General features: G+C 68.4%; 56 protein-coding genes and 1 pseudogene (1 of these 57 running past the window's edge). 25 read left to right on the top strand and 32 right to left on the bottom strand.

Features of this window, described 5'->3' with window-relative positions; all coding sequences use genetic code 11:
* Positions 1-274, top strand: the 3' end of a protein-coding gene (locus B141_RS39295) for an alpha/beta hydrolase (protein WP_020574417.1). Its footprint begins 278 nt before the window's first position; only the last 274 of its 552 coding nucleotides appear in the window; the start codon falls outside the window, past its left edge; the stop codon is at positions 272-274.
* 43 nt (positions 275-317) lie between these two features.
* Positions 318-1,046 (top strand): SDR family oxidoreductase, encoded by a 729-nt coding sequence (locus tag B141_RS0106855; RefSeq protein ID WP_020574416.1) that lies wholly within the window; start codon positions 318-320, stop codon positions 1,044-1,046.
* On the opposite strand, the gene B141_RS0106850 is transcribed toward B141_RS0106855, so the two are convergent.
* Positions 1,039-1,986: a U32 family peptidase gene (locus tag B141_RS0106850; RefSeq protein WP_040420593.1), complete on the bottom strand. Its 948-nt coding sequence runs from the start codon at positions 1,984-1,986 to the stop codon at positions 1,039-1,041. The genes B141_RS0106855 and B141_RS0106850 overlap by 8 nt on opposite strands.
* Before the next feature lie 128 nt (positions 1,987-2,114).
* Here B141_RS0106850 and B141_RS0106845 point away from each other — a divergent pair, with 128 nt between their 5' ends.
* The 3 genes from B141_RS0106845 (at position 2,115) to B141_RS0106835 (ending at position 5,463) form a co-directional block, all read left to right on the top strand.
* On the top strand, positions 2,115-2,879 hold the full coding sequence (locus tag B141_RS0106845; protein ID WP_026256981.1) for an IclR family transcriptional regulator: 765 nt from the start codon (positions 2,115-2,117) through the stop codon (positions 2,877-2,879).
* A 173-nt stretch (positions 2,880-3,052) separates the two neighbouring features.
* Positions 3,053-3,976 (top strand): fumarylacetoacetate hydrolase family protein, encoded by a 924-nt coding sequence (locus tag B141_RS0106840; protein WP_020574413.1) that lies wholly within the window; start codon positions 3,053-3,055, stop codon positions 3,974-3,976.
* A complete protein-coding gene (locus tag B141_RS0106835; protein WP_020574412.1) occupies positions 3,973-5,463 on the top strand; it encodes an aldehyde dehydrogenase (NADP(+)) in 1,491 nt (496 codons plus the stop codon). Before B141_RS0106840 ends, B141_RS0106835 begins: the two co-directional genes overlap by 4 nt.
* Before the next feature lie 249 nt (positions 5,464-5,712).
* Here the strand turns inward: B141_RS0106835 and B141_RS39290 are convergent, their stop codons facing one another.
* Positions 5,713-5,997 (bottom strand): pyridoxamine 5'-phosphate oxidase family protein, encoded by a 285-nt coding sequence (locus B141_RS39290; RefSeq protein ID WP_202805688.1) that lies wholly within the window; start codon positions 5,995-5,997, stop codon positions 5,713-5,715.
* Positions 5,998-6,411: 414 nt separating this feature from the next.
* On the opposite strand from B141_RS39290, the gene B141_RS0106825 reads away from it, so the two are divergent.
* Genes B141_RS0106825 through B141_RS0106805 form a run of 5 tightly spaced genes read left to right on the top strand, consistent with a single transcriptional unit; the run spans position 6,412 to position 10,918 of the window.
* Complete coding sequence (locus tag B141_RS0106825) at positions 6,412-7,506, top strand: LacI family DNA-binding transcriptional regulator (RefSeq protein WP_020574411.1); 1,095 nt, start codon at positions 6,412-6,414, stop codon at positions 7,504-7,506.
* On the top strand, positions 7,506-8,357 hold the full coding sequence (locus tag B141_RS39285; RefSeq protein WP_020574410.1) for a sugar phosphate isomerase/epimerase family protein: 852 nt from the start codon (positions 7,506-7,508) through the stop codon (positions 8,355-8,357). Before B141_RS0106825 ends, B141_RS39285 begins: the two co-directional genes overlap by 1 nt.
* Positions 8,357-9,085, top strand: coding sequence for an SDR family oxidoreductase (locus B141_RS0106815; protein ID WP_020574409.1), 729 nt, complete (start codon positions 8,357-8,359; stop codon positions 9,083-9,085). Before B141_RS39285 ends, B141_RS0106815 begins: the two co-directional genes overlap by 1 nt.
* Positions 9,086-9,109: 24 nt before the next feature.
* Entirely contained in the window at positions 9,110-10,120 is a 1,011-nt protein-coding gene (locus tag B141_RS0106810; RefSeq protein ID WP_020574408.1) for a hydroxyacid dehydrogenase, read from the top strand.
* A gap of 42 nt (positions 10,121-10,162) precedes the next feature.
* Positions 10,163-10,918 carry an SDR family NAD(P)-dependent oxidoreductase gene (locus B141_RS0106805; protein ID WP_020574407.1) on the top strand — a complete coding sequence of 252 codons (756 nt, stop codon included), beginning with the start codon at positions 10,163-10,165 and terminating at the stop codon, positions 10,916-10,918.
* Here B141_RS0106805 and B141_RS39280 read toward each other — a convergent pair.
* Genes B141_RS39280 through B141_RS0106790 form a run of 3 tightly spaced genes read right to left on the bottom strand, consistent with a single transcriptional unit; the run spans position 10,911 to position 12,459 of the window.
* Positions 10,911-11,723, bottom strand: a complete 813-nt coding sequence (locus B141_RS39280) for a FadR/GntR family transcriptional regulator (protein WP_020574406.1) — start codon at positions 11,721-11,723, stop codon at positions 10,911-10,913. The genes B141_RS0106805 and B141_RS39280 overlap by 8 nt on opposite strands.
* A 44-nt stretch (positions 11,724-11,767) precedes the next feature.
* The gene (locus B141_RS51305; RefSeq protein ID WP_026256980.1) at positions 11,768-11,947 is read right to left on the bottom strand and encodes a hypothetical protein; all 180 of its coding nucleotides are present in this window, start codon (positions 11,945-11,947) and stop codon (positions 11,768-11,770) included.
* Positions 11,944-12,459 (bottom strand): Nramp family divalent metal transporter, encoded by a 516-nt coding sequence (locus B141_RS0106790; RefSeq protein WP_026256979.1) that lies wholly within the window; start codon positions 12,457-12,459, stop codon positions 11,944-11,946. Before B141_RS0106790 ends, B141_RS51305 begins: the two co-directional genes overlap by 4 nt.
* 257 nt (positions 12,460-12,716) lie before the next feature.
* Here B141_RS0106790 and B141_RS0106785 point away from each other — a divergent pair, with 257 nt between their 5' ends.
* Entirely contained in the window at positions 12,717-13,361 is a 645-nt protein-coding gene (locus B141_RS0106785; protein ID WP_020574405.1) for a bifunctional 4-hydroxy-2-oxoglutarate aldolase/2-dehydro-3-deoxy-phosphogluconate aldolase, read from the top strand.
* Positions 13,358-14,332, top strand: a complete 975-nt coding sequence (locus B141_RS0106780; protein ID WP_020574404.1) for a sugar kinase — start codon at positions 13,358-13,360, stop codon at positions 14,330-14,332. The genes B141_RS0106785 and B141_RS0106780 overlap by 4 nt, the downstream gene beginning before the upstream one ends.
* 38 nt (positions 14,333-14,370) lie before the next feature.
* Here the strand turns inward: B141_RS0106780 and B141_RS53215 are convergent, their stop codons facing one another.
* The 5 genes and pseudogenes from B141_RS53215 to B141_RS39270 form a co-directional block, all read right to left on the bottom strand.
* Entirely contained in the window at positions 14,371-14,523 is a 153-nt protein-coding gene (locus B141_RS53215; protein ID WP_020574403.1) for a VapC50 family PIN domain-containing toxin, read from the bottom strand.
* A gap of 286 nt (positions 14,524-14,809) precedes the next feature.
* Positions 14,810-15,043 (bottom strand): annotated as a pseudogene (locus B141_RS51300) (transposase); the annotation flags it as partial.
* A gap of 226 nt (positions 15,044-15,269) precedes the next feature.
* Positions 15,270-15,638, bottom strand: a complete 369-nt coding sequence (locus tag B141_RS51295; protein ID WP_420313577.1) for an IS5 family transposase — start codon at positions 15,636-15,638, stop codon at positions 15,270-15,272.
* A gap of 112 nt (positions 15,639-15,750) precedes the next feature.
* Positions 15,751-16,074: a hypothetical protein gene (locus B141_RS0106755; RefSeq protein ID WP_020574400.1), complete on the bottom strand. Its 324-nt coding sequence runs from the start codon at positions 16,072-16,074 to the stop codon at positions 15,751-15,753.
* 181 nt (positions 16,075-16,255) lie between these two features.
* Positions 16,256-16,669: a helix-turn-helix domain-containing protein gene (locus tag B141_RS39270; protein WP_020574399.1), complete on the bottom strand. Its 414-nt coding sequence runs from the start codon at positions 16,667-16,669 to the stop codon at positions 16,256-16,258.
* Positions 16,670-16,824: 155 nt separating this feature from the next.
* Between B141_RS39270 and B141_RS0106745 the strand changes: the two genes are divergently transcribed.
* A complete protein-coding gene (locus B141_RS0106745; protein WP_202805687.1) occupies positions 16,825-17,496 on the top strand; it encodes a maltokinase N-terminal cap-like domain-containing protein in 672 nt (223 codons plus the stop codon).
* A gap of 115 nt (positions 17,497-17,611) precedes the next feature.
* Here B141_RS0106745 and B141_RS45360 read toward each other — a convergent pair whose 3' ends face one another.
* From B141_RS45360 to B141_RS0106725, 4 genes are all read right to left on the bottom strand, one after another.
* The gene (locus B141_RS45360; RefSeq protein WP_020574397.1) at positions 17,612-19,483 is read right to left on the bottom strand and encodes a SpoIIE family protein phosphatase; all 1,872 of its coding nucleotides are present in this window, start codon (positions 19,481-19,483) and stop codon (positions 17,612-17,614) included.
* A 138-nt stretch (positions 19,484-19,621) separates the two neighbouring features.
* Positions 19,622-21,094: an FGGY family carbohydrate kinase gene (locus tag B141_RS0106735; protein WP_084678143.1), complete on the bottom strand. Its 1,473-nt coding sequence runs from the start codon at positions 21,092-21,094 to the stop codon at positions 19,622-19,624.
* Entirely contained in the window at positions 21,091-22,734 is a 1,644-nt protein-coding gene (locus B141_RS0106730) for an alpha,alpha-trehalose-phosphate synthase (UDP-forming) (RefSeq protein WP_020574395.1), read from the bottom strand. The genes B141_RS0106735 and B141_RS0106730 overlap by 4 nt, the downstream gene beginning before the upstream one ends.
* A 182-nt stretch (positions 22,735-22,916) precedes the next feature.
* Positions 22,917-23,912 carry a Gfo/Idh/MocA family protein gene (locus tag B141_RS0106725; protein ID WP_020574394.1) on the bottom strand — a complete coding sequence of 332 codons (996 nt, stop codon included), beginning with the start codon at positions 23,910-23,912 and terminating at the stop codon, positions 22,917-22,919.
* A gap of 370 nt (positions 23,913-24,282) precedes the next feature.
* Here B141_RS0106725 and B141_RS0106720 point away from each other — a divergent pair, with 370 nt between their 5' ends.
* Positions 24,283-24,639 carry a VOC family protein gene (locus B141_RS0106720; RefSeq protein WP_020574393.1) on the top strand — a complete coding sequence of 119 codons (357 nt, stop codon included), beginning with the start codon at positions 24,283-24,285 and terminating at the stop codon, positions 24,637-24,639.
* A 62-nt stretch (positions 24,640-24,701) separates the two neighbouring features.
* Here the strand turns inward: B141_RS0106720 and B141_RS0106715 are convergent, their stop codons facing one another.
* Positions 24,702-26,234, bottom strand: coding sequence for an amidase (locus B141_RS0106715; RefSeq protein ID WP_237742635.1), 1,533 nt, complete (start codon positions 26,232-26,234; stop codon positions 24,702-24,704).
* A 143-nt stretch (positions 26,235-26,377) separates the two neighbouring features.
* Between B141_RS0106715 and B141_RS0106710 the strand changes: the two genes are divergently transcribed.
* The 4 genes from B141_RS0106710 to B141_RS0106695 all read left to right on the top strand — a co-directional run bounded on the left by B141_RS0106710 (position 26,378) and on the right by B141_RS0106695 (position 29,632).
* Positions 26,378-26,698, top strand: a complete 321-nt coding sequence (locus B141_RS0106710; protein ID WP_020574391.1) for a DUF3263 domain-containing protein — start codon at positions 26,378-26,380, stop codon at positions 26,696-26,698.
* 23 nt (positions 26,699-26,721) lie between these two features.
* Positions 26,722-27,567 (top strand): trehalose-phosphatase, encoded by an 846-nt coding sequence (gene otsB / locus B141_RS0106705; protein WP_020574390.1) that lies wholly within the window; start codon positions 26,722-26,724, stop codon positions 27,565-27,567.
* A 134-nt stretch (positions 27,568-27,701) separates the two neighbouring features.
* Positions 27,702-28,643 (top strand): DUF6454 family protein, encoded by a 942-nt coding sequence (locus B141_RS0106700; protein ID WP_020574389.1) that lies wholly within the window; start codon positions 27,702-27,704, stop codon positions 28,641-28,643.
* Between the two features lie 77 nt (positions 28,644-28,720).
* Complete coding sequence (locus tag B141_RS0106695) at positions 28,721-29,632, top strand: ABC transporter substrate-binding protein (RefSeq protein ID WP_020574388.1); 912 nt, start codon at positions 28,721-28,723, stop codon at positions 29,630-29,632.
* Here the strand turns inward: B141_RS0106695 and B141_RS0106690 are convergent.
* A complete protein-coding gene (locus B141_RS0106690; protein WP_157180839.1) occupies positions 29,564-30,394 on the bottom strand; it encodes a class I SAM-dependent methyltransferase in 831 nt (276 codons plus the stop codon). The two genes, B141_RS0106695 and B141_RS0106690, sit on opposite strands and share 69 nt — an antisense overlap.
* A 207-nt stretch (positions 30,395-30,601) precedes the next feature.
* On the opposite strand from B141_RS0106690, the gene B141_RS0106685 reads away from it, so the two are divergent.
* Positions 30,602-31,426, top strand: a complete 825-nt coding sequence (locus B141_RS0106685) for a sulfotransferase family protein (RefSeq protein ID WP_084678142.1) — start codon at positions 30,602-30,604, stop codon at positions 31,424-31,426.
* Here the strand turns inward: B141_RS0106685 and B141_RS0106680 are convergent.
* Positions 31,411-33,048, bottom strand: a complete 1,638-nt coding sequence (locus tag B141_RS0106680; RefSeq protein ID WP_237742634.1) for an oligosaccharide flippase family protein — start codon at positions 33,046-33,048, stop codon at positions 31,411-31,413. The two genes, B141_RS0106685 and B141_RS0106680, sit on opposite strands and share 16 nt — an antisense overlap.
* Before the next feature lie 72 nt (positions 33,049-33,120).
* Between B141_RS0106680 and B141_RS39260 the strand changes: the two genes are divergently transcribed.
* Positions 33,121-33,969 (top strand): class I SAM-dependent methyltransferase, encoded by an 849-nt coding sequence (locus B141_RS39260; protein ID WP_020574384.1) that lies wholly within the window; start codon positions 33,121-33,123, stop codon positions 33,967-33,969.
* 16 nt (positions 33,970-33,985) lie between these two features.
* Here the strand turns inward: B141_RS39260 and B141_RS0106670 are convergent, their stop codons facing one another.
* From B141_RS0106670 to B141_RS0106625, 10 genes are all read right to left on the bottom strand, one after another.
* Positions 33,986-34,762, bottom strand: coding sequence for a class I SAM-dependent methyltransferase (locus B141_RS0106670; protein ID WP_020574383.1), 777 nt, complete (start codon positions 34,760-34,762; stop codon positions 33,986-33,988).
* 71 nt (positions 34,763-34,833) lie between these two features.
* A complete protein-coding gene (locus B141_RS0106665; RefSeq protein ID WP_020574382.1) occupies positions 34,834-36,423 on the bottom strand; it encodes a hypothetical protein in 1,590 nt (529 codons plus the stop codon).
* Positions 36,420-37,655 (bottom strand): glycosyltransferase family 4 protein, encoded by a 1,236-nt coding sequence (locus tag B141_RS45355; RefSeq protein WP_020574381.1) that lies wholly within the window; start codon positions 37,653-37,655, stop codon positions 36,420-36,422. Before B141_RS45355 ends, B141_RS0106665 begins: the two co-directional genes overlap by 4 nt.
* Positions 37,643-38,644 carry a glycosyltransferase family 2 protein gene (locus B141_RS0106655; RefSeq protein ID WP_084678140.1) on the bottom strand — a complete coding sequence of 334 codons (1,002 nt, stop codon included), beginning with the start codon at positions 38,642-38,644 and terminating at the stop codon, positions 37,643-37,645. Before B141_RS0106655 ends, B141_RS45355 begins: the two co-directional genes overlap by 13 nt.
* Positions 38,539-39,912 carry an O-antigen ligase family protein gene (locus B141_RS0106650; RefSeq protein WP_157180838.1) on the bottom strand — a complete coding sequence of 458 codons (1,374 nt, stop codon included), beginning with the start codon at positions 39,910-39,912 and terminating at the stop codon, positions 38,539-38,541. The genes B141_RS0106655 and B141_RS0106650 overlap by 106 nt, the downstream gene beginning before the upstream one ends.
* Positions 39,913-40,103: 191 nt before the next feature.
* A complete protein-coding gene (locus B141_RS45350) occupies positions 40,104-41,090 on the bottom strand; it encodes a glycosyltransferase family 2 protein (protein ID WP_026256973.1) in 987 nt (328 codons plus the stop codon).
* Between the two features lie 29 nt (positions 41,091-41,119).
* Positions 41,120-42,082, bottom strand: a complete 963-nt coding sequence (locus tag B141_RS0106640) for a glycosyltransferase family 2 protein (RefSeq protein ID WP_020574377.1) — start codon at positions 42,080-42,082, stop codon at positions 41,120-41,122.
* Positions 42,083-42,124: 42 nt separating this feature from the next.
* On the bottom strand, positions 42,125-43,702 hold the full coding sequence (locus tag B141_RS0106635) for an oligosaccharide flippase family protein (protein WP_272944065.1): 1,578 nt from the start codon (positions 43,700-43,702) through the stop codon (positions 42,125-42,127).
* Positions 43,695-44,801, bottom strand: a complete 1,107-nt coding sequence (locus B141_RS45345; protein WP_237742632.1) for a sugar transferase — start codon at positions 44,799-44,801, stop codon at positions 43,695-43,697. Before B141_RS45345 ends, B141_RS0106635 begins: the two co-directional genes overlap by 8 nt.
* Positions 44,802-44,912: 111 nt before the next feature.
* Positions 44,913-46,112 carry a glycosyltransferase family 4 protein gene (locus B141_RS0106625; RefSeq protein ID WP_157180837.1) on the bottom strand — a complete coding sequence of 400 codons (1,200 nt, stop codon included), beginning with the start codon at positions 46,110-46,112 and terminating at the stop codon, positions 44,913-44,915.
* A gap of 265 nt (positions 46,113-46,377) precedes the next feature.
* On the opposite strand from B141_RS0106625, the gene B141_RS0106620 reads away from it, so the two are divergent.
* The gene (locus B141_RS0106620; protein ID WP_020574373.1) at positions 46,378-47,367 is read left to right on the top strand and encodes a GDP-mannose 4,6-dehydratase; all 990 of its coding nucleotides are present in this window, start codon (positions 46,378-46,380) and stop codon (positions 47,365-47,367) included.
* Here B141_RS0106620 and B141_RS0106615 read toward each other — a convergent pair.
* The 3 genes from B141_RS0106615 to B141_RS0106605 all read right to left on the bottom strand — a co-directional run bounded on the left by B141_RS0106615 (position 47,358) and on the right by B141_RS0106605 (position 50,488).
* Positions 47,358-48,410 carry a glycosyltransferase family 2 protein gene (locus tag B141_RS0106615; protein ID WP_020574372.1) on the bottom strand — a complete coding sequence of 351 codons (1,053 nt, stop codon included), beginning with the start codon at positions 48,408-48,410 and terminating at the stop codon, positions 47,358-47,360. The two genes, B141_RS0106620 and B141_RS0106615, sit on opposite strands and share 10 nt — an antisense overlap.
* A 144-nt stretch (positions 48,411-48,554) precedes the next feature.
* Positions 48,555-50,021: an alpha,alpha-trehalose-phosphate synthase (UDP-forming) gene (locus tag B141_RS0106610; RefSeq protein ID WP_026256972.1), complete on the bottom strand. Its 1,467-nt coding sequence runs from the start codon at positions 50,019-50,021 to the stop codon at positions 48,555-48,557.
* Between the two features lie 65 nt (positions 50,022-50,086).
* Complete coding sequence (locus tag B141_RS0106605) at positions 50,087-50,488, bottom strand: hypothetical protein (RefSeq protein WP_051113986.1); 402 nt, start codon at positions 50,486-50,488, stop codon at positions 50,087-50,089.
* A gap of 165 nt (positions 50,489-50,653) precedes the next feature.
* Here B141_RS0106605 and B141_RS0106600 point away from each other — a divergent pair, with 165 nt between their 5' ends.
* From B141_RS0106600 to B141_RS0106585, 4 genes are all read left to right on the top strand, one after another.
* Positions 50,654-51,547: a TylF/MycF family methyltransferase gene (locus B141_RS0106600; RefSeq protein WP_020574369.1), complete on the top strand. Its 894-nt coding sequence runs from the start codon at positions 50,654-50,656 to the stop codon at positions 51,545-51,547.
* A gap of 177 nt (positions 51,548-51,724) precedes the next feature.
* Entirely contained in the window at positions 51,725-52,441 is a 717-nt protein-coding gene (locus B141_RS0106595) for a hypothetical protein (protein ID WP_020574368.1), read from the top strand.
* 236 nt (positions 52,442-52,677) lie between these two features.
* Positions 52,678-53,262 carry a DUF4352 domain-containing protein gene (locus B141_RS45340; protein WP_020574367.1) on the top strand — a complete coding sequence of 195 codons (585 nt, stop codon included), beginning with the start codon at positions 52,678-52,680 and terminating at the stop codon, positions 53,260-53,262.
* A gap of 445 nt (positions 53,263-53,707) precedes the next feature.
* Entirely contained in the window at positions 53,708-54,328 is a 621-nt protein-coding gene (locus B141_RS0106585; protein ID WP_020574366.1) for a hypothetical protein, read from the top strand.
* A gap of 57 nt (positions 54,329-54,385) precedes the next feature.
* On the opposite strand, the gene B141_RS39235 is transcribed toward B141_RS0106585, so the two are convergent.
* Both B141_RS39235 and B141_RS39230 read right to left on the bottom strand, forming a co-directional pair.
* Positions 54,386-55,720 (bottom strand): hypothetical protein, encoded by a 1,335-nt coding sequence (locus tag B141_RS39235; protein WP_020574365.1) that lies wholly within the window; start codon positions 55,718-55,720, stop codon positions 54,386-54,388.
* 91 nt (positions 55,721-55,811) lie between these two features.
* Entirely contained in the window at positions 55,812-56,564 is a 753-nt protein-coding gene (locus B141_RS39230; RefSeq protein WP_474774942.1) for an HNH endonuclease signature motif containing protein, read from the bottom strand.
* Between the last annotated feature and the right edge of the window lie 51 nt (positions 56,565-56,615).

Below are 56,615 nucleotides of genomic sequence, written 5' to 3'. Positions count from 1 at the left end.
CAACGTCGCGGTCGCCGCGTCCGCCTACGCGGAGTACGCCTGCGTGGACACCTGGCTCACCGACTTCCGGAAGGACCTGCCCAAGATCGACGTACCGGTGCTTCTGATCCACGGCGACGCCGACCGGATCCTGCCGTACGAAAGCACCGCGGCCCGGCTGCCCCACCTGATCAAGGACCTCGAGTTCGTCACTGTGAAGGGTGGGCCGCACAACATCGCCTGGACTCATCCGGACGAGGTCAACCCCGCGCTGCTCGACTTCCTCAGCCGCTGAACCGGGACGGTCCGAAAGTCCTTTCCCTGATCGGAGTTTCGTCATGACCAGGAGGGTTGCCCTCGTCACCGGGGCTTCCGGTGGCATCGGCCGCGCGGTCGCCGAGCGGCTCGCCACCGACGGGATGAGCCTTCTCGTCAACTACGCGGGAAACCCTGCCCGTGCTGAGGAAGTCGTGGAGTCCATCACCAAGCAGGGCGGCACCGCGAGCAGCTACCAGGCCGATGTCGCCGACGAGGACCAGGTGGCCGCGCTCTTCGACGAGACCGAGCGGCGGTACGGCGGCGTCGACGTCGTTGTCCACGCGGCGGGGATCATGCTCCTCTCCCCGCTCGCGGAGCTTGACCTGGCCGATCTCGACCGTATGCACCGCGTCAACATCCGCGGCACCTTCGTGGTCGACCAGCAGGCGGCCCGCCGGATCCGTACCGGCGGGGCGATCATCAACTTCTCCTCGTCGGTGGTCAAGCTCGCCCTGCCGTCCTACGCCGCGTACGCGGCCACCAAGGGCGCGGTGGACGCGATCACCCTCATCCTCGCCAGGGAGTTGCGTGGCCGGGACATCACGGTGAACGCCGTGGCGCCCGGCCCCACGGCGACACCGCTGTTCCTGGACGGCAAGGATCAGGGCACGATCGACCAGTTGGCGCACCTGGCGCCGCTGGAACGGCTCGGAATGCCCACTGACATCGCCGAGGTGGTCGCCTTCCTCGCCGGTCCGGCCCGCTGGATCAACGGACAGGTGATCTACGCCAACGGCGGGGTTATCTGACGCCCGGGCGCACCGGCAGCGCGAGGCCGGCGGCTCGCGGCTTGGACGTCGCCTCGTCGACGCCGTACCTCCTGAGCAGATCCAGACCAAGGCGTGCCCGGCGTACACGTTCTCGAGTCAACGCGACCGTGGTGGCTTCCAGGTGGGTCCCGGCCGGGTAGACGTCGGGAGCGTTGCGCAAGCCGAACTTGACATACACCGGCGCCGCGACCTCGATGAGCTGGGGGATCTCGTGATGGCGTACGAAGCCGCCCAGGTTGTCCGGCGCCTCGACATAGACGTCCAGCGGAATGTCAACGGCAGAACGGATCGCGGCGATCTGCGCCAGGCTGAGGTCGGTCGCGACGTTGAGCGTGTCGGCGCCGAGGTCCTCCAGCACCCGCGCGGTGGCCGCGTTGGTGATCGGCAGCATCACCGAGATCTTGGCCTGCATGTCGGAGGGCAGGTCGCCGCTGGCCCGTAGTTTGCCGAACGCCGCGAGTACTCCGAGGTCGGAGATCAGCACGCTGCGGACACCGTGGTCGGCGGCGCGCAGGATGTCGTCGAGAACGGCGGCCACCTGGTCCTGCCCGTGCGCGGCCGCGGCGAACCCGCTCCCGGCCAGCGAGCGGGCGGTCGCGGAGACACCCCATCCGGCGCAGGGACGGGCGAAGAGGCTGATCTCGATACCGGCGGCGTCGGCCTGCTCGACCATCTCGTCGAGTTCGCCGTCGGTCAGCAGGAAGACGCCGCTGCCCTGGGAGATCCGGCGTACGGGAACATCGAGTCGTTCGGCTTCTTCGAGCGCGGCCGCGAGGCAGCGCGGACCTTCGGTGCTCGGGATCTCGATCCGGTAGCGGACGCCGTCCGGAAATCGCTTGCTGGACGCGGGTAGTTCTCCCAGGTCGCGACGTGGAAGGCGGAGGTTGTCCAGTAGGTGCGAGGCTGGTGTGCCGGCCACGGATTCATCCTCCGGAGTGTTCGGTATTTCGAACGACATTCGTATACTCGGACATGTTGTCCAGCCGCCATCCGTGACGTCAAGCTCTGTTCATCGCCTGGTACGCGTTGCGGTACGAAGGGGGGAGCGTGGGGAGATCAGTACCCGCGGTCATGCGCGCACTCGACATCCTCGAACTCTTCGGAACCAAAGAAGAGCTTTCCATCCCCGAGATCCATGCCCAGCTGGGGTTTCCGCGTACGTCGGTGCACGAGCTGGTCGGCACGCTGGTCGAGCGTTCCTATCTCACGCCGGTGCCGGGCCAGCCGCACCGCTTCCGGCTCGGGGTCGGGGCGTTCCACCTCGGCGCGGCGTACGCCGAACGCATGGACCTCACCCGCGAAGGTCAGACCGTGGCGGCCGAGGTGGCGGCGGCCTGCGACGAGACGGTCCACGTCGCGGTGCTCGACGGCTCGTCCGTGGTCTACGTCGCGAAGGCGGACAGTACCCATCCGGTCCGCATGGTCTCCGCGGTCGGCCGCCGGCTTCCGGCCCACTGCACCGCGGTCGGTCTGATGCTGCTGGCCGCACTCGAGGACAACCGGCTGGACGAGCTGTTCCCGATCGGACGGAACCTCCCGGCGCTCACGGAGCGGAGCATCGCCTCACCGGAGCAACTCCGTACCCGCCTCGCGCGGATCCGTGGTCGCGGCATCGCGGAGGAGTTCTGCGAGTCCAACGAGGCGGTGGCCTGCGTCGCGGCACCGGTCGCTGACCGGAGCGGCAGGATCGTCGCCGCGATGAGCATCTCGGTCCCGACCATGCGGTGGTCGCGGAAACGGGCCGGTGAGCTCGCCGAACTGGTCGCGCAGGGGGCGGTAAGCCTGTCCACGCGGCTGGGTCACCGCGGCTGAAGGCGGTGCTGTCAGGCCCGGCGTTTCCGGCCGGCCGGAACTGGCCGGAGTCGGCAGGGCCCGGGTGACCTGGTGGGACGCTCGTTTGCAAGACTGAGCGCCGGCGACGAAACATCTGATGACTGCTGGCCGGGGCCGACAGAGACCGGAACCGACACAGAGAGGGGCGTCCCGTGGAGATCGTCCGCTACGCCGACCGCACGGACCGTGCCGTCCGGGTGGGTGTCCGTCGTGAGGGCCGGGTCGTCCCCCTGGCCGGAGTGAGCGACATCGCGAGCCTGCTACGGCTTCCGCTGACCGAGATCCGTCAGCGCGTCGAAGCCGCCGGCGCGGTGGCTGGTGAAGCCGGCCTCGACGAAACGGCGGTGCTGTTGCTACCGCCCCTCGACGGGCGTACCGAGGTGTGGGCCTCCGGCGTGACGTACGAGCGCTCCAAGGAGGCGCGCGTCGAGGAGAGCACCGAGAAGTCGGTGTACGAGAAGGTGTACGACGCCGAGCGGCCGGAGCTGTTCTTCAAGTCCGTCGCCTGGCGGGTCGTCACCCACGGTGAGCCCATCGGGATCCGCGCCGACTCCGGCCTCGACGTACCCGAACCCGAGCTCGGCGTCGTGGCCAACACCGCCGGCGAGATCGTGGGGTACGTCGTGTGCAACGACGTGAGCTCCCGCGTCATCGAGGGCGAGAACCCGCTCTACCTCCCACAGGCGAAGGTCTACGCCGGCAGCTGCGCGCTCTCCGCGGGGATCCGTCTCGCCTGGGAGGTCGAGGACGCCCGCGCGCTCGACATCCGGCTCACCGTGGTCCGCGACGGCCAGCCCGTCTGGAAGGGCGAGACGTCCACCGCGCGGATGCGGCGTACCCTCCCCGAACTCGTCGGCTACCTCTTCCGCGGTGACTCCTTCCCCGACGGTGCGTTCCTCGCGACCGGCACCGGCATCATCCCCGAGCTGTCGTTCACGCTGGCCGCCGGTGATCGGGTCGACATCGAGATCGCCGCGGTCGGCGTACTCTCGAACCCCGTCGTGGTCGGCAAGGAGCCACTCGGCTGGCTCGTCGACGCCCTGTCCGATCCGTTCGCCCGGGAGGCCGCGCGATGACCCAGCCCGACACCGTCATCTCCAACACCACCCCGGAGGAGCTCGAAGGCGTCCTCGCGTCGGCCGCCGAGGCGGCCCGTCCGCTGGCTGACCTGCGTCCGGCCGAGCGCGCCGCGCTGCTCCGCGGCGTGGCCGACGCCCTCGACGCCGCGGCCGACAAACTCGTGCCGCTCGCGATGGAGGAGTCGCACCTGCCCGAGGCGCGCCTGCGCGGGGAGTTGGCGCGTACGACGTTCCAGCTGCGGTTGTTCGGCGAGGTCCTGGAGGAGGGGTCGTACCTCGAGGCCTACATCGACCCCGCCGACCCCGACTGGGGCATGGGCCCACGCCCCGACCTGCGGCGGATGCTCGTGCCGCTCGGACCCGCTCTGGTTTACGCGGCGAGCAACTTCCCGTTCGCGTTCAGCGTCGCGGGTGGCGACACCGCGGCCGCGCTGGCGGCCGGCTCCCCAGTGATCGTGAAGGCCCACTCCGGGCACCCACGGCTGTCCCTCCGTACCGGCGAGGTCGTAGCGCAAGCGCTGGTTGACGGTGGGGCGCCGATCGGGACGTTCGCGGTGGTGTTCGGGTTCGACTGCGGGGTCGCCGCGTTGAAGGATCCCCGGATCAAGGCGGGATCGTTCACCGGGTCGATTCCGGGTGGGCGGGCGTTGTTCGAGCTGGCGTCGTCGCGGCCGGACCCGATTCCGTTCTACGGCGAGTTGGGCAGCCTCAACCCGGTGTTCGTGACGCCCGGCGCGCTGGCGGCGCGGGGTGAGGAGATCGCCTCCGGCTACGCGGCGTCGTTCACGCTGGGGGTCGGGCAGTTCTGCACCAAGCCGGGGCTGCTGTTCCTCCCGGCGGGTCACGGTCTTGACGAGACGATCGTGTCGGCGGTGCGCGGCATCAACCCCGCGCCGCTGCTGAACGGCCGGATCGCCGAGGGCTACTCCGACGGCCTCGAACGCCTGGCCGCCGTCCCCGGCGTGTCTGTCCTCGTCGACGGCGCGGCTGACGGACTCGTGACCGCGCCCAGCCTGGTCAAGACGACGGTGCCGGTGCTGCTCGAGCACGCCGACGCGCTGCTGGAGGAGTGCTTCGGGCCGGTGTCCCTGGTCGTGGAGTACGCAGAGGACGACGAACTTCTCGCGGCGGCGTCGGCGTTCGCGGGCAACCTCACCGCGACCGTGCAGGGCGAGGAGTCGGAGGCGGACGCCGTGGCGCCACTGCTCGACGTGCTCCGCGACCGCGCTGGCCGGCTGCTGTGGAATGGCTGGCCGACCGGCGTTTCGGTGACGTACGCCATGCACCACGGCGGTTCGTGGCCGGCGACCACCGCGTCGATCCACACGTCGGTGGGTACGACCGCGATCCGGAGGTTCCTGCGCCCGGTGAGCTACCAGAGCATGCCGCAGGCCGCGCTGCCGGAGGCGCTCCGTGACGAGAACCTCCTCGGCATCCCGCGCCGCGTCAACAACGTCTTGACGACGGACGACGTGAAGGCCTGAGCCCGCGCCGTCCCATTGCCGGGTTGTCAGAGGTTTCTCGCTAAGAGACCGAGAAACCTCTGACAACTCGGGTCTAACGGCCGTGACCTCACGCGCCGGCTCCGCTGCCTCAGAGTGCGATGTCGTGTACTCCGGCGACCCGCTCCGGCCGCAGCCGGCAGAGGAGCTCGCCCTCGACCGCATTGCGCCTGCCGTACTCCTCGCCCCGGCCGGCCGGGACATACCGCGAGGCGAGCCTGGTCGTCCAGGTCAGTAGATCGGCCGCGTGCTCGTCAAGGCTGACCGGTCCACGGACAACGACGAACGTGTGGGGGTAGTCCTGTCGTCGGCGGTGAGGGCGGCTCGCGGATTGGCCCGAAGGTGGCGGCCCTTGACCGTGTCGCGGCCGGTGGTGAACACGATGTCGCCGTCACTGACCACGAACCAGACCGGTGCCACGTGCGGTGAGCCGGAACGGGTCGCGGTAGCGAGGTGACCGGTACGCGCGCCTTCCGCGAGGAACCTCAGAGCTTCCTCGCGGGTCATCCTGGCCATGCCGCCAGCATGCCGTAGCGCGAGCCGGCTCCGCAGCGGTACCGCGATTACGCGCGCGTCGCGGCGGGCTGGTTGCTATGTGTCGCACGGTGTTTGACTGCAAGCATTCCTTGACGTCTCTGTCTCGGCGCCTGGACCTGCCGCAGGGCCCGCTCTCAGGCCCTGCGTTCCGTGATCATGAAGCCAGATAGGGCTATACGTCCCGAAACCCTTCATGGACAAGATCATGATCACGGGGCGGCCGCGGTGGCCCAGCCCGGGCAGAGGGCAAAGAGGCGGACGGCCGAAGGTCGAGGGCGGAGAGGGCTGAGAGGGCTGAGAGGGCTGCCGGATCCGGACGAAGGACGTGACCATGCGCTGGTGCAACGTTACATTCGTGCATCGTTACACCAATCGGCGCTCGGGGGTGAGGGCATGAAGCGGGAGGTGACGATCCGGGATGTCGCGCAGGCCGCGCGCGTCTCGCCGAGCACGGTCTCGAATCTCCTCAACGGCCGTGACGGCCGGATGCGACCACGGACCAAAGCGCGGATCACCCGCGCGATCGACGAGCTCGGCTACCGCCCGAGCCGGGTCGCCCGGCAGTTGCGGACCGGTCAGGCCCAGGCGTTCGGCCTCGTCGTTCCGTCCGTCGCGAACCCGTTCTGGGGCAGCTTCGCCCGCGCGGTCGAGTCCGTGGCGATGCGGCACGGCGACCAGGTGCTTCTGTGTAACAGCGAACGCGATCCGGAGCGCGAACGCGCGTACGTCGACGAACTCTGGGCCGGCGGCATCCGCGCGGTCATCATCGGCACGTCCCTGCTATCGCTGGATCACCTGCGACCGCTGATGGAGCGCGGCCTGCGGCTGGTGGCGTTCGACCGGGAACGCCAACCCGCCGACCCGCCCAACCTGGCAAGCGTCAGCGTCGACAACCTGCTCGGCGGCCAGCTGGCGACCGAGCATCTGCTCGCTTTCGGCCATCGCCGGATCGGCTTCATCTCCGGCGCGATCGCCACCGTGAGCCGTCAACGACGCCTTGCGGGGTACCGCGCGGCGCTGGAGCGGGCGGGCGTTCCCTTCCGCGACGAACTCGTCTGGGCCGGCGAGGGCAACGGGTACGGCGACATTGACAGCGCCGAACTCGGCCGGCAGGGCATGGCGGCCCTGCTCGACCTCCCGGAGCCGCCGTCGGCGGTCGTGACCATCAACGACATGTACGCGATCGGGGCCTGCGCCACCGCCCGGGCAGCCGGCCTGGCGATACCCGGCGAGCACCATGGCCTTTCGGTCGTCGGCTTCGACGACATCGTCCTCGCCCCACTCTTCAACCCGCCCCTGACGACCGTCCGGCAACCGCTCGACGACATGGCTCGCTTCGCGATCGAAGCGATCCGGCGGGACACCGGCGACGAGAACGAAGACGAGCAACCAATCTCGGCCGTGATGCCGCCACAGCTGGTCGCACGCGCGTCAACGGCCGCCTTCGCCACCACCCTTCCCGCGAACGACCATCGGAGCGCCCACTGATGCAGACCGTTCTCTTCACGAAGCTGTTCGAGGATCGGCCGGTTGGCGAGATCGCCGATACGGCCGCCGACCTCGGCTTCGACGGCATCGACCTGCTGATCCGGCCAGGATTCACCGTCGATCCCGAAAGCGCCGACCAGATCGCCCAAGCCGCCGATCGCCTGCGAAACAACGGCCTCTCCGTCCCGATGGCGACCACCGACCTTGCCGATCCGGCTGCGTTTCCGGCGGACAAGGTGTTGGGCGCCTGCGCGGACGCCGGCATCGAGCTCGTCCGCCTTGGATACTGGAAGTACGACGGAACCCGGCCGTACGCCAGCGTCAAGGACGAGGCCCGCGAACACCTTGCCCAGCTGGTCGATCTCGCGGCCCGCCACGGAGTCCGGCTCGCCATCCAGCTGCACGGTGGGACGATCCATTCCTCCGGGGCCCTGACCCGAGCATTGCTCGACGGCCACCTTCCCGCGCAACTCGGCGCCTATCCCGACCCCGGAAACCAGGCGGTGCAGGACGGCCGCGAGGACTGGCGCCTGACCTTCGACCTGCTGGGGCCGTGGCTTGCCTGCGTGGGCGTGAAGAACGGCGGGTGGTTCGCCGGCGAGACAGCGGACTCCGGCCAACGCGGGTGGCGGTCGGACTGGCTCGGCCTTGCGGACGGCATGGTGCCGTGGCCCGACATCCTGGCGTATCTCAACGGGATCGAGTACGCCGGCCCGCTGTCGCTGCACAGCCACTACCACCTGCCGTACCCGCAGGTGCTCGACCAGACCCGCACCGACCTCCGCTATGTCAAGCGACTCCTGACAGCAGGCAGTTCGGCCTCCGTCCAGGCCGCCGAGGTGGTCTCGTGATGGCCAACGAGCTTGCGGGCAAGGTGATCGTGGTCGCCGGTGCGAGCAGCGGCATGGGCCGCGCGACGGCGCTCGCGGCGGCTGCTGCGGGTGCCAGGCTGGTGCTCTTCGCCCGCCGGGCGGAGGCGCTGGCCGAGGTGGAGAAGGCGATCACCGGCGATGGTGGCGAGGCGGTCGGTGTCACCGGCGATGCCACCGATCCACATGCCGCGGCGGCCGCGGTCGCGGCGGCGGTCGAGCGTTTCGGCCGGCTCGACATTCTCCTCAACAGTGTCGGAACCAATCTCAAGGAACGCGCTCTCACCGCCCTGTCAATGGAGGGTTGGCGCGACCTCATCTCGACCAACCTCGACGCGGCGTTCGTGCTCACCCAGGCGGTGCTGCCGGTGTTCCGGGCGCAAGGCGACGGCCTCCTGCTCCACATCTCCTCCTCGGCCGCGAAGAAGCCCGATGTCTCCGGGGTGGGATACCAAGCCAGCAAGGCGGGTGTCGCGGCCCTGGCACACGCGACGATGGAGGAAGAACGCGCGAACGGTGTGCGCGTCTCGGTCCTCTATCCCGGTTTCACCGACACGCCCCTGGTCGAAAGGCGTCCCACCCCACCGACGGCCGAGATGCTGGCCAAGGCCCTGCGGCCGGAGGACGTCGCCCGCATGTGCCTGGCGGTAATGGCTTTGCCGGCACGCGCACACGTGCCCGAACTTCTCCTGTATCCCAGCCAGTCCTGAGAGCCTGAGCACGAAGGAGTACGGATGACGAGCGATTCCCGCGCCCGGGTGGCGGTTCTCCTGTCCGAGGCCACCCGCGCGATGGTCCTCACCGGCGAGGCCGAGCAGCGGCTGGGGGCGGTGGCGGACGTACGCCAGGCAACCGGAACGCCGGACACGTGGGACCTTCCCGCTCTCCTGGACGGTGCGGAAGCCTGCCTGACCGGATGGGGGACGCCGCGGTTGGACGCGGAGGTGCTCCAGGCCTGCCCGTCGCTGCGGCTCGTCGCGCACTCGGCCGGAAGTATCCGCAACCTCGTTCCCCAGGAGGCGGTCGGTGATCGGCTCATCGTCTGCCAGGCAGCGGCTCTGATCGCCGACTCAGTGGCCGAACTCGTCGTCCTCCAGATGCTTTCCAGCCTGCGCGAACTCCACCGCCATGACCAGGGGCTCCGCAACGGCGCTGCGTGGGGCGACCTCCGCACCGAGCATCCCGGACGGCTGCTCGGGGCGCGCACCGTCGGCGTGGTGGGCGCGAGCCGCACCGGCCAGGCGGTGATCCAGCTCCTACGGGCGTTCGGTGCCACCATCCTGGTCAGTGATCCGCTGCTGTCCAGCGAGCAGGCGGATGCCCTCGGTGTTGAGTTGCTCGATCTCGACGACCTCCTCCGGCGCAGCGAGGTGGTCACCCTCCACGCGCCACTCCTGCCGGAAACTCGCAATCTGTTGGGCGCGCGGGAGCTCCGCCTGATGCGGGACGGCGCCTTGCTGGTCAACAGCGCGCGTGGTGGTCTGGTCGAGCCGGACGCGCTGCTGGCCGAGTTGCAGGCGGGCCGGATCACGGCGACCCTCGACGTGTTCCCCAGTGAGCCACTGCCGCCAGACAGCGAATGGCGGAAGGTGCCGAACGCGATCATCTCGCCGCACACGGCTGGGCACACGCTCGACTCGCACCGCCGCCAGGGGGATGCGATGGTCTCGGAGATCGTGCGCTTCCTGCGCAAGGAACCCTTGCGGTACGCCGTACCCGCGGCCTCCGTCACCGTCCTCGCCTAGCCGACGTCCACGGCCACATCGCCGTACAGAAAGGTGATTCGCATGGAGCTCGACCTCAGCGGAAAGTCCGCGCTCGTCACCGGCGGAGCGACCGGTATCGGCAGAGGCGTGGCGCTGGCGCTGGCCGCCGCCGGCGCCGACGTGGCGGTGACCTACCGCAGCCACGACGGCGCGCAGGTCGCGAAGGAGATCGCCGACCTCGGCCGAAGGTCAGCGGCGTACGAACTGGACGCCACGGACAGCGGCCAGGTCGACCAGGTGATCGACGAGGCGGCCGCGGCATTGGGTGGGCAGCTCACCATCCTGGTCAACAACGCCGGCGGCCTCATCGGACGTACGCCGATCGCGACGATGACCGACGAGCACTGGCATCAGGTCATCGATGTCAACCTGTTCAGCGCGTTCGCCTGCTCGCGTTCAGCGTTGCGACACCTGCCGGACAACGGCCGGATCATCAACATCTCCTCCCTCGCCGCCCGCAACGGCGGCGGTCGGGGTGCGGTCGCGTACGCCGCCGCGAAGGCCGGTATGCACGGGTTGACCCGCGGGCTGGCGAAGGAACTCGGCCCGCGCGGCATCACGGTCAACGCCGTCGCGCCCGGGCTGATCCTCGACACGCCGTTCCACGAGGCATTCACGCCGGCGGCGGAACAGCAAGCCGCGGTTGACAGCACCCCGCTGCGGCGCGCGGGCTTCCCCGACGACGTGGCCGGCGCCGTGCTCTACCTGGCTTCGGATCTCGGGGCGTTCACCACTGGTGCGGTGCTCGACCTCAACGGGGGTACGTACTTCAGCTGAGCTCGTCCGCCACGCCAGGAGCGTTCTGGAACGCGGCGTGGCGCCGGGCCACGTCGTCCAGGATTCCTTCCAGGGTGACCGAAGGGCCGAGCATCCGTTGGAGTTCGCGTAGCGCAAGCTGGTCGACCCGGCGCTCGAGGTCCTTGGCGTACAGCTGCCGGGTGAGGTCGAGGTGCTCTCGCATGGCGGCGTAGGCCCGGTCGGGGTCGCGGTCGCGGATCGCCTGCCACACCTCGTCATGCTGGCTGATGCTGGCCTGGCGCGCCTGCCGGTCAGAGAGGCTGCGCAGCATCAACTCGAAGGTCAGGCTCGTGATCGAGGCGTACATCGTCTCGATCACGGTGTTGTGACCTGCTCGGACGACGAGCGCGTGGAAGGCGAGGTCGAGCCGGGCCCGCTCGAGCACCCGCCGGGTGGTGGCGAAGTCGTCCAGGCAGCGCCGCATCGCCCGGATCTCCGTGTCGGTCGCGTGGCAGGCCGCGAGCCTCGCGGAGTACGCCTCCACCATCATGCGGGTCTCGAGGAGTTCGCGAACCGAGGTGTTCCGCCGGCGGTACGACGTGTCAAGCGAGCGTGCGCCGTCGGTCGAGCGCGGCTCACGGACGAAGGTGCCGCGAGACGGCACGATGTCGACGAAGCCGCGCTCGGCCAGCCCGCGGAGCACCTCCCGCACCATCGGGCGGGACAAGCCGAACGTCCTGGCGAGCGTGCGTTCGGGCGGGAGCCTGGCTCCCGAGGCGAGCCGCCCAGCGAGGATCTCGTCGAGCAGGTGGGCGGCGAGGCTGTCGCGGGTGTGCGGGCTCACGGGGCGCTGTCCTTCCTGCCGACGAGCCGCGCCGGTCGATTCGTTCACTCGAACAGCTTCTGGCCCTGCTGAACGATCGTGATCATGCCAAGTGTCCCGTAGAAGGCCACCGCCAGGGCGATCATGACGGTGCGGAACCGCCTGATCTGGATCGGCCGGGGCAGTGCCCGTTTGTTCATGACGATGAGGAGTACGCCGTAGATGGCCATCATGACGCCGCTCACGCAGGAGGAGATGACGAGCAGCACGAGGGGCTGGGTGACGCCGGCCAGCAGCGGGCAAGGTTTCCTTGCGTTGGCGCGAAGACGTAACCGGTGGCGGACGCGGCTTCGTCCTGGCCGGTGATCGGGCTCACCAGGCGCGGGACGTACGCACCCATGCCGAACTGCTTGTCGCGGATCCAGTTGCTCTGGCAGAGATTCTGGCCACCACCCGCCCCGGCGTAGGCGATCGCACCCAGCATCAGTGCGAATTCGAGATCCGGGAACTGGCCGGTCACCATCGTCGCCGAACTCGTCGCCCAACCAGGCCAGAGGTTCGCGAAGTAGGTCATGATCGCGAAGACGAGACCCGAGTGTTTCCACAGCCGGCTGAATCCGGTCAGTGCGGTTTCGCCGGTCGCGAGCGTGTTTCGCCCGATCTCCATATTGAGAAACCACTGCGTGATGACCCCGAGGACGGCGCCCCAGAGAAACACCAGCCCTACCTGCGAAGAGATGTAGGGCCGCAGGATCATGCTCGGTCGACATGCGGTCGTCCCTTCGTTGGCCTGACGTGCCGTGACGCGGACGAAACGCTGCGGAAACAGTCAAGCTGCTCGTGATCAATCCGGTCAAGACCGGCACGAAGGGCCGCTTTCTGACGCCGGACCCTAGACTCGGGTGGTCGACCCGGCGGATGAGGAGGGGTGCACGTGAGTGAGCGCAGCGAGCGAATCATCCAACACAGCGCGAAAAGTGCCTCATGTGCGCCCGCAGCGAAGCGAGGACGCGCATGAGCTTGCAGCAGGCCATGAAGAAGTGCCCGGCGGTCGCGATTCTGAGGTCGTCGTCAGCGGCCCGGTATTCCGACGTGAGTGACGTCCTGGTCGAGGCCGGCATCCGGGCCGTGGAGTTCACGTTCACGGCACCGGACGTCGCTGACGCGATCCGCGCCTACGCCGCTTGCAAGCCGGCCGACGTGGCCCTCGGCGCCGGCACGGTCATCACCGTCGAGCAGGCGCGGGCAGCGGTCGAGGCCGGTGCGACGTACCTCATCTCACCGTCCATCTGCGTTGACGTCATCGAGGAGGGCACCCGCCTCGGCGTACCCGTCCTTCCGGGCGCGCTGACTCCCACCGAGATCCTCACGGCATGGCGGGCGGGTGCCGCGATGGTCAAGGTTTTTCCGGCTTCCGCAGTAGGCGGCCCGTCGTACATCAAGGCGGTTCGAGGGCCGCTCTCCGACATCCCGCTGGTCCCGACCGGCGGCGTTGACGTCGACAATGCCGGTGCCTACCTCGCGGCGGGAGCGGTCGGCGTAGGGGTGGGGAGTCCGTTGGTCGCCGACGCCTGCGAGCCGGGCGGTGATCTCGACGCGCTCTCCGCGCGGGCCCGTGCGCTGGTGGCGAGCGTCACGGGGGCGGTGGCCCGCCCATGACCGGCTCCTCAACCGACGCCCAGCCCACCGTGGATGTGGTCACGCTCGGGGAGACGATGGCGCTGGTCGCCGCCACGACGACCGGGTCCTTCACGGTGGGCGCACCGAGCCGGATCTCCTTCGGTGGCGCCGAAACCAACGTCGCGATCGGACTGAGCCGGCTCGGACACGCCACCGCCTGGATCGGTCGGCTCGGCGCCGACCCGCTCGGCCAGCTTGTCAACGACGCCTTGCGCGGCGAGGGCGTGGACGTGTCACGCGTACGTCTCGAGACCGAGGTGCCCACCGGCCTGATGTTGCGCGAGCACCGGACCGCCGACCGGGTCCGGGTCAGCTACTACCGTCGCGGGCTGGCCGGCTCGAGGCTTGCGCCCGAGGACGTCGATGCGGAACTGGTCCAGTCCGCGAGGTGCCTGCACCTTTCTGGGATCACGCCGGCCCTGTCTCCTTCGGCCAAGGCGGCGGTCCACCGCGCTGTGGAGTTGGCCCGGGCGGCCGGCGTTCTCGTGTCGTTCGACCTCAACTACCGCGCCGCCCTGTGGTCGCCCGCCGAGGCGGGTGCGGCGATGGGTGCGCTCGTCGAACAGTCGGACGTCGTGTACGCCGGTGAGGAGGAGGCGACGCTCGTCGTCGGCGAGGGCTCACCAGACCACCTGGCCAAGGAACTCGCCGCGCGCGGACCGTCCGAGGTGATCCTCAAACTCGGTGCCGCGGGAGCGTACGCCGTTATCGATGGTGCGGCCGTCTCGTCGCCGGGGCTCGCCGTGAGCCTCATCGACCCGGTAGGTGCGGGCGACGCGTTCGTGGCGGGATACCTGTCGGCCCGGCTCGACGGCCTGGCGCCGGCGGAGCGACTGCGGCGCGGCAACGTCTGCGGCGCGTTCGCGGTGTCGGTGTCGGGGGACTGGGAAGGCCTGCCTCGCCGGAGTGAGCTCGCGACCCTCGACGGCACCGAGAACGTCGCCCGCTGACCGAGTCAGTACTCCCAGACCGGCCCCGGCTGCGGGCGCTAGCTTCGAAGAGCTGCGACAGATTCGACGAGCCCGTCACATTCGAGGCTGGCGAGAACGTCGTCGATAGTCGTGCCGGCACGCCACGCATCGGCTATCTGCTGTATTGCCGCTGCGACGGCTGCCTCGTCGAGGTCAATCTGGTCGAGCACGAACTCGTCCGGATGCTTGGCCTCGACATTCCACTATTTGGCCTGGACAGGGCCCGACTGTCCGACCCGGATGAGTAGGTCGCGGACGCTGCTCCTGTAGAGCACGTCGGCGTCGTAGACGACGACGAACGACACATGGCTACACCTCTAGGCCATGTTGCTAAAGGTCTGGACCCAGTGGAGTGTGGCGGCGAGGCACTGACCGGAGTGGTGGTTGCGGGCGGTCTTGTCTGATCGCATCGCGAGCCCACGCCACTGCTTGAGCTTGTTGAAGCAGCGCTCGACGACGTTGCGGCCCCGGTACCTCGTCACCGAAGTCGATCGGGCGGCCAGGTCGCTTGCGGCGGTGGGCGATCTGGTCGTCACGTTCCGGGATCGTCGTGGCGATGCCGCGCTCGCGCAGCCACGCCCGGTTCGCCCTGGACGGGTAGCCCTTGTCCGCCAGCAGCCGGTCCGGGCGCTGACGTGGCCGTCCGGTCGCGCCGGCCACGCGGATCTCGTCGAGCGTGTCGGGCAGCATGGTCGTGTCCGCGACCTGGCCACCGGTCAGGACGAACGCCAGCGCCCGCCCCTTGCCGTCCGCGACCTGGCCACCGGTCAGGACGAACGCCAGCGCCCGCCCCTTGCCGTCCGCGACCTGGCCACCGGTCAGGTCGAACGCCAGCGCCCGCCCCTTGCCGTCGGCGACCAGGTGCGTCTTGGTCGTCAACCCGCCACGGGAGCGGCCGATCGCGTGATCAGCGGGTTCATCTCCGAACTTCTTGTAGTTCGACCGTGCCCCCTGTGTCCCTGGGCAGGGTCGCGCCGTGCTGGTGGACACGCACGATCGTGGAGTCGATCGACGCGATCCAGTCGACGTCGCCGCCCTGGTGAGCCATCGCCTGGACCTGCTCGAGGACGCGCGCCCAGACCCCGGCCGTCGACCAGCGGTCGAAGTTCTTGTAGATCGTGTTCCAGCTCCCGAATCGCTCGGGCAGATCACGCCACGGCGCCCCGGTGCGAAACCGCCACGCCGTCGCCTCGACCACCGAGCGTCGGTCTACCGGCGGACGGCCCGTAGCCTTCACAGCGGGAAACAGAGGCCCGAGCACGGCCCACGCCTCATCAGAGATCACGTCACGCGACACAAGCACAAGGCTGCGCCCGACGACTTCGAAGACCCCCTAGCAACACGCTCCGAGGCTGACCGAAACTCGTTGCCCGCGCGCACCACGAAGCGTCTACTGGTCAGACGGGATCGGTGAACGAGATCGGCTTGCCGGTGGCGTGGGCGTATGCGATCTCCCTGCTCGTGGACTCGCCGATATACCCGCCTGGGTTGACGACCAGAACCCGGTCAGCCAGGTCGATCTTGCGCAGGTGGAGGGCGTCCAGCGCGGTCTTCTGCTCGTTGGTGATCAACTCGTCTGCTTCGTGATCCTCGGCGCGCAGGAAGACGCCTGGCGCGACGACGATGACACCTGCGAAGGTCAGATCACGGTTCGCCGCGCTCATCTCGTCCACGAACCGGGTAGAGCCGCAGATGCAGACAATCTCAGGTCGGTCGGGCACGGCTCAGTCCTTCGGGTCGAACGGGAAACCGTCAGTGTGCGCATAGACATCACAGACGGGCATACGAGCCAACAGCTTACGCAGCGAGATGGACACCACGCGGCTGCACCGTCGCAGGCGGGAGGCGTGGCCCGTGCTGGGAATGACGCTGCTCGACGCCGAGGACTGGGGTGCACCCGGCTCACCAGCTTCCTTTAGCAACACGGCCTAGGTCACGCGAGAGTGTCGAGAGCTCGTCGGCGGCCATCCGTCGGCGTTCGTCGTCGCGACGGCGGTAGTCAAGAAGTGATTCCGCGCGAACCCGCCGGTGGCTGCCCACCGTGTGATAGTCGATCTCGCCTGCGTCCAGCAGGCTGATCAGGAACGGACGCGACACATTGAGCATGTCGGCCGCCTGTTGAGTGGTCAATTCGGCATGGACCGGAATAACGGAGACACCTCGGCCGGCCGCCATGTGAGCAAGGATTCGAGCGAGCAAGGCCACCGCGGCAAGAGGAACCTCCAGGGTTTCCTTCCGGTCGTTGTCGGCGACCAGCAGGGGGGTGGTCTCCTCGCCCTGGTGTCGAGTGAGGTAGTCCTTGATCCGAGGAAGCACCTCGTCGGCAGCTTCGAGCGACGTGTGATCTCCCGAGGGTGGTTGTCACCGCGACGCCACGCTGGGCTCTCGATGCTGCGGCTGGGCCGACCCAGTTGAGGGACGCTGCCCAGGTCTGGCAATCATGAGGGATGGCTGTCATCCACCACACGACCATGAAGCCCACCAAGCTGGAGTTGCTCGAGCCCTGGCTTCCCACACAACCGTGGTACGCCAGCACGGAGCGCAAGCCCGAGTTGACGAAGGTCGGGGGTTTCCGTCTCGATGACCCCCAGGGCGAGGTCGGGATCGAGTTCATGGTCGTCACCGACACCTCCGGCGAGCGGCCCGCGTCGTACCACCTACCCCTCACGTACCGCGGCGCGCCGCTCGACGGTGCCGAGCAGGCCCTCATCGGCACGTCCGAGCACGGGGTGCTGGGACGGCGGTGGGTGTACGACGGTACCCACGATCCGGTCCTCGTCGCGGGGCTGCTCGCCCTGCTCCAGGGCCAAGTCGAGCCGCAGGCGCAGAGCCTGAGCGACACCGCCGACCGGTCGGTCATCGTTTCCTTCACCGGCGCCGGCTTTTCGCCCGTGGTCGAGTCGGCGGTCGTCACCAACGGTCCGCACGGCACCCACCTCGCGGTGGAAACCAGTCCGGAGGCGCAGCCAAACCGCACGCCAGCCGGACGTCTGACCATCGACGTGACCCGCGCCCTCCGACCGGACCAGGCCACGTCCGAGACCACCACACTCGGGGTCACCGGGGTCAGGGGATACGTCAACGTCAGCTGGCGCCTGCCGGACGGTGGTGAGAGCCGCGGCGCGTTCGTCGTACTGCGCTAGGCCGTGAGGCAGTGGAGACCTTTCCGGGTCAGAACACGGAAGAGTCTCCGCTGCTTCGTCCGCCACTGCTTTGTCCGGCACTGTTTCGCCCGGCATCGTGGCGCCTCTGATGTTCCTACGGCTGGCGGGCCCGGGCGAGGAGGAGGGCCACGTCATCGTCGTACCCCGCCGGCGGTCGTAGTGCGTCGATGACCTGGTCGCACATGCCTTCGAGGGTGCCCGACGCCTTGGCGAGCGCGTCGACGAGTTCGTCGATACCCGCGTCAACATCGCGTTGGCGGTGCTCGACCAGCCCGTCTGTGTAGAACGCGACCATGGTTCCCTCAGGGACCGTGACGACATGTTCGGGCGCCGCGCAGGTGCCCACGCCGAGCGGGAGCCCGGCCTCGTGGTCCAGCCGCCGGGCCCGGCCCGCGCGGTTGACGACCAGGATCGGCAGGTGGCCCGCCGAGGCGTAGGTCAGCGTCCGCCGCACCCGGTCGAAGACGGCGTACACCGACGTGACGATCTCCGCCTCGCCCAGATCGCCGACCACACCGTCGAGGAGGTCGAGGATCTCCTTCGGGGGCAGGTCTTGGCGGGCGTACGCGCGGACGGCGGTGCGTACCTGCCCCATCAGGGTCGCCGCCCGCAGCCCTCGCCCCATCACGTCGCCGATCACCAGGGCGGTCCGGCCGGCGGCGATCGGGATCACGTCGTACCAGTCGCCACCCACCTCCGCCTCCTCGGCGCCGGGGAAGTATCTGGTCGCGACCTCGAGTTCGGCCGGCTGGTGGGTCCAGGCGGGGAGGAGGCTCCGCTGGAGAGTGAGGGCCGCGCGGCGCTGGCGGCGTTCGCTGTCCTGGAGGTTGCGGGCGAGGCGGCGTTCGGCGTCGAAGAGCCGGGCGTTCTCGATGCTCTGGGCGGCCCTGGTCGCGATCTGCTCGAGGACGGGGAGGTCCTCGCCGGGTTCGAGTTCGCGGTCGTACGCCTGACCCGGTCCGAGCAGGGTGAGGACGCCGATGACGCGTCCCCGGGTGATGAGGGGGACTGACACAAAGCCCCGTCCCTGCGTGGCCTCCTGGACGATCTCGCGGGACTGCGGGTCGTCGTACATCAGGGCAGTGACCCGTGGATCGGTGGCGTTGACCACGCTGGGCCGGCCGGTGAGGACCGCCCGGATGGCAGGGTGGTCGTCGCGGTGGGTGCCGCCGAGCTTCAGGACCGCGTGGGCGAGCTCCTGCCGGGCTGGATCGGCGTCGCGGACGTAGACCCGGTCGAGGCGTCGGCCGTCCCAGAGGTCGATGATGCAGAGCTGACCGAACCGCGGGACCACCAGGTCGCCCACCGTTTCCTGGGTCATACCGACGTCCAGCGAGGAGGCCAACCGGCTGCTCGCGTGGACGACGTACGCCAGCCGGTCGCGGACATGCTCGAGCTCCGCCCGGGCGGCGCGTTCGGCACGCAGGAGCGCGGCGCGTTCGTCGTCGTCTCGGCGGGAGTTGGTACGCCGGTCGTCGAGCCCGCCGAGTTCGTCGAGCCCGTCGAGTTCGTCGAGTTCGGCAAGGACGACGAGCACGTCGCCGGCGGCGGAACTGAGCGAGGATGCACTGAGTACGCTCTCGGCCGCGGTGGCCAGTGACTCCGCGCCCCCGACGCGGGCGGCGACCTCGACCTTGGGACTGGGGCCGTCCGGAGAGCCGTCGAGTGCGCGGGCGCGGACGGCGCAGAGCACGGGCTCGCCGTTCTTGTGGCGCAGGTGGACAGTGCTTTCCCAGGTGCCGTTGGCGCGGGTCCGGGCGAGGAGTTCCCCGGCGTTCGCGCCCTCGATGGCGGCCATCGCCTCGCCCGCGTCCTGACCGAGAACGTCGTCAGCGGACCAGCCAAGGATCGACTCGGCGGCGGCGTTCCAGATTCTGATCCGAGCAGCGGCGTCGACGAGCACGACGCCGCTCCCCGTGAGGTCGAGCAACGCTTCGAGGCGCTCCCGCTCGGCTGGCCTTGTCACTCCATGTGCCCCTTCCGTTGCGGAGCATCATCTTGCCTGGTAGCCGGCAGGTGCGGAAACTCCGCACGAGCGACGGCGGTGCGGCTTTCGTTCAGACGCAGGTGATTGCGAGGGGTTCCCGCAGTGCCTGTCGCCGCATCAAATTCCTCCCCATACGTCACGAAGTCGTGAATAGCGGGCGCGGACCGTGGCCATCCGCGCGGCGTCGTCAGGATCAGGACCAAGGAGCGGACCCGGCCGCGGCAGGTCCAGTCCGAGTGCCTGGGCGGCAGCGCCGCGGGCACCCACCTCCGGGTCGTCGGCGATACGCACCCGGCGGTCGAACGTCGCGGCGAACGCGCGCTGCCACCACGGCGAGGCGTGCACCGCGCCACCGCCGAGTACGACGTCCAGCTCTGCGCCGAACGACTTCTCCAGCACATCCAGAGCTCGGGCCGCTTCGAGGGCCACGCCCTCCATCGTGGCGGCGAGGAGGTCCTCAGCGGAAGTCTCGAGCGACAGTCCCGCCACCAGGCCCGAGCCAGGGGGCATCGACCCAGGCGGCCGGCTGCCGGCGTGCAGGGGGATCGATACGAGGCCGCTCGCGCCCGGCGGGATGGTGGGTTCGGTGTCGGGACCGAGGGTGAGGAGCCGGACCGCCCAGGCGTGGAGGACCCCGCCGCCCGAGAACGCGATGCCGCTGACCAGGCGTTCGGCGTCCACCCGATAGCGCCAGACCGTCGGTGGGGGCGGAGGAACGTTGGGACCGTGAACGACGCGCAGCGCCGCGGACGTACCAACCGTCACCGCGACGGCATCGGCCTGAGCGCAGCCGCTGCCGAGGTTGGAGGCGGCACCGTCCCCGAGCACCGCGGTCCACTGGGCGTCGGCGAGCGCAGGCCACCGGTCGCGCCAGCGGGGAGCGAGCCGGCGGGGCGTGTCGTCGATCAGCGGCAGCTCGACGGCGGTCGGTGCCAGGCCGGCGAGGTCGAGTGCCTCGGGGTCCCAGCACTGCCGGTCGAGGTCCAGGAGTCCGGTGCCGGACGCGACGGATGCCGAGGTCGCGTCGGTGCCGAGCAGTACGGCGCGGACATAGTCAGGAAGACCGAGAAACCGCAGGGGAGTCTGGGCGCCGAGCTGGCCGCGCAGCCATGGAACCTTCGCCGTCCAGTACAACGGGTGAACCCAGGTGCCGGTCCGCGCGTGGAAGGCGTCCGGGTCGGCGGGCTGCCGCCCGGGATCTGGCTGCGCCCGGGTGTCCAGCCAGGTGAGGACGGCCGAACGGGGTACGCCGTCCGGCCCCACGGCGAGCAGGGAGTGCCACTGTGACGAGGTGGCGACGAGTTCGACGCCGTCGAGCGCGCCGCCCTCCGCGAGCTGGTCGAGACAGCTGACGAGCCCCGCGACATAGGCGTCGGGATCAAGCTCTCCCCGCCCGTCGTCATCCTGCTGCGGTTGGACGCCGGCCCGGGCGAGCAGCCCGGGGATGGGTTCGGCCCGGGCGTCGCAGACCACGGCTCGGACGGAGGAGGACCCAAGGTCGAGCGCCAGCACCCGGCGTCCGGTCGGGGACTCCGCCGGGGCCGGGCCTGCGTCCGCCGGGCGCCGTGAAGGGCGCCGAGGGTCGGTCATGGGTGGGTCCCCTCCGTCAGGGCAGAAAGGAACGAACTCGCCCACCGGTCGACGTCGTGCTCCACGAGATGCCGCCGCATCGCCCGCATCTTGCGGGTCGCCTCCCGCGGCTCCATCCGCAGCGCCTCGAGGATTGAGCGTTTGAGCCCGTCCACGTCGTATGGGTTCACGAGAAGAGCTTGCCGGAACTCGTCGGCGGCGCCGGCGAATTCGCTGAGAAGGAGGACTCCGGTGTGGTCGTAACGGCAGGCGACGTACTCCTTGGCGACGAGGTTCATGCCGTCCCGCAGCGGCGTCACCACCATGACGTCGGCGGTCCGGAACAACGCGGCCAGCTCCGAACGGTCGTGGGAGGAATGGAGGTACGTCACGGCGGGTCGCCCGATCCGGCCGTGTACGCCGTTGACCCGGCCGACCGCGAGCTCGACCTCGTCCCTCAGGAGTTGGTACTGCTCGACGCGTTCGCGGCTCGGCGTCGCGATCTGGATGAACGTCGCTTCGTCGGGCGTGAGCAGCCCCTCGTCGAGGAGTTCGGAGAACGCGTAGATGCGTTCGGCGATCCCCTTGGTGTAGTCGAGCCGGTCGATGCCGAGCAGGATCTTGACCGGCGCGCCGATCTCCTCGCGGATCTCCCAGGCTCGACGCTCCGTCTCGGGCCGGCGGGCGATCTCCTCCAACTCGCCGACGTCGATCGAGATGGGGAACGAACGCGCATGGACGACCCGGCCGTCGGGCAGGAAGATCCGGTCACGCTGGGTCTGGTAGCCGAGCAGGCGACGGGTCAGCCGGATGAAGTTCGAGGCGGCACCGGGTCGCTGGAACCCGATCAGGTCGGCGCCGAGCAGGCCGCGCAGAATCTGCTGGCGCCACGGCAGTCGGGCGTACAGCTCGACGGGCGGGAACGGGATGTGCAGGAAGAAGCCGATCCGCAGGTCGGGCCGGAGTTCGCGCAGCATCTCGGGCACGAGCTGGAGTTGGTAGTCGTGCACCCAGACCAGGGCGCCGAAACCGGCCGAGGCCGCCGCTGCCTCCGCGAACCTGCGGTTGACCTGCACGTAGGAGTCCCACCACTCCCGGCGGTGGACGGGCGGAGCGATGACGTCGTGGTAGAGCGGCCAGATGGTGGCATTGGAGAAGCCCTCGTAGTACATCTCCACGTCGTCTTGGGAGAGAGGGACCGAGACGAGGTGCATGCCGGCTTCGTCGAAGGGCGCGGGTGCCTCGCCGGTGCCGCCCGCCCAGCCGATCCACGCACCCTTGTTGGCGCGCATCACGGGGTCGAGGGCGGTGACGAGCCCACCCGGACTCCGGCGCCAGGTGGTGGTGCCGTCGGGCCTGTCCGTCCGGTCGACGGGCAGGCGGTTGGCGACGACGACGAACGCGGACTTGGCCGAGTTCGGGCGGACCCGCTTCTTATCCGTGCTGGGTGCGGAGGTCGTCGTCTCGGCCGGCGTTACTTCGGTGCCCTGCGTCGCGACGGCCGGTGTGAACGGGTCAGCGGGTGCGAGCGGGTCAGCAGGTGCGAGTGGGGCGGCGGGTGCGAGTGGCGCGCCGGCTGACGGGCTAGGTGACGATCCTCTTGGGAGAGCCGTGGTCGTGGACGGAGTGGTTCGCGACGGCGCCGGGATGTCGGCGGGCACTGGGTCTCAACTCCCTCAGTTGGTTCCTACTCGACACTACGTGGACGAGCGGGGTAGGGCTGGATCCACCCAGTGGGGGCGGGCCCGGACGGGCGAACCTCGTGAGGGGCTGGATCCACGCGGCGAGCGGCGCGGGATCCTCGGGAGATCCGTACACCTCCACACGTAGAGCATCTTGACGTCTACGTAGCGTCGTCACCTGGATAACGGACTCCGAGCTGGCCGCGGGCCGCGTCGAGCACCTCCATGACCGCCAGGCTGTCGGCCCAGGACACCAGGGGACTCTCGAGCAACCCGTCCCGGAGGCAGCGGGCGACCTCCATGGCCTCGTAGGTGTACCCGACGCCGAGGAGTTCGACGGCGTACGTCTCCGGATCTTCGCCGTCCGGCCGGTGGAGGGTGAACTGGTGGGTGTCGTGGAAACTGCGCGGCAGGTCGATCCAGCCGTCGGTGCCGGCGACCGAGGCGGTGTTGGGGAGGGAGCCGGTGAGCGAGCCGGTCAGGTTGGCGACCGCGTCACCGTCGTAGTCGAGCAGCATCCCGACCGTGGCGTCCACGCCGGTCGGCGCGAGGGTTCCCGTCGCGCGGACACTCCGCGGTGCCCCCAGTAGATGGTGGGCCAGGCTCACCGGATAGACGCCGACGTCGAGGAGGGCCCCGCCGGCAAGCTCCGGAGCGAACAACCGGTCGTTCGGGTCGTACGTGGCGAGGAAACCGAGGCTCGCCTGCACCGAGCGGGGCTCGCCGATGGCGCCGGCCGCGACCAGCTCACGAAGCCGCAGGTGAAGCGGGTTGCAACGCATCCACATGGCCTCCATCAGGAAGACCTGCTTCTCCCGGGCGAGGGCGATCAGCTCCCGCGCCTCCGCGGCGTTGACCGTGAGTGCCTTCTCGCAGAGCACCGCCTTTCCGGCCTGGATCGCGTACCGCGCGGTGGCCAGGTGGTCCGAGTGCGGTGTGGCGACATAGACCACATCGACGTCGGGGTCATCGGCCACCTCGGTGTACGACCCGTAGGCCCGGCGTACGTCGTACTTCTCGGCGAACGTCTTCGCCCGCTCGAGACTTCGTGACCCGACGGCCACCACCTCGTGGTCGGCGAGCAGGGCGAGGTCACGGGCGAAGACGGTGGCGATGTTTCCGGTCGCGACGATGCCCCAGCGGATCCGGGGGTGCATACGACTCCCTTTCCTGTTGGCTTCCGGTTGCTGCCAGGGCGCGGGTCTTGGGCGCACCCTGTCCTGGACGCTACTTGGGTGCCACCGGCCGGAGTCGGGATCCGTTCAACCCTTGGTCGGAAGCCGTCCGGTACCGGCCCCTCGTGGGGCCCGGAATGATCACGTTTACGTGGTCATTCCCTGCTTCACATGGCACCGACACCGTGCGAGGCAGGTAATGACCACGTAAACGTGATCATTCCGCGCAGCGCTGGGGCGGGGGGTGGATCGACACCAGTAAAAACGTGATGCCGGTTGATATTCGGTCGCCGTAACCGCCATAATGCGTACGCAGGTTTCGGAGCAAAGGTCGAAAACTCAGGAGGTCCCCATGGCTGTCGGCAAACTCGGAGTGGTCGCGCTCGACTGCCCAGAGCCCAGGTCGCTCGCGGAGTTCTATCGCTCGGTCATCGGCGGCTCGCTCGACGGCGACGGCGACTGGGTGACGCTGCGCGGCGACGACGGTGTCGGCCTGGCGTTCCAGCGCGCGGATGACTGGCAGCCGCCGATCTGGCCGGGCAAAGAGCGGCCGCAGCAGGCCCATGTCGACGTTGAGGTGACCGACCTCGATGTGGCGGAGAAGCAGGTCCTCGAGCTTGGTGCCCGCAAGGCGGACTACCAACCGGGTACGACGTTCCGGGTGTTCCTCGACCCGGTCGGTCACCCGTTCTGCCTCTGCGCCTGCTGACCGGCGTTGAACTTGCCAGGGGTTCGTCCTCGATTTCTCAGCATCCGGAATGCCCACTCCGGTCAGCCGGCCGCTGGCGGGCGGTACCCCGGCCGGAGCGACAGGTCGAGCGCCTGCTCGAAGGCGTACGCCAACCTGATCAGCGTCGGCTCGCTCCACGCCGTACCCATGAAGGCGAGCCCCACCGGAAGGCCGTCGGTGACACCGCACGGCACCGAGACCACCGGATAGCCAGCCAGCGCGGCCGGCTGGGAACAGCCGCCGGACAGGTGGTCGCCGTTCGCCAGGTCGATCTTCCAGGCCGGCGGGTAGGCCGGCATCACCAATGCGTCGAGGTCGTGGGCGCGAAGTGCCGCGTCGATCCCCTCCGCGCGCGCGAGCCGGCGGCAGGTCGCGAGGGCTTCGAGGTAGGCGGGGTCGTCGAGGCCACGGGTGTTCATCGCGTCCTCGAAGCGTTCCTGCCCGAAGTACTGGAGCTCGGTGTCCGCGTTTGCCTCGTTGAACGCGATCAGGTCGGCGAGGCTTCGCGGCGCGCCCGGACCGCGGGTGGCGAGATACGCCTCGATGTCGACCTTGAACTCCGTCGTCAGCACCGTGCCCTCGCAGGTGCTGGAGCTGAGGTCGCTGACGACCGGCAGGTCGGCCGGGTCGACGATGGTCGCACCCTCGGCGGCGAGCAGCCGGACCGCCTGCTCCGCGAGGGCGTCCGCGCGCGGTGCGTACCCCCACAGTCCCTTGCGGGGCAGGCCGATCCGAGCGCCGCGCAGACCGTCGCGGCGGCAGAATCCCGTGTAGTCGGAGTGCGCCGTACGGCCGCGCTGGAGGGTGGCCGGGTCGTCGCTCGCAGTGCCGGCGAGCACGCCGAGCAGGAGGGCGGCGTCGGCCACCGTCCGGGCGATGGGACCCGCCGTGTCCTGGCTGTGCGAGATGGGGACGATTCCGGTACGCGGGATCAGGCCGACGGTGGGCTTGATGCCGACCACCCCGCACAGGGATGCGGGACAGACGATCGACCCGTCCGTCTCCGTACCGACCGCCAGCGGCGCGAGCCCGGCAGCGACCGCCGCCGCGGAACCGGACGACGACCCACCAGCCGACCGGTCGAGAGCGTGCGGGTTGACGCCGAGCCCGCCGACGGCGCTCCATCCGGACGAGGAGTAGATGGAACGGAAGTTCGCCCACTCCGACAGGTTGGCCTTGCCAAGGATGACCGCCCCGGCCGCGCGCAACGCACTGACCAGGGGCGCGTCCGCGAGCGGCCGGCTGTCGAGGAGCGCGCGGGAGCCCGCGGTCGTGTGCATGCCGTCCGCGGTGTCGATGTTGTCCTTGACCAGGACCGGGATACCGTGCAGGGGGCCGCGTACCCGGCCGTCCGCGCGTTCGCTGTCGAGCTCGGCGGCGAGTGCGGCAGCGTCCGGGTTGGTCTCGATGACCGATCGGAGGGTGGGGCCGGACCTGTCGATCTCCTCGATCCGGCGTAGGAGCGTGGCGGCCACGTCGGCCGCGGAGGTGGCCCCGGACGCGTAGCGGCGACCGAGAGCGTGGGCGTCGAGCTCGGCCGCGTCGGCCGTCGATGGCGAGGGATCAAGGGACATCGAGCAATGGTGCACCGTACGGTGGACCATTGCGGGCCGATCGGCCAACCTCGCCACGGCGAATGACACAGTTGTGGTTCGGTGCGTACCATGACTGTCGCTGCTGATCGAACCGGAGGGAACGCTTGGGTATGGACGCTGCAATGGATCCAGCTACGGGGCCAGGCACCACGCCGAGCGCGTCTACCGCAGAGGCCTCGGCACGCGGTGGAGAGGAACTCTCCGAGCGTGACCAGCAGATCCTCACCTTCGAGCGCCAGTGGTGGAAGTACGCCGGCGCCAAGGAGCAGGCGATCCGCGACCAGTTCGGAATGTCAGCGACCCGCTACTACCAGGTCCTCAACGCCCTCATCGACCGCTCGGACGCGCTGGCCTTCGACCCGCTCCTCGTGAAGCGGTTGCGCCGGTTGCGGTCAAGCCGCCAGCGGGCGCGCGCCGCTCGCCGGCTCGGCGTCGAGGTCTGACCCATTCCTTCCGCCTGCTGCCGATGACGGTCTCTGGCGAGCTGCCGCAGCCGCGGACGCCGGCTGGCGTGGCCGGACTCCGCGCGCTGGTCGAGCACCCCGGCGAGGCGATGCTGGCGTTCGACTTCGACGGCGTCCTCTCGCCGATCGTCGACGATCCTGAGCGCGCCTTCGCGCATCCGGCGGTGGTCCCCGCGCTGTCACGGCTCGCGCCGCACTTCCGGGCCCTGGCGATCGTGACGGGCCGCCCGGCCGAGGTCGTCGTACGCCTCGGAGGTTTCGCGGGTGTCCCTGAGCTCGCCGGCCTGCTGGTCGTCGGCCACTACGGCGAGGAACGCTGGGACGCGCGTACGGGCGAGATCACCGCGCCGTCGGTTGATCCCGGCGTGGAGGAGGTACGCCGGGGATTGCCGGAGCTGCTCTCGCGGTTGGGTGCGCCGCCCGGGACTGCGATCGAGGACAAGGGACGCGCGGTCGCGGTGCACTTCCGGCGAGCCGCGGATCCCGCGGCAGCTGGCGCCCTGCTCACCGAGCCGCTGACGGAGCTTGCGTCTGCGCACGGTCTTTCTGTGCAACCGGGGCGGATGGTGCTCGAGCTGAAGCCGGCGGGCATGCACAAAGGCACCGCACTGCGGAGTCTGGTTGCCGAGGTGGGTGTCCGCGCCGTGAGCTACACCGGCGATGACCTCGGAGACCTTCCGGCGTACGACGCGGTGGAGGAACTGCGTTCCGAGGGGCTCGACGGATTGCTCGTGTGCTCGGGATCGACCGAGGTGACCGCGTTGGCCGAGCGGGCGGACATCGTGGTCGACGGGCCCGCCGGCGTCGTGGCGTTTCTCTCGGCGCTGGCCGCGCGGTTTGGCAGCTAGATCCGGGACCGTTGTCCCGAGGCGTCTGCGACCAGCCCCAAGACTTCCGCCAGCGGACACGCGTACGCAACCGCACCGCCAGCAAGGACCTCCACGATCCGGTGGCAGATACGCGCAACCTGAGGAGGAACGACATGCGACGCGCGCTCATGGTGGGCCTCGCTGGATCCCTGGCAGCAGCGGCCTTGCTCGCGACGTCGGCACAGGCCGAGGAGCAGCACCGCGACGATCGGGTAACGGCCGCCTTGGCCCAGACCACCCGGTCGACGGTATGGACGCGAGTGCAGAAGATCCCGCTGCGCTTCCCCACGTACCATCCGCAGGGCTTGGCGCTAGTCGGCGACAAGATCTTCCTGTCGACCGTGGAGATCATCGAAGCGCCGGTGCGATACCCGGAGCCCGTTGACGGATACGACCGTACGCCGGGCAAGGGCGTCGGACACGTGCTCGTCCTGGACCGGCAGGGGAAGCTGCTCAAGGACGTGAAGCTCGGCGAGGGCACCGTTTATCACCCGGGCGGCATCGACTTCGACGGCACGTCGGTGTGGGTGCCGGTCGCCGAGTATCGCCCGAACAGTAAGGCAATCGTCTATCGGCTCGACCCCACGACGTACCAAGTTTCTGAAGAGTTCCGGGTAGCCGACCACGTAGGTGGGGTGGTTCGCGACCGGGTCAGCGGCAATGTCCACGGCGTGAGCTGGGGTTCGCGGACGTTGTACTCCTGGACGCGGAGCGGTCGCCAGCTCACCAAGCAGGCGAACGAGGACCACCTGATCGATTACCAGGATTGCGATTACGCCGGTTGGCGTAAGCAGATCTGCTCCGGCGTCACCGGTCTGGCCCGCCCCGAAGGCGGTAGCTACGAGCTTGGTGGACTGGTGCTGCGCGACCTGCGCGACAACCGGATCCTGCATGAGGTTCCGTTCCCGGAGTTCTCCACTGCCGGCCACGTGATGACCCGTAACCCGGTTGCACTCGAGGTGGCCGGTAACAAGCTGCGCCTGCTCGCCGCACCCGACGATGGTGAGGAGACCGCGGGCACCGAACTGTTCGTCTACGAATCACCGATCCGCTGACCCAGTAAGAGATATGCCCGTTTGTCGGTGACATGTCTTCACCGTGACCGGCGCCGATGGGAGCTACGCTCGTTCAGATGGGGCGTCCGTTGAAGATCGTGTCGTTGCTCCCATCGGCCACCGAGGCGCTGTTCGCCCTCGGCGCGGGTGACAGCGTCGTCGGGGTGACCTTCGAGTGCGACTACCCGCCGCAGGCTCGTACCCGGCGGGTCGTCTCCACCAGCGCATTACCGGAGGGGCTGCCGCCGGCGCAGATCGATGCGGTCGTCGCGGCCCGGATGGCAGCCGGCGAGGATCTCTATCATCTCGACGAGGGGGCGCTGAGCGGACTGGACCCTGACCTCGTCGTCACGCAGGACCTGTGTGCGGTGTGTGCCGTTGATGTGTCCGTCGTCGATGATGCCCTGTCCTACCTCGGGTGCCGGGCGCAGGTGCTCACGCTCGACCCGCAGGACCTCGAGCAGGTGCTGGGTTCGTTCGTCCAGCTTGGTCTGGCCGTTGGCCGGGAGGACGCCGCGCAAGCGTTGGTTGCCGGGCTTCGGTCCCGCCTGGACGCGGTCGAGGTGGCGGTACGCGGCCGGCGCCGCGTACCCACGATGGTTCTCGAATGGACAGATCCGCCGTTCGCCCCGGGCCACTGGATCCCGGAGATGGTCACGCGGGCGGGTGGGATGCCGGTGCTCGGCCGGGCTGGCGAACGCTCGAAGCGCACCACCTGGGAGGCGGTCGCCGCCGCGGCACCGGAGGTCGTGGTGTGCGCGCCCTGCGGGTATGACCTCCCAGGATCGGTGTCACTCGCGGAGGCGGTGGTCGCGGAAGGCCGGCTGCCGCGCGGGGTGCCGGTGTGGGCCGTGGACGCGAGCGCGTCCTTCGCCCGCCCTGGCCCACGCCTCGTCGAGGGGGTGGAGGCACTGGCCGCGTTATTGCACCCCGACGCCGGGATCCGGCTCGATTCGCGTCGGGCCCACCGCCTGCCCGACCCGGCGTAACGCGTCCGCGCGTGGTGAACGAATCGCCGTGGCCAACGCCGCCGCCGCTGCCCCATCAATGTGCCGGGCGGCGAGGAACCACTGCTGATAAGGATGCGGCCAGTCGATCGGGTAGCCCGCGAGGCCACATCGATCCAAGATTTCGCACAGCTCGGCCCAGGTGTAGGTCACGCAACCCGGATAGAGCCAGCCCGATCGCTCCCGAGGCCCCTCGCCGTCGAAATAGGTCGCGAGCAGGAACCCGCCCGGAGCCAAGGCTTCCTCGACCCGACGGAGCGCGGTCATCAGCAGATCGGGAAAAGTGTGGGAAAAAATACTCTGAGCGAGTACGTAATCGAACTCCACACCGAACCGATAGAGTCCGAAGTCGTTGGTGTGAAGGAACACCGGTTTGCGTTGTCTGAACAGATCGGCGCCGAGTTCCCGTGTCGCCGCCTCCTCGATCAGCCAGCGATTGGGTTCGAGGCCGAAATAGTGACCGGGTGCGAGGTAAGGAATGAGTAGCCGGCCGGCACGAAGTGATCCGCAGCCGAGATCGGCGAGAATGTGGCGTTCGCGCAGTCCGGCGGCGAGCAGAAGGCCGACCTGTATCCCGCCGATGAGATCATAATCTTCGGGCGGGCCGACGTAGGCGCGGTAATGCGCAGCTCCGGGACCGAGGCCCCGGCCAAGATCGGGTTTCCTGAAGGAGTTTCCTACGACTGGTAGCGATCGTGCGATCCGAAGGGGGCGCCGCAACCGATCCTTCATCTTCGCTAACAAGATCGCTCCCCTCGGGCGGCTCACCTCGTGGCCCGCGCGGCGGGCGACGAGTGAGTCACCATCGCCTTCGCGATATCCCTCTGGTCTATCCGCAATCTGGTCGTACGAAACAAAGCGAGGGTTTACGTGGGTTTGCCATTCGGCTCCGGTCGACGCGATTGGGTCGGTAATGTGCGCGGCAATAGGGATTGTGGAGGTGACCGAGCTATGACATTGCGCTCGCCGGCGCTGCAGAAGGTCGCCCTCCGGGCACGCCGGATATCCCACGGGCTAGGGCAGGGCCGCCCGTTGCGGGTCAAGCCTTCTGCCCGTCTGGTCCGGTCACCGGTATTCGTGATCTGTCCACCGCGTTCGGGCTCCACCCTCCTGCGGGTCCTGCTCAACAGCCACTCCCAGATTCATGCTCCTCATGAGCTTCACCTTCAGACGCTCGGGGTCACCATCGGGGAGTCGTACGCCGAAACCGCGGTCAACCTTCTCGGAATCGACCACAAGGAGCTTGAGCATCTGCTCTGGGATCGCCTGCTCCACCGCGAACTCGGCCGCAGCGGCAAGTCTGTGATCGTCGACAAGACCCCCGCGAACGCACTGGACTGGTCCCGGCTGGCTCACTGCTGGCCGCAGGCGCGCTACCTCTTCCTGCTCCGGCATCCGGGCTCGATCCTCGAGTCGTTCTCTGCCGCGCGTCCTGGGGGTGCTTTCGACCTGGCTGTGGCGGAGGTGTTGGAGTTCGTCGAAGCCGTGGATCGTGCCCGCCGTACGCTGCCTGGCCACACCGTTCGCTACGAGGACCTGACCGCGGATCCGGCCGCGACCACGCAACGGATCTGCGAATTCCTCGAGGTCCCGTGGGAACCCACCATGCTGGACTACGGCAAGCGCGATCACGGTCCATTCTGGATCGGCCTCGGCGACTGGAACGAAAAGATCCGCGCGGGCAAGGTGCGGCCAGGGCGCGCCCTCCCGCCCGTTGAGGTGGTGCCGGACAGACTCCGGGGCATCGCGCGCAGGTGGGGTTACCTTCCGTCCTGAGCCGCGTCAACGGTGTCGTGGCGGGGAGCTTCCAACGGCGCCGTGGGGCGGTCACCGCTGGCGGTCAGCCGGGTGGTGGAGTTCGGTTTCCGTAGCGAGGTCAGCGCCGTGCGGAGCCTGGCGCGATCGTGCGCGTCGAAGTAGCCAAGCAGGACAAGGATCAGAGCGGCCAGGCACACCGTCAAGGCGCCTTGACAGGCCGCCGCGAGTGCCGCTCCGGCTCGATCGGCTCCACCTGGCAGGTACGGTGCCGCCAACCAGGTAAGGCTTCCCGCGACAGAAGCGGCGAGCGTTGGTGGCCACATGGCGTGCAGCACCGGCGCGAGTGGGCGGGCCAGCTTCCGGTGGACGTGGCCGAAGTAGTAGGCCGTCGCCACCGCGACAGCCAGGGTGGTCGCGAGAGGAACGCCTCGCATGCCCAGGACCCGCAGCAGAGGAAGCGTCAGAACGACATTGAGCCCGGCGGACAGCAAGGCGTACCTCGTCTCGGCACCGGGATAGCCCTCTGCCCTGGTGACCACCCTGGCCGGCGCACTGGCAAGGTGAACGGCGTAGCCGGGCGCCAGGAGGGCAACGGTCACGGCCGCGAACGGCACCGGGTGCCCAAGCCACAGTCGTACAAGCGGATCTGCCGTCACCATCATCACGGCGGCGCCGACCATCGCGAACGTGGTGAGATAGCGAGTCATCCCGATATGGAGCCGGTCCAGCCGGGCCGAGTCTCCGCTCGCCGCGACCGTCGCAGCCGCCGGAAACATTGCCGTGAGCGCGAACACCGGAAGCAGCCGCAACAGATTCGCCAGCCTGCTGCCGGGTTCGAAGCCGGCCACCGCGGAAGGGCCGAAGAAGCCGGCGAGGACCAGCCGGTCGGTCTCGTTGTTGATGGCCGCCGCTGTGTTGGTCACCTGGATGCGTACGCCGTAGCCAAATGTCTCGCGCAGGTCTGATCGGCGTAGGCATCGCAGGCTCGGCGTCAGTGTGGGCGCGTGGCGCCGGGCCGCGATCACCACCGTCAGAGCGCGTCCCGCGTCGACCACCGCCAGGGCGGCCGCCAACGCCACCAGTCCTCCGCCCAGCATGGCGACCACGACCGTGAGCGCGGCACTCGCCACGGCGGTGCCGGCGTCGATGACGGCGATCGGCCCGTAATGCTGGGTTCCCTCGAAGACCGCACGCCATGACAAGGCGAGGTTGCGGAGCAGAAAACCCAGCAGGAGCACGAGTACGGCGTCCCGGGCAGGTGTGGCCAGGTCGCCCAGATGGAAGACCGGAGCCAGCCATGGCCAACAGATGGCGGTGCCTGTCAAGGCGAGGATGCCAAGGCAGCCGCCCCAGAGGACACCCACCGCCATGACGGCCCGTGCCTGGCGATGCCGCCCAAGGTCGACGGCCCGGGCAACCTCGCGCGTCTGCGCGGAGCCGAGTCCCAGGTCCGCATAACCTGCCAGGGCAACCAGTCCGGTGAGCATGGCCCAGATCCCGAACTCGCGCTCGCCAAGTCGTCCGTACAGCACGGGAAGCACCACCATGCCGGCCGATGCCGAGGCGAGGCGCGCGACCAAGAGGATCACGCTGTTGCGGGCGAGGCGGCCAGAGATGGTGCGCGATTCCTCTCCAGGCACCTCGGCAGGATTCCCGCCGGACGTTTCGGAAATCCCCCCAAAGGACATCTTCTGCTTCAGGGGAGGAATCACATGCGCAGGATCGCGAGGCGGGCGGTGCGCACGGTCCAGGGCGTCACGAGCGCCATCAGACGGCCGACCTGGGTCCCGCCTGGCCACTACTACTCGCCCATCTCCTCACCCGCCGATGTCGAGCGCGCCCTGTCCTGGCCGGCCGAGGCGCCCGGGGTGGACCTGCGGGAAGCGGAGCAACTCGAGCTTTGGGAAAAGCTGCTGCCCATGCTCGACCTTTCCCGCCGCCGCTACGACCCGGGCAACGGCATCTACGGGCGCGCGGACGCGGCTGTCTACCAGGCGATGCTGCGGCACCTACGACCGCGACGGGTGATCGAGGTGGGTTCTGGGTATTCGACCGCCTGCCTTCTCGACACGGCCGAGGAGTTCGCTCTCGACATCGAGATCACCTGCATCGAGCCAGCTCCGAAGCGACTCATGCGACTGCTCGGCCCGGGGGATGACCTGAAGGTGCGGCTCCTGCGCCAACCGGTGCAGGAGATTCCGCTGGCCGCCTACACGGCTCTCCACGACGGCGACGTGCTCTTCATCGACTCCACGCATGTGGTGAAGGCTGGTTCCGATGTCGTGTGGCTGCTCCTGCGGGTGTTGCCGACCCTGAACGCCGGAGTGACCGTGCACTTCCACGACATCGGCTGGCCGTTCGAGTACGGCGAGCAGTGGCTTCGGCAGGGCCGCGACTGGACCGAGGCGTACGCCCTACACGCATTCCTTGTCGCCAACCAGCAGTGGCAGGTCAGTCTCTTCTCGAACTGGCTCTGGCGAACGCATGCCGACGTCGTACCCGAATGGATGGCGCGCGCCGGCGGTGTGGGTGGCGCGCTCTGGTTGCGGAAGACAATCTGACCGATCCGGCGTCGCCTTATTTACGGCCCGCGATGGCGAGGGCCGCAGGGTACTCGAGGCTGATGATCCGGCATTCCCGCGCGCCGGCTTCCATGAGGTGGGTCCACATGTCGGCGCCGTACTCGGTCTGCACCAGACAGTCGGGCGTGCCATTTGGTGGGGACCCGTGGAAGCTCGGCGGCTTGCCGGTTCGAGACCGCGTGAGCCGACCGACAACCACAGGAATCGTGAAGCAGACCCATCGGCGTGGCTTCAGGACGCGGAAGCATTCGCGAAGCCCTCGGACGGGATCGGGCACGTGTTCGAGGGTGTCGGAGTGGACCACGAGATCGAACGACGCATCGCGGAAAGGTAACTCCATCATGTCGACCTCGGGATAGTTGGTCGACACCGTGCGGGGCAGAAACCGCAACGCATGATGGAGGTTTCCCGCCGCGTTTACTTCGAGAACCCTGAGCAGCGGATGGCGCACCATGAAGAACGGAAACAGCCGCGGCGGTCCGTACAACGTCGTGATCGCATGTGCCAGCGCCAGAGAACGCAGCGTCATCCGGCACCGCATGCACCGCATCCCCTGCTGCCGATCGATGTAGCGGACTTCCTCTTCGGTCAGCTGCCACTCCTCGATCAGCTTCGGCCACAGGACCGGCGGCTGGGAGAACTCCCAACCCCCGCAGCACGGGCACCGCAGCTGACCGGTGCCCTGCGGAACCTGGTGGCCCGACAGCGACTCGCCGGCCCGGCGGTAGCCGGCGAGCAGCTCACCGGTCCCGCGAATTCGCTCCTTCAGCATGGTCTGCTCCGTTCTCGACCTTCGTGCTCGGCGCAGGCTGGGAGCAAGCGCCGAGCACGAATGGGTCGCTCCTAGTTGCTGATGGCCTGGTTGTCAGTTTCGGAGGACATGGCCTGCTCGCGGCCCACCAATGCTTCCTGCGGAAGGCTCTTCCGCTGCGGAGGAGCGTCGCGGTCGTCGACACCGACATAGCCCTGCCCGACTCCCATCGTGGGCACCAGCGGTTGTCCAGGGACTGGCGTGAGGTCGGGTACCTGGATCGCGGGCTGGCTGGAGCCCCCAAGCCCACGATCGACCGCGTCCGTGATCACGATCCCGGCGATGGGAAGTGCCAGTCGTTGGAGAACGTTGATCGCCCGGCGCGCATCGTCAATCCGGGTGGTGCCACTACGGACGACAAGGATGACAGCGTCAGTGTGTGCCGCGAGCGCGGCGACGTCCGCGCTGGCAAGGACGGCCGGGCCGTTGAACAACACGACGTCGCTGTGATCGGCGGTCGTGTCGACGAATCGGGCGAACGCCTGACCGCGCAGCAGGGTCCGGCTGATCTCGACATCCATCGCCTGTCCCGAGACGACGCGCAGTGTGTCCGGTGAGGAAGCGGAGAGCTTGAACTCGTTCGCGGAAAGGAGTTGCTGGATACTCTGTTCGGCGCTTTCGGGGAAATGCCGGAGGAGTTCCGGCTTGTGTAGTTGACCTTCGACGAGAGTCACGTGGTAGCGCTGGTCGGCGAAGCCGAGGGCGAGTGCGGCTGACACCAGCGTCTTGTGTTCTCTCTCACCGACGCTTGTGATCAGGAACCGGCGGCCCGGTGAGTCGGTCAGGGGCGAGAGCGCTGCCACGGCGGAGCCGACCGGCCGCGCGATCCTGTTTCGACCGTAGGCCTTACGCGCCCGCTTCCGGGCGTGGTGACGGCGTACTCGCGGCAGCACGGCCAGGACTCCCAGACCGAGTTCCTTCTCGATCTGGACGGACGAACGCAGGCGGTCGTCGAGCTTGCGCCGAAGCAGGATGACCCCGATCGCGACGAGCAGTCCCACGAAGCCACCCAGGAGCAGGTTAATGAGCGGTTTGGGTGTCACCGGAGATTCCGGCGGGGTCGCCCTGTCGAGGGGTTGGGCGTAGAGCGTTCCTCTGCGCCCCGAGATGCTGCCCGCGCCCACCTTCTGTCGAAGGACATTCGCCGCCGCGTTGGCCATCGTAGCGGCGTCACGTGCCGTGCCAGCTCTGGTGGTGAGCGTGATGATCTGGACGTTGGGCTCGTAGCTCGCATCGATGTGGTCCAGCACATCTTCCCTTGGCAGGCGAGCCGCCGCGGCGGTCGCGAGCGCCACCTCAGTGGATTCGGCCAGGCGCGCGACCGAGCCCACCATGGCCTGTGAGATGGCGGCGTCGTAGACCGGGACACTCACCGTCCTGGTGGTTTCCGCAGGACTCGGCGTGTCACCGGTCCCCGTGCCACGGCCTGCCGGCTCGTTGACCACCTTGTCCTCGAAGATGTAGGCGGCGATCACGGTCGACGCCTTGGCTTCGTAGCTGGGCGGGATCTGGTCCGTTACCCAGAACGCGCCGGCGACGCCCGCGCCGATGGACAGCAGCGTGATGGCGGCGGGCCACCGTGCGGTACGCCAGACCGCGCCCGCATTCAGGGGAGCGCTCACAGTGTTTGCCCTTCCTTCTCTCGGATTGGGAGTGGCGCGGGCGCCGTGCCCCATGGTGTGGTGGTTCGGAACATTCCTTCGTGGCCGACGCGTAGGCGGGTGTCAAGCAGGCCTTGCCAGGTCTGGCAGAGACTGTCGGCGATGCGTGACCAGCTGAAGAGCTGGGCACGGGTTTGACCAGCGGCGCCAAGGCGTTGAGCAAGTGCCGGGTCGTCCCGGATCTGCGCGAGGCGAGTGGCGAGCGCGGCCGGGTTGCCAGCGCGAAAGATGAGGCCAGCGGATCCGATGACGTAGGGGAGTTCACCCACGTCGCTGCCCACCACGGGAACCCCGCACGCCATCGCTTCGACGAGGACGCGTCCGAACTGTTCGCGTAGAGGGATGCCGATCCACGGTGCGACGTTGCGTTGCACAAGCTCGACCGACGGAAGGGCAAGGACATCCATGCGGGCGAGCAGAGCCGGCAGGTCGCGCCGATCCACCCACGAATGCAGCTCGATCCGTCCCGGGCGCCTGGCGGCCTCCTGCTGGATCTCCTCGCTCAGGCTGCCGCTCCCCACGAACAGAAGGTCGCAGTCGATCTGCCGGGCAGCGGCGAGGAGGTCCCCGATGCCCTTGTAACGCGTGAACCATCCGACGAAGCCGACCGTGAACGGATGAGACGGTAACGGCATGGCGACGGGTTGGAAGAGTTCGGTGTCAACCCCCAGCGGAACCAGCCGGACCTGACCCCGATATCCCTTTGTCCGCAGGACGTTCTCGGCGGCCGGCGTGATCGGCAAGGCACAGTCGATGGCATCGTAGGCCCGCTGCTCCAGCGACGGGAAGGGGAAGGGGAAGCGGGTAACGACGTTCTGCGCCGCATACATCGTGACGGGCACGTCGGGCCAGTACCTCTTGCGAAGGGCGAGCATCTGTGCGGTGGACAGGTACGCCGGCTCTCCGATGATGTGCAGGACGTCGGGCCGGCGGGACTTCAGCACTCGCGCGCTGCCCGGGCGGTACATCACCGAGGCCATGTGGCCCGTGCCTTCTTCGCCGATCAGTCTCGGGGCGACGTGGAAACGAAAGTGCGGGAAGGTCTCCGCGAGGTACTCCAGAGCCTGACGGGATCGGTCGGAGGTGCTCGCGGTGAAGAAGGTGATTTCGATGTCGGGTCTTCTCACGAGCACTCTGAGGAGATCGAGCCAGTGTTCCGTGCGATAGGGGACCGCGGCGATCAGGACGTGCATGCCGTCTCCCTCCCCGACGATTGGGTGGTGAGAGCGATGCGCGCGATCTGTGTCCAGGCGTGGGCTCGTGCGCGCCCGTCGCCTGACGGGCGCAGCGAGCGGAAGGCGGCAGCGGACATGCCCAGCACCGCACGGATCAGGATGGCCCCGCGCAACAGCGGATAGGTGCGACGGCGATGCAGGACGAAGAACCGCAGCATGCTCTGGTAGAGGTAGGGCAGCACGGACCAGGGATTGTCGCCACTGCTCGCTCCGCCGACATGCATGGCCTCGACGGCTGGCAGGTAGAGCACGCGACTCCCGGTGCGCCATACCCGCAGGCACAGGTCCTCGTCCTCGTAGTACATGAAGTAGCCCGGATCTAGACCACCCAGCTTGCCGAGCAGCGAGGTACGAACGGCCAGGCAGGCGCCACACAGCCAGTCCACCGACACCGGCGCGCTCGGTCCCTGAAGACATAAGGCGTATGTGCGCCGTCGCCGCCCGACACAGACCAACCGGCGAAGGCGTATGGGTAGGAGACGGCCGCCGAACTTTCCGGCGACGACACTGAGGAAGGACTCGAAGGTGTTGGCGCTCCCGCGCACTGTGCCATCGGCGCCGACCAGCCTGGGCCCGACGACGCCGACCTCAGGTCTCTCCCGGAGCGTCCGTACCAACGCGTCCGCGGTACCAGGGGCGAGGACGCAGTCAGGATTCACCAGGAGCGCCACGTCGGTGCCCACATCTGTCAGGGCCTGGTTGACGGCGGCCGCGAAGCCGACATTGATGTCGTTGACCGTCAGGAGAACGTCCGGGAACCTCGACGCGATCAGAGCGGGAGTCCCGTCCGTGGAAGCGTTGTCGACCACCCTGACGGCCAGTCCCGAGTCCTGGAGTGCGTTTATACAGTCAGCGAGGTAGGCGGCTGAGTTGTAGGTGACGACGACGGCTGTCGCGCCCAGGTCGGTGTCCGCCACCCGTGCTGCGGCAGCCGATTCGGTGAACATTGCTGATCTCCTAATGCTTGCGCGTGGCGCTGGCTCGAACTCAGCTGCCAGGCGAGGAAGGTCAACGCGGGGAGCAGGCCGAACTCCCAGTGCCCGTCATTGGGACCGGCGAACGCCGCGCCGACGAGCCAACCGCAGGTGAGTGCGGCGAAGCTCAGGGCGAGGCCGTCGCGACTGGTCAGGCCGACGCGGATGGAAGCCAGGAGTGGCCAGAGCAGAACGACCAGGCCGACCAGGCCGAGGTTGGCGAGAATGATCAACCAGAAGGCGTGGTAGATCGGGCCGACATCTGCCACGCGGTACATCGGAATGAAAATGTCGGTGGCGGTCTGCCCAAGGCCCTGGCCGATAAGTGGGCTGTCCACGAAGGCGCGCAGGCCGACCATGGATTCGGTTTCGCGCACGCCGGTCGAGGAGACGATCTTTTCCGCGATCAGTCCGGTGCGCTCCCCGAGGCCGCTGCTGACGGCGGCCCCACCAAGGATGATCAGCGCTCCGGCCGTAGCCGCGAGAATGACCCGCAGGCGCACGGTGGGTGATCCACGAATGAGGAGCACGACCAGGGCGACGCCGGTGACCACCCAGATGGTCCGCGAACTCGCCAGCACGGTGTCGGCCATGAGGATGGCCAGGAGGACCACGAGACCGACCCGGCGCCAGGGACTCGCGACCCGACCGATGGCCAGCAGTGGCACTACCGCCAGGGCGGAGATCAGCCCGCCGTGTTGGCCGGGAGTCGTGAGGCTGGCGCCGGCCAACACCGTCCCACCTACGACGTACGCGATTGCCGCGCGCTTCAATCGGGCAGGCGTGTTGAGGCTGTACGTGGCGACGAAGAAGTACGCTGGGATGACCGCGACGGCATATCCCGCGACAAGGGTGAGGTATGGCGCGTTCCCGCGGGCAATGCCATAGCCGGCACCGAGCAGCGCGACCAGGCCGATGAGCAGCATTCCGAGGTCGACGCGGGTCTTGATCCTTCCTTCGCTTCCGGGAGCGAAGAGCTGACGAATCAGCATGGCCAGGCTGCCGGCGAGCAGGATTCCGCCGTGAATTCCTATGATCACCCTGAGATCGCGGCCGAAAAGAAACGAGGAGGCGATCTCGCCACCGACAATTCCGACCGGAAGTGCCAACCAGGGCCAGATGACAAAGATCGTAAGGCACACAAGGGCGCCAACCAGCGCCATGCCGAGATCATTGGGTGCGAGCGTCAGCATCAATGCCGCGATCGCGCCCAGTGCGGCGCTCGTGAGGGTGCCGAACAACCACAGCGCCTTCAACGTGTCTGGCCTTCCAACTCGACGTGGCGCAGCCGGTCACCGCACGGCTTCAGCGCGTCCGGTGAAGATCGCTATCCGGCCCGCGGGGGCGCGGCGAGTGGGTAGCAAGAAAGCTGGTTATCTAGGCTGCGATGCTATCGGGGCAAATGGTGAGAATCAGGTAATCGCACACGCCTTCATCGATTCGTGACACGGAATTGATGATCAGTGTTCTCAGTGCTCTCCGAATTCTGATCTTTCTCTCGGATGGCCGGTGCGGCGAGCGGAAGCGGCCCGAGATCACCGCGGACCGCCGCGATCAGGTCCCGTACTGGCAGGTGGCCGGGTAGCCGGAAGAGTCGGCGGATCAAACGATCGGCCAGAACTACCGACTGATAGATCACGAGACTCCGTCGAGGCTCGGTGAGGCGTAGATACCGGACGAAGCTGCCGATGTGATGCCGGCTGCGTGCGGTCGGATCGAGAAGCCGGGTGGAGGCTCCGAAAAGATGGGTGACCACACTCTCTGGCGTCATCCAGAGCCGATGTCCCTGGCTGGCGAGTTGCTGGGCGAGGAGAGCGTCGTTACAGAACAGCGGCAGGCGCTCGTCAAAGATCTGGTGTTCGCCAAGAAGGCGTCGGCGCAGAAGGAGGCAGGCCGCGGCGGGCCGGGGCACGGGCCGCGGGCGCGAGAAGTCGACGCCGTGCATCGTGTGCTGCTTCAGTGCGCTGCGGAATCCCGGAAGCCTGCCAAGGAGGGGATTCAGGGCCAGTGCACTTCTGAGATCAAGCAGGTCGCAGTAATGATGGCCAAGCGCTCCGGCGAGGCCGTTCTCGAGATAGAGAGGCACGACGCCAGCGGCGTCGCCGTGTTCGCGCAGGAACGCGACCAGTGCGCTGAGGGCGCCAGGCTGGAAGCAGATATCGCTGTTGAGGAGCAGGATGAACTCTCCTCGTGCCTGCTGGTATGCCCGGTTGACGGCGGCGGCGTAGCCGACGTTCGCAGAGTTGCGGATGAGGCGCAGGCCCGGCCAAGACTCCAGGAGGTCGACGGAGCCGTCCTGGGAGTCGTTGTCGACCGCGATGAGCTCGTAGCGCAGGCCGTCATTGACAGCGGTGTCCAGCGAGGCGAGGCAGCGGCGCGTCTCCACACATGTGTTCCAGCTCACCAGGAGCACCGACACCTCGCAGGGAGCTGACCGTCCAGAGGAGTTCACAGTTTCTCCACCAGCGGTGCGGGAACGGAGGTCTTCGACGGTGTTGGCGGAGCGTCGGGGAGCCGAGGGAGCTCTCCTCGCAGCGTGGCGACCAGGTCCGGGATCCGCAGACGAGGCCCTCTGCGCAGTTGCCGGCGGGTCACCTCGCTGACGGCTGCCACCAGCTGGAACAGCCACACCCGGTAGCGGGGCTGGGTGATCTGGAGATAGCGGATGAGTCCGCCGAGTTCGAGGCGGAGGAGGGTGTGTGCGTCCACCAGTCTTGCGGACGCGCTGACAGTGTGGGTGACCACGCTGTCAGGTGTCATCCACAGCCGTAAACCTTGGCACGCGAGTGTATGCGCGAGAAGAACGTCGTTGTGGTAAAGCGGAATGCGTTCATCGAAGATCTGCCCCCTGTCGAGGACCGTGCGCCGCAGGAGGAGGCAGGCGGCCGAAGGCATCTCCACCAGACGCGGATCGGAGAAGTCGTCGCCCTGCATGGCGTACTCCTGGTAGGCGCGGCGGAAGGTTCGCAGCCTCCGCAGAGGTGTCAGCGCCAGTGCCCTTCGGTACGTCAGAAGCCGGTAGTAGTGCTGCTTGGCGGAATCGCGGTAGTGGAAGCGCGGAGCGACTCCTGCGGCCTCTGGCCGGGTGCGGAGGAAGCTGACAAGCGCCGTGAGTGATCCAGGGTGGAAGGTTATGTCGCTGTTGAGCAGCAGGATCAGCTCACCGGTTGAGCGCGCGTAGGCCTGGTTGATGGCCGCCGAGTGGCCCACGTTGGTCTGGTTGCGGATGAGGCGCAGGTCCGGCCAGGATGCCAGCAGGTCGGCGGATCCGTCCCGCGATCCGTTGTCGACCGCGATGACTTCGTACCGCAAGCCGTCGTTGACAGCGAACTCCAACGAGGAAAGGCACCTACGCGTCTCGGCGAGGGTGTTCCAGCTCACCAGGAGGATGGAGACCTCAGGTCTGGTCATGCGGCGGCTCCTGCGTGGCAAGGATGAAGGTCGAACGGCGGGTCATCGATGCGATGCCTCCCGCGCGGCCGGAGTGACCGCCCGGCGCTGCCGCGGCCGGGAGAGGGCTGCGCGTACCCACGCGCGATCTGCCGCGCTGAAGTACCTCAGTGCCAGAAGGAAGGCGCCAGCGAGCAGGACGACGAGCCCTCCGCGGCACATGACGGCAACCGCCGCTCCACCCCGGCCGGCGCCGTCGGGCAGATACGGCGTCGCCATCCAGACGAGGAAACCCGCGGCGGCCGCCGCCAGGGCCGGCGGCCAGAGCACCCGCAGCAGTGGCAGGATGCGGCGTTTCGAACTCCGGTGGAAGTGAAGGAAGAAGTAGCCCGTCGCCGTCGAGATCGCGACCGCGGTCGACAGCGGAGCGCCCACGGGGCCAAGGAGGGCGATGAGCGGGATCGTGAGGGCGAGATTGAGTGCGGCCGCCACGACGGCGTACCTCGTCTCGCGGGCGGGCTGCCCCTCGGCTCGGGTGACGATCGCCGCCGCGACAGCGGTGACATGGAATGCGTTGCCGATGCTCAAGGTCACCAGCGTCATGACGGCCAGCGGTACGGAGGTGCCGAGCCACAGGCGGATCAGCGGATCGGCCGCCACGACCATCGCCGCCAAGGCGACAGCGGCGAACACCGCGACGTACCTCGTCAACGTGAGGTAGAGCCGGTTCAGGCGCGCGGGTTCGTGGGCGGCCGCGGTCGTGGCCGCCTGGGGAAACATGGCGGTCATGATCAGCGCGGGCGGGAGCCGGAGCAGGTGCGCCAGCTTGCTGCCGGGCTCGAAACCAGCCACGGCGGTGGGGCCCACGAATCCGGCCAGCAACAACCGGTCGGTCTCGAAGAGCGCCGCCGCTGAGGCGTTGGTCAACTGGACGGGCAGACCGTAGCGCAACGCGACCTTGACATCGGTTCGCCGGAGCCCGCGAACGCGTGGCGTCAACCAGGGAGCGTGCGCACGCGCGACCGCGACGAGGGCGAAGGCCCGGGCCGCGTTGGCAGTGACGACACACATGGCCAGTGCCACCAGGCCGCCGCCCCAGAGCACCACGGTGATCGACAGCAGGGCGCTCAGCATGGCGGCGCACCCGTCGGCCCAGGCGACCGGCAGGTATCGCTGGGTCCCCTCCAATACCGCCCGCCATGGCGCGGTGATGCTGGCGATCGTGAACCCCACCAGGAGGACGAGAACGGCGTTGAGGGCAGGCGAGGCCAGGTCCCCCAGGCGCAGAATCCCCGCCAGCCAGGGCCAGCACGCCGGCACCGCGAGGAACGCCAGGGCGCAAAGGCAGGCGGCCCACAGGATGCCGACCGCGAGGACGCCACGGGCCGCCCGCGGTTCCTCGCTCGCCACCGCGCGGGCGACCTCGCGAGTTTGCGCGGAGCCGAGCCCCATGTCGGCGTACGCGATCAAAGTGACCAGGCCGCTGAGGAGCACCCACACACCGAACTCGCGTTGCTCCAGGTGGCTGTAGAGCACCGGAAGCGTCACGGTGCCAGCGAGCGTGGAGGTGACGCGAGCCATCAGCAGCGCTGCACCGTTTCGCGCTACCCGACGTACCCATGGCTCCGACGGGTCATCCACGAGGAAAGCCCCGCAGGAGGTCCCTGATCGTGAGGGCGAGGAGCCTGAGGTCGAGCCGCAGCGAGCGGCAGCTTACGTACAGCAGGTCACAGCGAAGCTTCTCTTCGACCGTCGCGCCATAGCCGCCCGTCAACTGTGCGATGCCGGTGAGCCCGGGGCGGATGAGATGACGAAGATCGTAGTGTGGCAGGCGCCGGAAATGCTCGATGAACTCCGGGCGTTCCGGCCGCGGACCGACCAGGCTCATGTCCCCGCGCAGAACATTCCACAGTTGTGGCAACTCGTCGATACGGAGGCGGCGAAGGATCCGGCCCACCCGGGTGGTGCGCGGGTCGTCGGCGATCGCCAGCACCGGACCGGTGTGCGCCTCCGCGTCCACCCGCATCGTACGGAACTTCACCAGCCGGAACGCACGTCCGCCCTCGCCCACTCGTTGCTGGATATAGAACGGCGGACCGTCATGACAAAGGATCGCCGCGATCACCAACATGAGGGGCAGCAGGAACGGCGCGCTCAGTAGCACGAGGAGCACGTCAACACAGCGTTTCAGGAGCGCGCCGAGCCGATCACGGCCTGGAAGGCGCAGACGCAACCAGGGCAGACCACCGAACCGGTGCACGGAGGTGGAACCAAGCAGACCGTAGGCGGCGCGCGCCAGCACGAGGACCTGCACACGATGGGCCTGGCACAGCGTCAACAGCCAGTAGTCAACGGCATCCAAGGAGGACTTCACCAGCAGAAGCCTTGGGCGAAGATTCGCCAGGGTTGCCTTCAGCCCCACGACGTCTGGGGGTACGGGGAATCGCGCGACGATGTCGAGTTCGTCGTCGAGCCGGTCCGTGATGTGATCAGTGCGGGCCATGCCCTCCAACACGATCGCACTCGGACCCTGCGCTGGCCGCGGGCGCGAACGCTGCGCTGGTGGCTGGAGATCTCGTGGCGTGGCGGGTGCCGGGATCGCGTGGACGTCCAGCACGGCAGCCGTCGCATCAGCGGATCTACTGGCGGAGGTGGCGGGAAGAGTGCGTATCCAACCGTCAAGAGAAGCTTGCCGTCCGGTCGTGGCGCCTTCTTCGGGCGTGCCGGTCGAGAGCGGCATCGTACCCCCCATATTTCCCCCGAGATGGATTCGGGTCGATGCTATTGATAACCCGCCAGCCCCTGGATAAATCGTCGCAAGGTTATCTTGTTGTGATTCCTGCTTCTCTGATCATGTTCTATTCGCTTGATCAGGAGTGCTGACCTGGGTCGAATACGACCGCGACGAAACTCCGCGATCAAGGGCGGCGAGGTAGGTCTTGGCGACGCGTCGCAGATCAAAGCCCCGGAGCTCCTGACGGCTTGACTCGACGAGTTTCTGCCGGCGCTCGGGCGAATGGAGGAGCCGCACGATCTCCGCGGCGAAGGCGGTGGACGTCTGTGCGACGACGACTGAACGGTCGTTGAACCCAAGGCCCGCATTGGCTTCCGGCGTCATCACCACTGCGGCGCCGGCACTCGCGGCCTCGAGAACCTTGATGGGTACGCCGGTTCCGATTCGCAGGGGCGCCACCGCGATCTTGGCCCGCTGGAGAAACGGCATGAGACTCGGGACGTCGCTGGCGATCTCGATTCCGTCGGCGCGAGGCAGGGAGTTGGCCGCTCTTCCCGCGATGACGATCCTGAGATCCGGATATCCTGCGCGTACGACTGGCGCGATCGCGTTGATGAGCCAACACGCCGCATCGCGGTTGGCGGGATACCGCATGTTGCCGGTGAAGATGACGTCGATGTCTCGCGGTCCGGAAGAGAGCGGCGCGTCCAAGGCATCTGCGTCGACACCGATGGGAACGACGACCGGGTCCGGCGACGTCGGGAGTGCGGCCGCGTCCGCCGCGGAGGTGACCAGCTGAGCGCCCGCACGACGCGCGATAACGTCCTCCCAACGCGCGAGGCGTCTGCTCTCGCGCCTCCAGAAGGTCCGGGCAAGGAAGCCTTGCGCCGCCTTCCCGCGCCGTCGCGCGTTGAGGCTGAGCGCGTCAACATGGTCGATCACGAACGGCCGGCCGGGTAGCTCGACGAAGCACCGAGTGGTGATGAAGACAAGGAGATCGTACGAATCCGCCGCTCGACCAACGGCCGCGCGAAAGCGCCGGGGTGCGCACCACCCGGCCTGGGCGGGATGCCCCTTCAGCCAGCTGGCGAGGGCGCCATTCATTCGTTCGAACGCCGACAGCTGCACCGGAATGGCCGACCACCCCTCGGGCTCATCCCGAGCAGGTACGCCGGAGCCAGTCGAGCGGCGTTCGATGGGATAGAGGACGGTGACCTCGTGTGCCGTGCACAGCGACGGGAGGAGCTGTGCCACCCGCACCTGATCGCCTTTACCGTGCAGGGCTGGCGCGCGAGCAGTGACCACGAGAACTTTCACGCTTGCCTCGTCCTCTCCCTGGTCCACTCGCCGCTTTCGAGTCTGTCCACCCGCTTTCGAGGATTTGACGCTAGCTATGCACCGAAGACGCGACTGGTCGAATTCGTGTGGGTTCATACTTCCGTTACGGAACGGACGTTCGATCGTGATGCGATATTGGTTTAGCGTGGCCGTCCGGATCGTGTCCTACCAGATTGGGATAATTCTCGGCTGCGTGACCATAGGCTGAGGTCGCTACTGCCGGTCGAGCGAAAGTGGGGGTCAGGTGCCGCGCGCTCTCATCACCGGCATCACCGGTCAGGACGGTCTCTACCTCGGCGAACTCCTCGCCGCCAAAGGCTATGAGGTCTTCGGCATGTTGCGGGGTCAGAACAACCCCAAGGCCCCCATCGTCGAGGCGGCCATCCCGTCAATCCAGCTTCTCGAAGGTGACCTGCGTGACCTTTCTTCGTTGATCAGCGCGATGGAGATCGCCCAGCCCGACGAGGTCTACAACCTTGGCGCGATCAGTTTCGTCGGGCTGTCATGGAAGCTGGCCGAACTCACCGGAGAGATCACCGGCATGGGGGTTCTGCGTGTCCTGGAAGCGATCCGGATCCACACGCAGAACGACATGTCCAGAGTCCGTTTCTATCAGGCATCGAGTTCGGAGATGTTCGGCAAGGTCCGGGAAACTCCCCAGCGGGAGGCCACGGCCTTCCATCCCCGTTCGCCGTACGGCGTCGCCAAGACGTTCGGCCATTACATGACCGTCAACTACCGCGAGTCGTACGGCGCCTTCGCCTGCTCGGGCATCCTGTTCAACCATGAGTCGCCCCGGCGTGGCTATGAGTTCGTCACCCGCAAGGTCACTCGCGGTGTGGCACGGATCGCGCTCGGGCTGCAGGAGAAGATCGAGCTGGGCAATCTCGATGCCCGCCGCGACTGGGGATTCGCGGGCGACTATGTGGAAGCGATGTGGCTGATGCTTCAGCAGGACGAGCCGGGCGACTTCGTCATCGCGACCGGCGAGACGCATTCGATCCGGGACCTGCTCGACGTGGCCTTCGCCCGGGTCGGTGTCAACGACTGGACCCCGTACGTCGTCCAGAATCCCCGCTTCTTCCGCCCGGCGGAGGTCGATCTCCTGATCGGCGATGCCACCTGTGCGCGGGATAAACTCGGCTGGAAACCGCAGGTGGAATTTCGCGGGCTGGTGGAGATGATGGTGACCGCCGATCTCGAGATCGAGCGGAAGCTCTCTCCTCAGCGTTGAGAGCTCTGAGCGAGTAACAGGGGGGTTCTGGCCGGTGTGGGCTTGGCGAGGAACCCGACCCCCCACGACATGTGCATGGCGATCATCACGACCGGCAGCCACAGCCGCGCTCGCGGAGAGAGCCCACGCCCGGCGGTGACGGAGGCGAGCACCACACCCAGGACGTACGTCGTTGGTACGGCGGCGGCCGTGGCAGCGAGTTCAGGGAACGCGACCGCGCTGGCCAGACTGACAAGAATCCCGAGCACGCAGGCGATCACGGCGAGGGGTGGGGCGAGGTAACGCAGGTTGAGCGTCCCGCGGTGAAGGCGAGCGACCAGGCGCCTCGACCGGCCGTTGAGATAGAACTGCTGGATCAGCGAGGCCATGGTGGGCTGGGAACGGTAGACCACGTGGAGGTCCGGGTCGTACCACACCGTGCCGCCAGCCCGGCGGATGCGGTAGTTGAGCTCCCAGTCCTGTGCCCGGGGAAGGGTTTCGTTGTATCCCCCGAGTTGGTCGAGAATCTGTCGACGAAGGACGCCGAGGTAGACCGTGTCGACTGGTCCCGGCCGGCCGTTCGGGTGGAATCTGCCATTCTTCCGGCCGTTACCGAGTGGGTGAATCATCGCCCGCGAAAGCGCCTCACCGAACGCTGTTTCGTCGTGCGGTATGCAGGCGCCGCCAACATTGTCGGCTCCGGTTTCTTCGAGAATCTCTACCGCCCGGCGGATATAGCCGGGGTCGAGCAGGCCGCGACCGTCGACGCGGACGATGATGTCGTGGCTGGCGTGCGCTATCGCCACGTTGAGCCCGCTCGGCGTCGTTCCGGCGGGATTCTCCACGACCCTCATCCGCGGGTCGCGCTGAGCCGCGGCGCGGGCGATCTCCGATGTTCGATCTCTGGCAGGGCTGAGCGCGAGTATCACTTCAAGGCTGCCGGGGTAGTCCTGCGCCAAGATGTGGTTGACGCTGTGCCGGAGATGGCGCTCGTCGTCGCGAATGGCCATGACCACCGAGACCGCGGGCCAACCGGTCTCGGCAGAATCAAGACCATCTGCCATGGGTCCGAGCGACCGCATCCTGTCCCCGTGATACGCGTACAAACTCTGCGATTTCCACCGGCAATGTTAGTGGTGGCGAAAATAGCCGCGGTGCGATGGGAAGAACTTAATCGATTCGTGACGCGTCAACGAGGTGAACGAAATTCAGGGATGGTTCGACGCGGTTTCGAGGGCGCTGAGTTGTTCGGTGAGCCAGCGCTCGGGTGGTTGTGCGACCGCCGCGGCGGCCATCCGGGCGGTGCGTGCCCGGCGTTCCTCTCCACTCATGGAGAGCGCGGCGTGCAGGGCGTCGGAGGTCGCCTCGATGTCGTACGGATTGATCAGCAGCGCGGCGTCGCCCAACTCGGTCGCGGCGCCGGCCTCGCGGGACAGGACCACCGCGCAGCCGTTGTCGGAGACCACCGGGATCTCCTTGGCGACGAGGTTCATGCCATCCCTGATCGGGTTGACCAGGGCCACGTGCGCCATCCGGTAGGCCGCCAGGGATCGGGCGTAGTCGTCGTCGACGGCGAGGACGAGCGGCTCCCAGTCAGGGCTGCCGAACTCGTCGATGATCTCCTTCGCGGTGCGCTGCACCGAGGCGGCGTACTCGCGGTATTCCGGCAGGTCGTGCCGGCTCGGATAGGCGAGCGCGACGTGGACCACCCGGCCCTGCCACTCCGGTCGCCGGCGCAGCAGGTCGCGGTAGGCGAGCAGGCCCCGCACGATGTTCTTGCTGAGCTCGGCCCGATCGACGCGGATGATCAGCCGCCGCCCGCCGACCAGGCTGCGAAGCCCCGCCATCCGGGTCGCGACGTCGGCCTGGTGAGCGCGGGCTCGGAAGCTTTCGGGCTCGACCCCGAGCGGATGGACACCGATCCGCGTCCGGCGTCCGGCGTACTCCACGGTGCGGGACACCGGATCGACGCGCGCCCCCAGCACCGTCTCGCAACAGGCGATGAACGCCTGCGCCCACCGCTCGGTGAGGAACCCCGCGTGATCCGCGGCGAGCAGGCCCTCGAGCAGGCCGACCGCCACGTCGTCGGGAAGGAGGCGGAAGTAGTCCGGCGGTGCCCACGGCGTGTGCGAGAAGTGGCCGATGGCGAGGTCGGGCCGCAGCTCCCGCAGCAGCTGGGGCGTGAGGCTCAGGTGGTAGTCCTGGATGAAGACCCGGGCGCCCGGCGCCGCCTCCTCCGCGAGCGCGTCGGCGAACGCGCGGTTGTAGTCGGCGTACGACGCCCACTCACGGCGGAAGCGGCTGTCGAAGATCGGGGAGTTGGCGGTGTCGAACAACATGTGGTGAACGAACCACAAGGTGGAGTTGGCGATCCCGTTGTAGGCGCGGTTGAAGGTCAGCGGCTCGATGTCGAGCAGCCGCACCGGAACCGTCCCGCTGTCGTACCCCGCCAGATCGAGCCGCCCGTGGGGCGCCGCCCGCGCGGCTATCCGGTCGACGTCTGACAACGCCGCGCTGACCCACAAGGTGTCGGCCTGGCGCGGGATCGCCGCGAGCGCGGCGGCGAGTCCGCCAGCGCCGCCGCGGGCGCGCAGCGAACCGTCGTCGCCGAGCGTGAACGACACCGGCCCCCGATTGGAGGCGAGCAGCACGCTCATCTTTCCTTGGCTCGCCATGGCGACAGAGCCTAAGCCCTTTCTCGCGCGACTCTCATGTCGCGGCCGCACCTCCCATGTCACGGTCATCCTTCGGGATAGCCGCCGTCGGCGAGACCGGCGGTACGTTCGAACACGTTGTGGCTGGCGAAGTCGCCGCTCTGCAGATAGGACCAGCCGCACGCGGCCAGATAGAGCGGGATCAGCGGCAGTCCCAGGCAGACGACGTACTGCCAGGTGTGGCGTTCCTCATGCGCGAGCAGGCGGGGGCGGCTGAGCAACTCGTCCCGGGTGTGCCGGGTCAGGATCACGTTGCCCACCGTGAACGCCACCGCGGGAGGAAGCGCCAGGCGGTACGACGTTCCGAGGAGAAGCCCGCGCGGCCCGCGGGAGAAGCGGGCTCGTCCCAGGCCCGCGATCACGAGGCCGAGCGGGGTGCTGAGGTTGACGAGGTTGGCGACGCCCCGGGCGATGTCCTGTCCGCGCACGACCCCATCTTCTCCCGACTTCGCGCCGGCGTTCGTGACTTCCGCCACGGCTCGTGGGCACGTGCGTCGGCGCTGGATCGGTCGGCCGTACGACACCAGCGCCGGCGTCCAGGATTTGGTCAGCCGAATCCCGGGGAAAGCAGAGTCGAAAGGATGGGGGGAAAGGTGGATACGACGGATCTGGCCGTGACCGGGACGGCACGGCAAGGCGCGACGGCGGAGGGTGGGCCCGGCGGGCGAAGCCCGTGGGGGCCGGATACCGGACTTGTCACGGAGCGGTACATCGAGTTACTGAAGCAGGCTCTGACGTTCTCCCTGTGGGACGGGGCGGACGGCGGGGTGGTGATGGCGCAACGGCGGAGCGTCCGTCTGATCCAGCGGCTGTTGAAGCGTCGCGATCTCTCCCTGGTGAAGCTGCCGAGGCCCGACGTCCGTGCGATCGGTCGTGACTGGCCGAGGCTCGCGCACACGATGGTCGGCACCCAACGCCTCGACAACCTCCACGAATGCGTCGAACGCGTCCTGCGCGACGGCGTTCCGGGCGACTTCATCGAGACGGGCGTGTGGCGTGGCGGCGTGGCGATCCTGATGCGCGGCATCCTGGCCGCCCACGGTGTCACGGACCGCGCCGTGTGGCTCGCCGACTCGTTCAGCGGCCTGCCCGAACCCGAGCCGGAGAAATACCCCGCCGACGCGGGCGACCGCCACCACACCTTCGGCGCGCTCGCGGTGTCGCAGGAGGAGGTACGCCAGAACTTCCGCCGCTACGGCCTCCTGGACGACCAGGTGAAGTTCCTGCCGGGATGGTTCCGGGACACGCTTCCGTCCGCGCCCATCGAGCGGCTCGCCATCCTGCGGCTCGACGGCGATATGTACTCCAGCACGATCGAGGCGCTCGACGCCCTCTACCCCAAGCTGTCGCCCGGCGGGTTCTGCATCATCGACGACTACGGCGCCCTCGAAGGGTGCCGGCGAGCGGTCGAGGACTACCGCGTCGCCCACCGGATCGCCGAACACATCGAGTCGATCGACGGGTGGGGCGCGTACTGGCGGAAGTAGGGACCGGCCGGCGTAGGTAGGCGACGGCGGGCGTAGGTAGGCGACGGCGGGCGTAGGTAGGCGACGGCGGGCGTAGGTAGGCGACGGCGGGCGTAGGTAGGCGACGGCGGGCGTAGTCCCGACCGTGCGTTCCCGGCCGGGGCGGCCCGTCGGGGTTCTCTCGTAGGATGCCTGGCCGTGTCCTTTTCCAGCCCGCCGGCCAGCCCGCCGGCCAGCCCACCGGCCAGCCCACCGGTCAGCTCGCCCGCCGCACCGGGCCGCATCGCGCCGCCGGCCCGGCGTCGCCGGCTCGGTGTGTACGCGCTGGCGATCGGACTGGTCCTGGTGGTGCTGGGTGCGGCGCTCGTCCTCATAGAGCGTGCGGGTGGCCTTCGCGCCGCGCCGACACCACCGCCACCTTTGGTCCCGGTCGGTGAGCCGATCGACAACGGCCGCTTCGAGGTCACCGCCAGACGGGCATGGACGGCCGACAAGGACCCAACCAACGACACGAGCTACGCCGAGGCCGGCCGCTACCTCGTCGTCGAGGCCGACCTGAAGCTGACCGCGCCGGAGAGCACCCGCTTCGCCTCGGAGGTCCAGGACGGTTACGTCGTACGCCTCCCGAACGGCTTCACGATCGACGCCGCGGACAGGAAGTCGATCCCGATGCGGGCCGGCGCCGTCCTCGCGGCGGACCTCTCATTCGCCCAGCTCCATCCCGGCCTCCCGCGCCGGGTCCTCGTGGTCTACAAGCTGCCCAAGTCGCAGCCGCGGCCCGCTGAGGTGGAGGTCGGGGTTTACGGCTGGCAGCAGGCGCCGGGCTTCTTCGACGAGAGGCTCCAATGGCGCCGTACCCTCGACGACACCGTTGTCGCCCGGGTCAGGTTGCCGGTCACGAAGGGACGCCCATGAGCGAGCGGAGCGAGCGAATCATTCAGGACAGCGGCTTGAGTGCCTCATGCGCGCCCGCAGCGGAGCGAGGACGCGCATGAGCGAGCGGAGCGAGCGAATCATTCAGGACAGCGGCTTGAGTGCCTCATGCGCGCCCGCAGCGGAGCGAGGACGCGCATGAGCGAGCGGAGCGAGCGAATCATTCAGGACAGCGGCTTGAGTGCCTCATGCGCGCCCGCAGCGGAGCGAGGACGCGCATGAGACGGGTTGGAGCTGCTGCGCTCAGTGCGCTGCTGCTCATCGCCGTCGTCGTGGCGAACCGCCAGATCCCCGACCCCGACCGGCGGCTCGCGCCGATCGCCACCGAGGGCAAGGTCGGCGAGGACGTCGACACCGGCGGCTTCGCCATCACCGTCGAAAAGGTCCAGGTGACCCGCAAGCTCGCCGAGGGCGGGTTCAGCCCGGGACCTCCGCTGACGACTGACGGCATCTGGCTCGTGCTGACGGCGACGCTGACTGGCAACTGGAAGGTCGCGACGTACGACTCGGCCGAGCTGCGGACCCCCGACGGCACCATCTACCTGGTGTCCGAACGCCCGAGCACCACGAACCGCCTCACCGAGGACTACAACACCGAGCCCGGAATTCCTCGCCGTGGCCAGATCGTCTTCGAGCTACCGCCAGACCAGCTCGCGGGCGCGGTGTTCCGGATCTCCGGACTCGACACCCGGCTCGCCCCGCAGGCCGTGGTCGATCTCGGACTCGACGCCGCAACGGCGCGGCGACTGATCAGGAGTGCCGCCCCACAGATCGAGCTGACCTCGGTCGGGTACGGCAGATGAGTGGGTACGCCAGATGAACGACGCGCCACCACCGCACTCTCCGCGCCGGTCGCCGGACGCGAACCCCGGACCGCCAGACGCCAGTCCCGGACCGCCGGACGGGCCACCGGCTCAGCCCGGACAGCCGGGCTGGTCCTGGCGTACGCCGTCGGGTGGCCCACCCCCACGCACGGCAGCGGCACCCGGTCCCTATGGAGCACCTCCGCAGGGAGCACGACCGTACGGATCACCACCAGACGCGGCGCCCGCGCCCGGCGGCTGGGGTGGGACAGCACCGCAGTCGGCGCGCCCGCCGGCGTACGCGCCTTCGCACCAACAGACTCCCTACTCTTCCGCGCCCCCAGGGACCTACTCGCCCTCACCGCAAGGGGCCTACCCGTCTCCGCCCCACGCGGCGTACCCACCCGGGTCTCACGCGGCACCGCCAGGTCACTGGCCGCCGTCCGTGCCCCCCGAGAGATCCGACCGGCCCGCCGCCTCCCCGACGTCACGTCGCCGGCAGGGGGTACGCCGCGGCGCCAAGCGGCGTTCGACCCTGGCGTACGTCCTGGCTCTCCTTGTCCTGCTGCCCGGCACGATCGGACTCGAGTACTGGCTCGATCGCAAGGATTCACCGGAGCTGATGCACGAGGCCGTCGTCGTCGCGAAGGGCGCGACCGGCAGCTATGCGGGCGGCACGTGGAAGTTCATCGTGATGGTGCCCGGACCAGAGCGTAAGGACGCGCGTATCCCCAAGGACACCGCAGTGGTGTACGTCGGGCTGTCGGTCACGCCGTCCGATGCGCGGGCAAGCAAGCGAATCTACGATTGCCAGTTCAAGGCCGTCGACGACCGGGGCCGGCAGTGGAACGCCGCCCGCTCGAGCGTGGCCGACTTCGAGGCGGTGGGCGACCCGGCGACCGGGTGCTACCAGAAGGCCGGGGAGTACGAACAGAAGCCGATCGCGCCGGGACAGAACCAGAAGATCGTGACGGCGTTCCTGGTGCCGAAGGACGCGGTGAAGAGCCTCCGCCTACAGGTGCAGGTGCGGGGTGCGGCTCCTCGCTACCTGGAGTTCAACCGCTGACGATCCACGCTGGCCATCCACTCTGGCATCCACTCTGGCCGTCCGCGACGGTGGGTGCTACCTCCGGTCCAGGCTGACGGGGCCGGCGGCGCGACCGGCGTCAGACGGGACTGCCCACGACTCGGCCTCCTGCCGCTGGCTGCGCCGTGCCCGGTCCATGCAGGCCTCGTACGCCGCGCCGAGCAGGGCGACCTTCAGCACCTCGTGGACACCCTGCTGGACGAAGTCGATCGGTGCCAGCCGGGGGAACCACCAGTCCCAGGGATGGGCGCCGAGTAGCTGGGTCGTGCCGATGAACGCCCAGTTGGTGCCGACCTCGATGAGGACGTAGCAGAGACAGAACGTGAGGTAGAAGACTGGCCCCGCGCCCAGCACCAGCCGAAGGCCGTTGACGAGGGGGGTCCACTTGTCGCGGAACCCGCGGCTGAAGAGTTCGGTCGCCGCCTGCATGCGGGTGGGAAGGCGTTGGAACAACGTGCCAGCCCGCTCCAGCCGGCTCCCGGCGATCACTCGCCCGTCGCGGTCCATCTCCTCGCCGAACACCACCGCGGCGATGGTGAGCCATAGCAGGGGGAGCAGGAGACCGTCCTTGATGTCGGGCCAGTAGTGACCAATCAGCCAACCCCAGGTCTGCGTGAGCCACTCGACACCGGGGAAATAGTGGCCGACCGTGGAGAGGAGGCCACTGATCGCGTCCCGGGACTCGACCCACGCGACCCGCCCGGTGACCCAGCCGACGGCGTCCGCGGAGAGCACCGACACCGAGATGACACCGAAGAACATCCAGTTCGCCTCGAACAACGCGACCACCACGCCGAGGGTCCGGCCTCCGCGCAGGTTGTAGATGCGCTCGCACACCGCGCGAATCAGCCAGGACCCGGCCGCGATCGCGAGGGGGACGCCGGTGACGCTGCCGAAGACGTCGACGATGTCGATCCCGGCCCCGAAGCCCTGGTTGAGTACGTGGACGCCCCAGCTGCGCACCTCGTCGGTGAACAACCCCCACGCGCCGTAGAAGATCAGGAACGGCAGGATCGTCTCCGCGATCTGTACGACGAGCCGCGGCTGATCCGATGGTACGACCGTGGGCGAGAGCACCCGTGAGCGATAACGCCCTCCGAATGGCACGAGGCCGGGACGGAGAGCGTGGAGCATCATGATCGTTGTGGTCAGCTGGATGAGTACGCCGACGGAGAGTCCGGCGAAGCCGAGCCACTGGTTGCGATGAGCGAGCCACGCCGATCCACGCAGGCTCAGGTCGTGTGCGAGGTAGCCGACGACAAACCAGAACGCCAGTGGTGCCCAGTGCCGGCCGAGGAGCCCGAGCGTGCGGGCGGGTAGGGCCAGCGCGCTGCCGGTGGCCGGGTCAGGATTGGGATCGTCGGGACGCATCGGGCTGGAATCGTACCCGCGTCCTGTCCGGCGCGCTCCACGCCCGCTGACTGGTGGGGTGTGGGGGTGGTGCTCTGCTGCTCCTGGTCTGTCAGGTTCGGAGTCGGTGGTTGCGGATGGGGTTGCGTTGTTGGTCGATCCATTCGGGTGGGATGAACTCGGGTACGCCGTCCTCGGCTATCCGTATCTGCCAGTTGCCTTGGTGGATGAGCCTGTGGTGGTAGCCGCAGAGCAGGGTCCCGTTGGCCAGCGTGGTCGGTCCGCCGTCGAGCCAGGATTTGATGTGGTGGCCGTGGCACCAGGCGGGTGGGCGGTCGCAGCCGGGGAAAGCGCATCCGCGATCCCGTAGCTCCAGCATTTTGCGGAGGCGGCCGGTGAAGAATCTGGTGCCGTCGGAGAGGGCGACTTCGCCGTCGCGGTTGCCGAACCAGCTGACCTTGGCATCACACGCCCATTCCTGGACGGTGCGGGCGGAGACGTAGGTGCCGGTACGCAGGAGCCGGCCGAGTCCGGTGCCGTTGACCAGATCCTCGTCGGTGATGGTGACGACGATGTGCGGTTTCTCCCCACCCTGGGTGGGNGAGGCTCCGGAGTCGAGGTAGCGGCGGACGAGCTCGTCGAGCGCTTCGCCTCGACGCTGGGCCGCGCTTCGGGGGTCCAGCCCGTCCGCGGTTGTCGGGAGTGGTTTGGACAGGGGCTCGATGGCGGTGCGGAATCGGTCCGCCGCGATCGGGTCGAGCTTGCCGCGAACATAGGTGCCGGATCCGTCTGGGGCGTCGTACAGCGACAACTCACACCGACGGGCAGCCTTGGCTTCTTCCTCGGCAAGCTTCTTCGCCAACACCTTGTCCGCCAGATCGGGGTCGACCGCGTTCAACACCGCTTTGCCCAGGCC

The sequence above is a fragment of the Actinopolymorpha alba DSM 45243 genome (assembly GCF_000373925.1).
In the GTDB taxonomy this organism is placed as follows: Bacteria; Actinomycetota; Actinomycetes; order Propionibacteriales; family Actinopolymorphaceae; genus Actinopolymorpha; species Actinopolymorpha alba.
This window is presented reverse-complemented; position numbering and strand designations above follow the sequence as displayed.

Excerpts from the sequence above, each read along its gene's own strand:
- B141_RS0106855 (WP_020574416.1), top strand. The coding sequence starts at position 318 with ATGACCAGGAGGGTTGCCCTCGTCACCGGGGCTTCCGGTGGCATCGGC.
- B141_RS0106835 (WP_020574412.1), top strand. The coding sequence starts at position 3,973 with ATGACCCAGCCCGACACCGTCATCTCCAACACCACCCCGGAGGAGCTC.
- B141_RS39290 (WP_202805688.1), bottom strand. The coding sequence starts at position 5,997 with ATGGCCAGGATGACCCGCGAGGAAGCTCTGAGGTTCCTCGCGGAAGGC.
- B141_RS0106825 (WP_020574411.1), top strand. The coding sequence starts at position 6,412 with ATGAAGCGGGAGGTGACGATCCGGGATGTCGCGCAGGCCGCGCGCGTC.
- B141_RS39285 (WP_020574410.1), top strand. The coding sequence starts at position 7,506 with ATGCAGACCGTTCTCTTCACGAAGCTGTTCGAGGATCGGCCGGTTGGC.
- B141_RS0106815 (WP_020574409.1), top strand. The coding sequence starts at position 8,357 with ATGGCCAACGAGCTTGCGGGCAAGGTGATCGTGGTCGCCGGTGCGAGC.
- B141_RS0106810 (WP_020574408.1), top strand. The coding sequence starts at position 9,110 with ATGACGAGCGATTCCCGCGCCCGGGTGGCGGTTCTCCTGTCCGAGGCC.
- B141_RS0106805 (WP_020574407.1), top strand. The coding sequence starts at position 10,163 with ATGGAGCTCGACCTCAGCGGAAAGTCCGCGCTCGTCACCGGCGGAGCG.
- B141_RS0106790 (WP_026256979.1), bottom strand. The coding sequence starts at position 12,459 with ATGATCCTGCGGCCCTACATCTCTTCGCAGGTAGGGCTGGTGTTTCTC.
- B141_RS0106785 (WP_020574405.1), top strand. The coding sequence starts at position 12,717 with ATGAGCTTGCAGCAGGCCATGAAGAAGTGCCCGGCGGTCGCGATTCTG.
- B141_RS0106780 (WP_020574404.1), top strand. The coding sequence starts at position 13,358 with ATGACCGGCTCCTCAACCGACGCCCAGCCCACCGTGGATGTGGTCACG.
- B141_RS0106745 (WP_202805687.1), top strand. The coding sequence starts at position 16,825 with ATGAAGCCCACCAAGCTGGAGTTGCTCGAGCCCTGGCTTCCCACACAA.
- B141_RS0106735 (WP_084678143.1), bottom strand. The coding sequence starts at position 21,094 with ATGACCGACCCTCGGCGCCCTTCACGGCGCCCGGCGGACGCAGGCCCG.
- B141_RS0106725 (WP_020574394.1), bottom strand. The coding sequence starts at position 23,912 with ATGCACCCCCGGATCCGCTGGGGCATCGTCGCGACCGGAAACATCGCC.
- B141_RS0106720 (WP_020574393.1), top strand. The coding sequence starts at position 24,283 with ATGGCTGTCGGCAAACTCGGAGTGGTCGCGCTCGACTGCCCAGAGCCC.
- B141_RS0106715 (WP_237742635.1), bottom strand. The coding sequence starts at position 26,234 with ATGTCCCTTGATCCCTCGCCATCGACGGCCGACGCGGCCGAGCTCGAC.
- B141_RS0106710 (WP_020574391.1), top strand. The coding sequence starts at position 26,378 with ATGGATCCAGCTACGGGGCCAGGCACCACGCCGAGCGCGTCTACCGCA.
- otsB (WP_020574390.1), top strand. The coding sequence starts at position 26,722 with ATGACGGTCTCTGGCGAGCTGCCGCAGCCGCGGACGCCGGCTGGCGTG.
- B141_RS0106700 (WP_020574389.1), top strand. The coding sequence starts at position 27,702 with ATGCGACGCGCGCTCATGGTGGGCCTCGCTGGATCCCTGGCAGCAGCG.
- B141_RS0106695 (WP_020574388.1), top strand. The coding sequence starts at position 28,721 with ATGGGGCGTCCGTTGAAGATCGTGTCGTTGCTCCCATCGGCCACCGAG.
- B141_RS0106685 (WP_084678142.1), top strand. The coding sequence starts at position 30,602 with ATGACATTGCGCTCGCCGGCGCTGCAGAAGGTCGCCCTCCGGGCACGC.
- B141_RS39260 (WP_020574384.1), top strand. The coding sequence starts at position 33,121 with ATGCGCAGGATCGCGAGGCGGGCGGTGCGCACGGTCCAGGGCGTCACG.
- B141_RS0106670 (WP_020574383.1), bottom strand. The coding sequence starts at position 34,762 with ATGCTGAAGGAGCGAATTCGCGGGACCGGTGAGCTGCTCGCCGGCTAC.
- B141_RS45355 (WP_020574381.1), bottom strand. The coding sequence starts at position 37,655 with ATGCACGTCCTGATCGCCGCGGTCCCCTATCGCACGGAACACTGGCTC.
- B141_RS0106655 (WP_084678140.1), bottom strand. The coding sequence starts at position 38,644 with ATGTTCACCGAATCGGCTGCCGCAGCACGGGTGGCGGACACCGACCTG.
- B141_RS0106640 (WP_020574377.1), bottom strand. The coding sequence starts at position 42,082 with ATGACCAGACCTGAGGTCTCCATCCTCCTGGTGAGCTGGAACACCCTC.
- B141_RS45345 (WP_237742632.1), bottom strand. The coding sequence starts at position 44,801 with ATGCCGCTCTCGACCGGCACGCCCGAAGAAGGCGCCACGACCGGACGG.
- B141_RS0106615 (WP_020574372.1), bottom strand. The coding sequence starts at position 48,410 with ATGGCAGATGGTCTTGATTCTGCCGAGACCGGTTGGCCCGCGGTCTCG.
- B141_RS0106610 (WP_026256972.1), bottom strand. The coding sequence starts at position 50,021 with ATGGCGAGCCAAGGAAAGATGAGCGTGCTGCTCGCCTCCAATCGGGGG.
- B141_RS45340 (WP_020574367.1), top strand. The coding sequence starts at position 52,678 with ATGAGACGGGTTGGAGCTGCTGCGCTCAGTGCGCTGCTGCTCATCGCC.
- B141_RS39235 (WP_020574365.1), bottom strand. The coding sequence starts at position 55,720 with ATGCGTCCCGACGATCCCAATCCTGACCCGGCCACCGGCAGCGCGCTG.